46 protein-coding genes and 2 pseudogenes (1 of these 48 running past the window's edge) are annotated in these 57,671 nt (G+C 44.7%); 14 read left to right on the forward strand and 34 right to left on the reverse strand.

The window, feature by feature from the left end; all coding sequences use genetic code 11:
* Positions 1–138 (reverse strand): annotated as a pseudogene (locus tag L5M37_RS00005) (IS4 family transposase); the annotation flags it as partial.
* A 106-nt stretch (positions 139–244) separates the two neighbouring features.
* On the opposite strand from L5M37_RS00005, the pseudogene L5M37_RS00010 reads away from it, so the two are divergent.
* Positions 245–391 (forward strand): annotated as a pseudogene (locus tag L5M37_RS00010) (peptidylprolyl isomerase); the annotation flags it as partial.
* A 672-nt stretch (positions 392–1,063) separates the two neighbouring features.
* Positions 1,064–1,954, forward strand: a complete 891-nt coding sequence (locus tag L5M37_RS00015) for a DMT family transporter (RefSeq protein ID WP_263198873.1) — start codon at positions 1,064–1,066, stop codon at positions 1,952–1,954.
* A gap of 562 nt (positions 1,955–2,516) precedes the next feature.
* On the opposite strand, the gene L5M37_RS00020 is transcribed toward L5M37_RS00015, so the two are convergent.
* The 16 genes from L5M37_RS00020 to L5M37_RS00095 form a co-directional block, all read right to left on the reverse strand.
* Positions 2,517–2,675, reverse strand: coding sequence for a hypothetical protein (locus tag L5M37_RS00020; protein ID WP_263166341.1), 159 nt, complete (start codon positions 2,673–2,675; stop codon positions 2,517–2,519).
* 208 nt (positions 2,676–2,883) lie between these two features.
* Complete coding sequence (locus L5M37_RS00025; RefSeq protein WP_263166343.1) at positions 2,884–3,585, reverse strand: GIY-YIG nuclease family protein; 702 nt, start codon at positions 3,583–3,585, stop codon at positions 2,884–2,886.
* Positions 3,586–3,744: 159 nt separating this feature from the next.
* A complete protein-coding gene (locus tag L5M37_RS00030) occupies positions 3,745–5,181 on the reverse strand; it encodes a hypothetical protein (protein ID WP_263166345.1) in 1,437 nt (478 codons plus the stop codon).
* Between the two features lies 1 nt (position 5,182).
* A complete protein-coding gene (locus L5M37_RS00035) occupies positions 5,183–10,186 on the reverse strand; it encodes an AAA domain-containing protein (RefSeq protein ID WP_263178437.1) in 5,004 nt (1,667 codons plus the stop codon).
* A 279-nt stretch (positions 10,187–10,465) separates the two neighbouring features.
* Complete coding sequence (locus L5M37_RS00040) at positions 10,466–13,570, reverse strand: type III restriction-modification system endonuclease (RefSeq protein WP_263178438.1); 3,105 nt, start codon at positions 13,568–13,570, stop codon at positions 10,466–10,468.
* A 12-nt stretch (positions 13,571–13,582) separates the two neighbouring features.
* Positions 13,583–15,514: a site-specific DNA-methyltransferase gene (locus tag L5M37_RS00045; protein ID WP_263178442.1), complete on the reverse strand. Its 1,932-nt coding sequence runs from the start codon at positions 15,512–15,514 to the stop codon at positions 13,583–13,585.
* Positions 15,515–15,589: 75 nt separating this feature from the next.
* The gene (locus tag L5M37_RS00050; RefSeq protein WP_263178443.1) at positions 15,590–17,206 is read right to left on the reverse strand and encodes a DUF2130 domain-containing protein; all 1,617 of its coding nucleotides are present in this window, start codon (positions 17,204–17,206) and stop codon (positions 15,590–15,592) included.
* Between the two features lie 2 nt (positions 17,207–17,208).
* Positions 17,209–19,089 (reverse strand): ATP-dependent nuclease, encoded by a 1,881-nt coding sequence (locus tag L5M37_RS00055; RefSeq protein WP_263166353.1) that lies wholly within the window; start codon positions 19,087–19,089, stop codon positions 17,209–17,211.
* Between the two features lie 34 nt (positions 19,090–19,123).
* Positions 19,124–19,813 carry a DUF4391 domain-containing protein gene (locus tag L5M37_RS00060; RefSeq protein ID WP_263198875.1) on the reverse strand — a complete coding sequence of 230 codons (690 nt, stop codon included), beginning with the start codon at positions 19,811–19,813 and terminating at the stop codon, positions 19,124–19,126.
* On the reverse strand, positions 19,810–23,109 hold the full coding sequence (locus L5M37_RS00065; protein ID WP_263166357.1) for a helicase-related protein: 3,300 nt from the start codon (positions 23,107–23,109) through the stop codon (positions 19,810–19,812). The genes L5M37_RS00060 and L5M37_RS00065 overlap by 4 nt, the downstream gene beginning before the upstream one ends.
* A gap of 106 nt (positions 23,110–23,215) precedes the next feature.
* Positions 23,216–24,151 carry a restriction endonuclease gene (locus L5M37_RS00070; RefSeq protein ID WP_263166358.1) on the reverse strand — a complete coding sequence of 312 codons (936 nt, stop codon included), beginning with the start codon at positions 24,149–24,151 and terminating at the stop codon, positions 23,216–23,218.
* Positions 24,152–24,404: 253 nt separating this feature from the next.
* On the reverse strand, positions 24,405–25,013 hold the full coding sequence (locus L5M37_RS00075) for a condensin complex protein MksE (protein ID WP_263178444.1): 609 nt from the start codon (positions 25,011–25,013) through the stop codon (positions 24,405–24,407).
* Between the two features lie 6 nt (positions 25,014–25,019).
* Positions 25,020–26,411, reverse strand: a complete 1,392-nt coding sequence (locus tag L5M37_RS00080; protein ID WP_261731168.1) for a hypothetical protein — start codon at positions 26,409–26,411, stop codon at positions 25,020–25,022.
* Position 26,412: 1 nt separating this feature from the next.
* Positions 26,413–29,355, reverse strand: a complete 2,943-nt coding sequence (locus tag L5M37_RS00085; RefSeq protein ID WP_263166363.1) for a hypothetical protein — start codon at positions 29,353–29,355, stop codon at positions 26,413–26,415.
* Positions 29,352–30,161 (reverse strand): Wadjet anti-phage system protein JetD domain-containing protein, encoded by an 810-nt coding sequence (locus L5M37_RS00090; protein ID WP_115014925.1) that lies wholly within the window; start codon positions 30,159–30,161, stop codon positions 29,352–29,354. The genes L5M37_RS00085 and L5M37_RS00090 overlap by 4 nt, the downstream gene beginning before the upstream one ends.
* A 3-nt stretch (positions 30,162–30,164) precedes the next feature.
* On the reverse strand, positions 30,165–30,794 hold the full coding sequence (locus L5M37_RS00095; RefSeq protein WP_263166572.1) for a WYL domain-containing protein: 630 nt from the start codon (positions 30,792–30,794) through the stop codon (positions 30,165–30,167).
* 637 nt (positions 30,795–31,431) lie between these two features.
* Between L5M37_RS00095 and radC the strand changes: the two genes are divergently transcribed.
* From radC to L5M37_RS00135, 8 genes are all read left to right on the forward strand, one after another.
* Positions 31,432–31,938, forward strand: coding sequence for a RadC family protein (radC, locus tag L5M37_RS00100; protein ID WP_263166366.1), 507 nt, complete (start codon positions 31,432–31,434; stop codon positions 31,936–31,938).
* A 40-nt stretch (positions 31,939–31,978) separates the two neighbouring features.
* Complete coding sequence (locus L5M37_RS00105; protein ID WP_226059026.1) at positions 31,979–32,341, forward strand: hypothetical protein; 363 nt, start codon at positions 31,979–31,981, stop codon at positions 32,339–32,341.
* Between the two features lie 139 nt (positions 32,342–32,480).
* Positions 32,481–32,837, forward strand: a complete 357-nt coding sequence (locus tag L5M37_RS00110; RefSeq protein ID WP_263166367.1) for a type IV toxin-antitoxin system YeeU family antitoxin — start codon at positions 32,481–32,483, stop codon at positions 32,835–32,837.
* 246 nt (positions 32,838–33,083) lie between these two features.
* The gene (locus L5M37_RS00115) at positions 33,084–33,497 is read left to right on the forward strand and encodes a DUF2787 domain-containing protein (protein ID WP_263166368.1); all 414 of its coding nucleotides are present in this window, start codon (positions 33,084–33,086) and stop codon (positions 33,495–33,497) included.
* Positions 33,498–33,691: 194 nt separating this feature from the next.
* Positions 33,692–34,099, forward strand: coding sequence for a DUF2787 domain-containing protein (locus L5M37_RS00120; protein ID WP_263166370.1), 408 nt, complete (start codon positions 33,692–33,694; stop codon positions 34,097–34,099).
* Between the two features lie 108 nt (positions 34,100–34,207).
* Complete coding sequence (locus tag L5M37_RS00125) at positions 34,208–34,774, forward strand: site-specific integrase (protein ID WP_263166372.1); 567 nt, start codon at positions 34,208–34,210, stop codon at positions 34,772–34,774.
* Between the two features lie 80 nt (positions 34,775–34,854).
* Positions 34,855–35,577 carry a lecithin retinol acyltransferase family protein gene (locus L5M37_RS00130; RefSeq protein ID WP_263198877.1) on the forward strand — a complete coding sequence of 241 codons (723 nt, stop codon included), beginning with the start codon at positions 34,855–34,857 and terminating at the stop codon, positions 35,575–35,577.
* 305 nt (positions 35,578–35,882) lie between these two features.
* Positions 35,883–36,167, forward strand: a complete 285-nt coding sequence (locus L5M37_RS00135; protein WP_263166376.1) for a CopG family ribbon-helix-helix protein — start codon at positions 35,883–35,885, stop codon at positions 36,165–36,167.
* A gap of 183 nt (positions 36,168–36,350) precedes the next feature.
* Here the strand turns inward: L5M37_RS00135 and L5M37_RS00140 are convergent, their stop codons facing one another.
* From L5M37_RS00140 to L5M37_RS00165, 6 genes are all read right to left on the reverse strand, one after another.
* Entirely contained in the window at positions 36,351–37,094 is a 744-nt protein-coding gene (locus L5M37_RS00140; RefSeq protein ID WP_263166378.1) for a hypothetical protein, read from the reverse strand.
* An 837-nt stretch (positions 37,095–37,931) separates the two neighbouring features.
* Positions 37,932–38,594, reverse strand: a complete 663-nt coding sequence (locus tag L5M37_RS00145) for an inovirus Gp2 family protein (protein WP_126492072.1) — start codon at positions 38,592–38,594, stop codon at positions 37,932–37,934.
* A gap of 336 nt (positions 38,595–38,930) precedes the next feature.
* A complete protein-coding gene (locus L5M37_RS00150; RefSeq protein WP_126492073.1) occupies positions 38,931–40,394 on the reverse strand; it encodes a YfjI family protein in 1,464 nt (487 codons plus the stop codon).
* 37 nt (positions 40,395–40,431) lie between these two features.
* Entirely contained in the window at positions 40,432–40,644 is a 213-nt protein-coding gene (locus tag L5M37_RS00155; protein WP_126492074.1) for a helix-turn-helix transcriptional regulator, read from the reverse strand.
* A 118-nt stretch (positions 40,645–40,762) separates the two neighbouring features.
* A complete protein-coding gene (locus tag L5M37_RS00160; protein WP_263166386.1) occupies positions 40,763–41,839 on the reverse strand; it encodes a cytoplasmic protein in 1,077 nt (358 codons plus the stop codon).
* A gap of 172 nt (positions 41,840–42,011) precedes the next feature.
* A complete protein-coding gene (locus L5M37_RS00165) occupies positions 42,012–43,247 on the reverse strand; it encodes a tyrosine-type recombinase/integrase (RefSeq protein ID WP_263166387.1) in 1,236 nt (411 codons plus the stop codon).
* A gap of 591 nt (positions 43,248–43,838) precedes the next feature.
* Here L5M37_RS00165 and L5M37_RS00170 point away from each other — a divergent pair.
* Positions 43,839–44,054 (forward strand): hypothetical protein, encoded by a 216-nt coding sequence (locus L5M37_RS00170; RefSeq protein ID WP_263198879.1) that lies wholly within the window; start codon positions 43,839–43,841, stop codon positions 44,052–44,054.
* A 49-nt stretch (positions 44,055–44,103) separates the two neighbouring features.
* On the opposite strand, the gene L5M37_RS00175 is transcribed toward L5M37_RS00170, so the two are convergent.
* From L5M37_RS00175 to L5M37_RS00195, 5 genes are read right to left on the reverse strand one after another with little or no spacing between them, the layout of a single operon-like run.
* Positions 44,104–44,532, reverse strand: coding sequence for a hypothetical protein (locus tag L5M37_RS00175; protein ID WP_263198882.1), 429 nt, complete (start codon positions 44,530–44,532; stop codon positions 44,104–44,106).
* Between the two features lie 8 nt (positions 44,533–44,540).
* Positions 44,541–45,347, reverse strand: a complete 807-nt coding sequence (locus L5M37_RS00180; RefSeq protein WP_263198884.1) for a phage regulatory protein/antirepressor Ant — start codon at positions 45,345–45,347, stop codon at positions 44,541–44,543.
* A complete protein-coding gene (locus L5M37_RS00185) occupies positions 45,328–45,558 on the reverse strand; it encodes an Arc family DNA-binding protein (RefSeq protein WP_263198886.1) in 231 nt (76 codons plus the stop codon). The genes L5M37_RS00180 and L5M37_RS00185 overlap by 20 nt, the downstream gene beginning before the upstream one ends.
* On the reverse strand, positions 45,555–45,719 hold the full coding sequence (locus tag L5M37_RS00190) for a hypothetical protein (protein WP_263198888.1): 165 nt from the start codon (positions 45,717–45,719) through the stop codon (positions 45,555–45,557). Before L5M37_RS00190 ends, L5M37_RS00185 begins: the two co-directional genes overlap by 4 nt.
* Positions 45,716–45,886, reverse strand: coding sequence for a type II toxin-antitoxin system HicB family antitoxin (locus tag L5M37_RS00195; protein ID WP_263198889.1), 171 nt, complete (start codon positions 45,884–45,886; stop codon positions 45,716–45,718). The genes L5M37_RS00190 and L5M37_RS00195 overlap by 4 nt, the downstream gene beginning before the upstream one ends.
* An 83-nt stretch (positions 45,887–45,969) precedes the next feature.
* Between L5M37_RS00195 and L5M37_RS00200 the strand changes: the two genes are divergently transcribed.
* The 3 genes from L5M37_RS00200 to L5M37_RS00210 are packed head-to-tail and all read left to right on the forward strand — an operon-like array spanning position 45,970 to position 47,812.
* The gene (locus tag L5M37_RS00200) at positions 45,970–46,407 is read left to right on the forward strand and encodes an Arc family DNA-binding protein (RefSeq protein WP_263198890.1); all 438 of its coding nucleotides are present in this window, start codon (positions 45,970–45,972) and stop codon (positions 46,405–46,407) included.
* A 43-nt stretch (positions 46,408–46,450) separates the two neighbouring features.
* Complete coding sequence (locus L5M37_RS00205; RefSeq protein WP_263198891.1) at positions 46,451–46,801, forward strand: hypothetical protein; 351 nt, start codon at positions 46,451–46,453, stop codon at positions 46,799–46,801.
* A 12-nt stretch (positions 46,802–46,813) separates the two neighbouring features.
* On the forward strand, positions 46,814–47,812 hold the full coding sequence (locus tag L5M37_RS00210) for a hypothetical protein (protein ID WP_263198892.1): 999 nt from the start codon (positions 46,814–46,816) through the stop codon (positions 47,810–47,812).
* Here the strand turns inward: L5M37_RS00210 and L5M37_RS00215 are convergent, their stop codons facing one another.
* The 6 genes from L5M37_RS00215 to L5M37_RS00240 form a co-directional block, all read right to left on the reverse strand.
* Complete coding sequence (locus tag L5M37_RS00215; RefSeq protein ID WP_263198894.1) at positions 47,813–54,013, reverse strand: LPD38 domain-containing protein; 6,201 nt, start codon at positions 54,011–54,013, stop codon at positions 47,813–47,815. It lies immediately after the preceding gene.
* Positions 54,014–54,077: 64 nt separating this feature from the next.
* Positions 54,078–54,932, reverse strand: coding sequence for a hypothetical protein (locus L5M37_RS00220; protein ID WP_263198896.1), 855 nt, complete (start codon positions 54,930–54,932; stop codon positions 54,078–54,080).
* On the reverse strand, positions 54,932–55,474 hold the full coding sequence (locus L5M37_RS00225) for a hypothetical protein (protein WP_263198897.1): 543 nt from the start codon (positions 55,472–55,474) through the stop codon (positions 54,932–54,934). The genes L5M37_RS00220 and L5M37_RS00225 overlap by 1 nt, the downstream gene beginning before the upstream one ends.
* Positions 55,475–55,477: 3 nt before the next feature.
* The gene (locus L5M37_RS00230; RefSeq protein WP_263198898.1) at positions 55,478–56,422 is read right to left on the reverse strand and encodes a hypothetical protein; all 945 of its coding nucleotides are present in this window, start codon (positions 56,420–56,422) and stop codon (positions 55,478–55,480) included.
* A gap of 31 nt (positions 56,423–56,453) precedes the next feature.
* Positions 56,454–56,900, reverse strand: coding sequence for a GNAT family N-acetyltransferase (locus tag L5M37_RS00235; protein WP_263198899.1), 447 nt, complete (start codon positions 56,898–56,900; stop codon positions 56,454–56,456).
* A 7-nt stretch (positions 56,901–56,907) separates the two neighbouring features.
* A protein-coding gene (locus L5M37_RS00240; protein WP_263198901.1) for a hypothetical protein crosses the window boundary here: on the reverse strand, positions 56,908–57,671 show its 3' portion. 940 nt of this gene lie beyond the right edge of the window; 764 of the gene's 1,704 nt are visible here — the last part of the coding sequence; its start codon lies beyond the right edge, outside the window — the gene reads right to left on this strand; it ends in the stop codon at positions 56,908–56,910.

Consider the following 57,671-nt stretch of genomic DNA (forward strand, 5'->3'; position numbering starts at 1 on the left):
TCGACCTAACTCAGTCAAGGTCAGTGTCTTACATTCAATCAGTGCCTTAGAGGCCAGCATCAAGCTGTTTAATCGTTTTAGGTGAAGTTCTGGGCAGTATTGGTGTAAAGAATGTTGTAGGATATTGGCTTCGCGCATCTTGTTGTCCAAGTGTAGTTTTTAGCGAAACCATTTGATCATGCAACAAGATGCGCTTCCACCCTAATTTGATGATTTATTTGTAAATCATCAGGGGATTCTTCAGGGCTACGCGGTATTTGGTAAGGTTACGGCGGGAATGGACATTATCCAGCAGATTGAGAAAGTCAAAACCACCACGGTCGCTGGCCACGAAGACGTGCCCCGTGAACCTATCGTCATCGAGAAAGTAACGATTAATACCCAGAGTTAATTTTTAAAACAATAAGACTTTTTCGTTAATATGATTAATCGCGCAGTTTTAATTGAGCGATTAATCATTTCCCCAAAGTTATTTAGTTAACTTTCCTGTACGATTCAACGCAATTTCATTTTATATAAACCTAAAAACACTCAATCCCCAATACAAAATCACTTAGTGTAAAATCAACTGATGGATTATTTAATCGTTCCCATTATTGACTTAAGACTACTACATATAAAATTAACCTCACAATATAGACCTCTTTCAAACAATGTTATTCATCATAAAAGCTGAAAAACAGCAGCACATCCCTGACATCAATATCTTAGACTAGCCGCACAAGTTGATAGTACTAAAAATGATATGTTAGCCATAATACTTATGGTAAAAAAGTCTTAATTTTCCATCTGATATAGATAAAAAAGCCATATCTGTATCTATTCTCGTTTCTTGCTAATGCTTATTATCCCTATTTATTTTTAAGCCAGAATCATTACTAACTTAAGCAACGAACCCTATTCAGATAAGCAGAGAAAGCTTGCTATAGTGATCAGAAAATGATGTTTCTATTAGATTCTAATAAGCTATATCGTAACTTCTGTGCCTTTGTTGATGAAACCAGAACTCTCATGACAACACTTTTTGACTAGAGATAACGTCTAAGCATTTAGGGAATTTATTTTGAATAATAGAAAAGGTAGTCTGTTTATGGTTGCTGCGATGGCAGCATTTTCTATTGAAGACATGCTGATCAAATCCGCAGCAGAAACCACCTCTATCGGCCTCATTTTAGCGTTATTTGGCCTAGGTGGAATGTTGATTTTTATACTGTTAACCTGGCGAAAGGGTGAAACTATGCTTCATCCTGCAGTCTTGTCTACCCCCATATTAGTACGTGCACTATGTGAAATCGTCGGCCGATTCTGTTTTGCTTTAGCCATCACGTTAACGCCACTCTCAAGTGCATCCGCTATATTGCAAGCCACACCTTTAATCGCCATGCTTGGCGCGGCATTGTTGTTCGGTGAACAAGTGGGTCATAAGAGATGGCTTGCAGTATTGATTGGTTTTATGGGCGTGCTGATGATCATTCGTCCAGGACTTGATGGTTTTGAGGCCACATCTTTATTCGCCGTTATCGCTACCTTAGGTTTTGCAGGACGCGATTTAGCAACACGCGCAGCTTCTCCCGTGTTATCTAATATGCAGCTTGGAGTGTATGGTTTTTTTGTGTTGATTCCTACAGGCTTAGCGATACTGATTTACCAAAATGAAGCAATACAGTTTAGTGCTACCGCAGCAATACAAATAATTGGAGCAATCGTCTTTGGTGTAATGGCCTATAATGCGCTGACAATCGCCATGCGCACTGGAGATGTATCGGTAGTAAGCCCCTTTCGTTATACACGTTTACTCTTTGCCTTAGCTTTAGGAATATTTATATTTGGAGAATCCCCAGATTTGCTGACTATTCTGGGAAGCCTACTCATAGTATTAAGTGGCGGCTATACCTTAGTTCAAGCGCGTAAAAGAATGACGACGAATAACATACCTAATGCGGCAAAAACCTAAGGACTCGCAAAAAATAGCTAATCGAGTGTCAGAAATGCTTGGTTTTACCAAGGACACAGAAGGAGAACAAAACGGCGATTTTGCCCAGTTTTTGCCAAAAAGCAACAAAGGGAATCAGTAAGATACTGATTCCCTTTGCTTTAATTTGGCGGTGAGAGAGGGAGTCTACTTCATGATATAACGTATTGAAAAATAAAATTAATATAAGCAGAAGGCAGGGCTGCATTACTTTTTGCATTACTTCTGATTTTTGATGTTTTTTTCAATTAGACCAATGACTTACCCTGGGAATCCGGCTCCTCGACTTCAGCTCAAAATAACAGCATAACTAATTGAATTCATTTATTTTTACAAGCTTACCGGGAAGTCAATAAAAATTTAACTATAACTAGCACTAGTCGCCATATTTAACTGCTATTCGTACATCTGTGATTTATTTTGATGGCTTCAATGCGTAGATCAGACGTTGTTTGAGCAACGGCTTCATCGCTAACTGGCAAACGTGAGATAACGCTTGCATGGTGTTTAAGTTTAAGTGTGCCACAACAAGCATGCCATATAACTAACCATCATTCTCATTCGCTTTGGCTATCACCTCTTTTTGTTTTTGGGTCGCCTCTTCGATAATTTTTGTAAAAAACTTTCTTTTCTCCCTAAATGATGCGTTGCGCACAAAATCAGAGAATGCTGTGGATTTGACTTTGCGACGCTTGGTAATCATTAATACCTCCCAAACCTGCAGCAAGCAGAACAACCCATATAAGATGAAAAATCAAACATTAACTTTTTGTAATAATTGCATAATTTTAAATATATCGTTTATCAGCACAGTTTAAATCACTGTTTCTCACCGATAGTCACTTTGTACATTTATATCAATGATGACTTCAGGATGCGGTCTCTAGGTTTTAATAATTGTTTATAATCCTTCACAAGCCAGCCACCGGTATCTGAGCGCCCTGGCTTTTAATATAATCCAAGTCTGCTTGGTCTAAATCGAACCACTCACCTTCCCGTCTCTTATGTGCAAATCGGACGTGTAACTCCCGTTCCGCTTTGGAGTAACTATCAAACCAGCTGTAATTGATAAGCTTAATCGGAAACGGCAACTTCACTTCGAATAGCCGGGTACGAGATTTTATATTTACAGTCTTGCCTATTTTGTAACCGTATTCCGATTCGATCAAGTACACGTAACCGGGTACATCGAGATACTGACCACTATTACCCGGCGATTTAAGGCCAAGGATTTTACCAAACTCCATGTCATCCAGTTCGGGGAAGTGTTCGGCGAATAAATCTGCAAGCATATAGCGCACGCATACATCGTCAGCGAATTTAAAAAATGGCTTGTTTCGCCAAAACTGCCTGCCGCTTGGATTCGGTTTAAGGGTGATGTCTGCTCGAGCCCAACAGACTTTGGCACTGCCGTCTTGAACATTAACTGATAGCACTACGCCTAAAGCAACGACATCCCCGACAGTTTCAGCTTCGTTCCACTGTGCTAACACCACACAGTGCCGTGGACGCAGTTTTGAATAAAGTTCCGCTGGCGCCAACAGACAGCTTTCAAGAATCATAGTGTCTGCTTCTGACTCAGAATTGACGGCTAATCTCCAACAATGGTTCATAAAAGTATCCCTATCAATTGTAAGTAAACTGGCCAGAACGAATATCTAGAGACTGCAAACGCAAGATTGAATGCAATGTACTACTATTTCTCTATAGACAGAAAACCCTCATGACCCGGCGCGATATCTAAAGCGCCAAGCCATCACGATTAAGTGCTGTTACCTTTTCTTTGCTAGCACTGAAATTAGACCGCAGTCATTTGGCTTATCAAACGAAGCGCTTCCACTAATATATTCAGCTATTAGTTTTCCGATTTTGGCAACGGTAGCGGGATCAGTTGAGATAAATCCCAAAGGCATGGTTACAGGTAAAGATTTTGGTTGAGTGAAATGATAAATAACCGCTACCAATTCATCTTCAAGGTGAAGGATCTCGACATTGCCATCCAAGAAACCTTCAACAAGCCCTTTTGTCTCACCATGGAACTGCCCAATTTCTGTCTCCCATTGTCTAGCAGCTCGGTAATTCCCCTCATCGGATATTGGTAAATACAGGGTCGGCTTATAAAGGTTTTTGTGTTTTGTACTCGACTTATTGCCAAAATCACTTAAGCAAGAAGTGAAACTTTCACTCTTTGCCCAGTATGGATCTGAAGGCGCAATCCAACGAAATCGAGTACCGCCGGTATCTACTTTTGCCTTGATTCGTTTTGCAAGGACCGGTGCTAGTGTCTTCTGGAACGTATCCCAGTTGCTTGTCGAATAAATAGGACCTAGCAAGGTTACTCTTGCTGATTTGGTATGCTCCTCCAACATCTTCAAATCCTCAACAAAGTTAGGATTGACAAGGTTTGTCTTGCTATCAAATACCTTCAAGGTGTCTTCATCACCGAGTGTGACCATTGCCTTAAAAAGGCTCATCATGTTATCAGGTCTTGATAAACGAGATAACTCTATAGTCACCAACTCATGAACATACTCAGAGCTATTTAGCTCTTCAAAGTCTTCACGTTCGACAGCTTTGCCATCGTTGTCCATCTGAAATTTTGTTTTCAAACGCAACGGTAGCTGGCGCAGCTTATTGACCGAGTTGACAGTGTATACAGAAGGGCGTTGATTGCCCGCCAGCGTCAATAGGTTAGGTAGATAGTCCTTATCAAGGATCTGGTTAAACTGATGCTGAAAGTGCTTTTCCACCAGCTTTTCGCTTTGAGATACCGTACTATCGTCAATTTTCAGAAATATACCTGCTTTCCACTTGTCCTGAATATTCTGATTACTAAAGCAGCTGAACGTCGCTAAATCAAATGATAACGAGGCGCCACTATCCTGTATGGTAGAAAGCAATGGGATCTCACCGACATCAGAAAAGTAACCTTTTGATTTTTCTGTTAAAGTAAGCCTACCATCCGGCGACAGTTCCAACTCTCCACGCTGAACAAGATCAGAAATCGCTTCTTCAGTCTCAAGCCGACTTAGTCCAAAATAGTTTGCTACATGTGACTTACTCATTGGAGCAACATGTATAAGCCTCAGCACAAACTCTCTTATAAAAGGCAACCCTTTTTGCGAAATATATGAGAACTGAATATTAAACCTTTGAGCTGGCAGTAAAAAGTCAACCTCATGATAAGTAAAAGCATTTTCCGGACTCATTTCAGTTACCTCCCTGCTTAGCTGCAATAAACTTGTACCCAGCTTGCTGACCACCCTCATTCATATAGCGAATAACGGAACCTAACGGAAGTTCCTTGTTAACACCCTTCCAAAGGTCCGCATTACCAACAATTAACAAACGGTCCATGGCTCGAGACATGGCAACGTTAATTCGATTTGGTGCTCGCAGGAAGCCTGGAGAATGTCGCTTATCAGACCGTGTCAATGACAAGACAATTATTCTGTTTTCCTTTCCTTGGTAGCTATCAACTGTGTCAATTTTGACAAGATCCTTAAAGCCATCACTCCAAATTTCTTGATTGAATTTCTGACGAATTAGCCTTTTTTGTTCGGCATACATGCAAATTACACCGATTGCTGCTTCATCTTTATGTATTAGCTTTAAGAGTTCAGCGACGAGCTCAGTATTCTCTGATACCTGTTTGAGCACATTAATAATTTGATCAGCTTCGCAGCGGTTGTAGATACTCATCCCACGGTCTTCTGAATGATGCGACCTCTGCCCTAAGCTAGATGTGTCAAGCCAGGTCACGACACTGCGAATGGCTTGTGGCGCATTCTTATAGACATCTGGTACAACTCGCTCCCCATTTCGCAGTTTTCCGTCGTAAAAGGTCTTGGATACCAAATCACCAATTGGTGGGGCCATACGGTACTGCGTCAGCAACGCTGCGCTGGCCTGCCTACCATAAACAGAGTTAAACGCACGAGCAAAATCACTTTGTAATACTTCATCAATATCTGTTCGCGAATTGTTTATCCCTAATTTCCTTGCCAACGCAGCTTTATGCGCATCGGAATATAACGGAGGAAGCTGTAGGTGATCTCCCACCAATAGAATGCGTCTAGCAGACTGCATCGCAATGGCTAATTCACTCGCAATTGAACGCGCAGCTTCATCAATGATAACCCAGTCATAAATTTTGTCCTGTATACCAATGTGCCCCTGCCCAATACCAACACATGTGCCAACCACCAGCTGTCTGGAGCGTGCATAAAACTCATCAATGTTAACTCGCTCTCCCGACAAGGCATCCTGCATATCCCTTGATATTTTTGCTATCGCTTTGACACGACGAGCCTCATCAGGCCTTACCCCATAATTGGTACACAGCTTGGAAATCAGTAAGTCTTTGGCATCAGAGACCTTAGCTTCAGAATCTAAGCTAATGCCATACGCTGAACTCAGTTTGGAGCGGATAGAAGAGTCGAGTTCTATTGCAACATCCTTCAACTTTCTTCTGTCCGTCTCATCAACCAAGTCATTGACTTGGTATAGCAATGACTCGAGATGGTCAATTTGCTTAAAAAGCTTAAGCTCTGCTAACACAACACTCGAGATAAACTCTGGTTCCAGACCAATCGCATCGCTCAAGGCTTCAACTCGGTACTTACTTTCAGCATTGAACAGTTCACGCTTCTCCGTTGTAATCGCATTTGAGTAAACGTCTTTCAGGCCTGGCGATACAGCGCCTTCGCGGTTACTAAATCTAACAACTTCCAAAGGTGTATTCAGACGAGCACAATGCTTTCTGATCCGCTCTGCCGCAGTATTCACGGCTTCATGTGACTGGCTAACAAGCAAAATTCTTTGGGTGTTCTGCTTTTCTACCAAATAGTGCACAAAAGCGGCAATAAATTCTGTTTTACCAGTCCCTGGTGGTCCCTGTAATAAAGAGAGTGGGCCATTATTGACCAACTTGGCAAAAGCGTCCCGTTGCTGCTCATTCAAACTAATCCTATTTCCGTATTGGTCCTCTCGGTCATACCTGGAGAAATCTGAATCGCTTAAGGTGATACCGTAATTTTGAGCAGTAGTTTTGCAAGAGGGATCGAAAAGATCGATTAAGTCAGGCATTACGCCTTCACGGTCGAGTAGTCGCTCCAAAGCTCGTTTGCGCTTCTGGTACGATGCGCGATCCTGCTTGGTACGAAAGAACACAATATCTGAGTCAGTCAACGAGTAGGCTGCTTGACGGGTTTTGACCAGACGGATCTCCTTTAACGCAGATTTCTTAAGTGACACTTCGCCAATGAATCGCTCTGCCCCATCTTGATCAACCACTAATGCTTCGACTTCATCGCTACTGCTGAATCCACCAAGAGGGTCTATATCCGTTGAGTAAGGGAGCAACAATTCACCTTTGGCTTCTGCAACAGGAACAATTTCACCGCTGACTTCAATATTGGGATAAGATTCTGTCTCAGTATCCAAAATTGATCGCCAGAGTTTCGTTGTCGAAATTTGTAGCCTTTTTGCCGAAGAAGGTTCCAAAGCTTGTTCGTCTAGCCTTGCGAAAGCTTCCTTTAGCTGAGTAGTAAGGTCGTCTTGTTGTTCTTGCTCGTCTTCAGGTTCTAACTTATCTTCCGGTGCAGTAGCCAGTTCAATCGCACGAGCAAACGACTCTTGATCATTAAGTAGCTTAGTTAAAGCAGACATATCTTGCGGCCGACCGGGAATAATCCTTATTCCCGTATCAATTTCAAACTGACTTTCATCTATATCCTGCTTTCGAATCGATGTACGTGGCCATGGCTTTAACCCAACTTGCAGTACTCTCTGCTTTTTACAGTAAAATGCGGAAAAACTACCACCGATCCCAGAAAAGGTTACTTTGACTTCATTTGACGCCTTCTGATTTGGCTCAACTTTGACGTAAAGGTGTCCATTATCAGGTAAGAGAGTAATAGCTTCATCGGTGCGGCTTACTATAATCTCAATTAGTGGTTGCTCTGACAAACCGATGCCACTGGATATCGCCTTCTTAAAGCGACCCAATCCCCTGAAACCAAATTGAAAGTCCTCCAATTCAGCCCTAATTGCCGTCGCCAAGGCTGGGTAAGTTTCAGACTCGTGCCCCCATTGCAGGCCTAACAACTCACAAGACATCTTCATCACGGCAAAATTATCACGCTCAAAAGAAGTGCATCCATCAATATATTCGGGGCTGTAGAGGTGATTTTTTTGATCCTCGCCTGACGGTGAGAAATCAGGAATATCGACTAAGTAAAGAGAGCGGCTTTCAGTCTCAAGCATCACATTGCCAGGATGGATATCGCCATGAGATATTCCAAGGTCGTGTAAATGCTCAACTGCCGCAACAAACTTACTAATTAGCTCGATTTTTTCATCGTCAGCAATTAGCGCTTTATCCCAAGTTTCTCCTTGAATGTGATCTGTAACCAAATACAGACTTGAGGACTTAGAAGCAATACCATACTCACGGATTTGCGGCAGATACGTCGGTTTTACTGAGGATAACTTATCCAAAAACTTAAGAAACTTCAAAACCAGGAAATTTGTTGTAGGGTGTTCTCCCTGCCCACCAACATTCAACCATGCCTTTACAAGTCTTCCTTCAGATACATAGACTTCCTTTTCGCCGGTTTCGACTAAAAAATCATCATCTTCGCGATACTGACGCGAGTGATTGATGGGATGCCGATAGGGGTCAAGCTCTGCGTCATCAAACGTTGGAAAAGCTTCGCTTGCTGGTTCTGCTTGCTTCAACGCATCGAAGAACTCTGTTGCAGACGTGAATCTTGCAGCAACAGCATCCAGCAAGACTTCAGAGTACCATTTATCACTCTTTAGCATGTCCTCCTGAACAGTTTCTAAGCTCTTGGGAGACATTCGCTTTGCACTTAACAAGTGCCATGCAACAAGCCCCAAGGTATGAACATCCTGCTGAAAGGGCGTCAAATCCGTCTCGTCGAGCATGTCTAGTGCTTCAACAGCGCCAACAGAAAGACTTTTACGATAATCGCCAACGGTGCCAATAGGTTGGTGGTACGCCGAAATAAAGCTTGAAAGTGCGACTTCTTTAGAAGGAGAGAGCCAAAGACTATGATCCGCAATATCTCTGTGAGCGATTTTTATCTCATGCAGATCACCAAACTTGGCAATCAAAAGCTTAGTGATGTTTAAGCGGTCCAAGTCAGAAAATGCATTACCATATTTTCCGATGAACTCGTTAAAGCGGACATGGCCAGGTGGAAGTTCGTATACTTCACAGTATTCTGCGGTAACTGCATCTTTTTGGACGCTCGTCAGTGAACGCAAGCAGTGGTTGTAAAGGTCCCGGTTCTGGTGATTGATATAGTGCAATACTTCACGCTCGCGTGAAACAATCTCAACTCTTCCTTCTGGTGTGTAGCCTTTACTTCCAGGGGCATTCTTGAAGTTCCAGACACGCAGTAATACTTCTGAGCCAGAGGATATCTCAGACTTTGCAAGGTACTCCCGATAAACATTTTTCGGATGATCGAAAATCTTTTCCTTGGCTTCATAGCCATCTACTCTGAGCGCTTTGGGTGCAGTTTGAACACCTAAGAATAACGTATCGAAGATAGGGAAATCTTTATTCAAATTCTGTGCGTTAGGGTGTGGCCTGAATTGGTTATTAAAAATATTTCGATCAGCAAATTTAAGGAAATCGTTCAATGAGACAGTATGAAGGAGCTGATCCGCTGGCAACTGACTAAAATCGGCATTCCCAGTCATCACAACGAAGAAATGCACTTGAGGAGGGTAACCTTTGTTTGTAAATTGATTAGCAAGGCGCTTCAACTTTTTGTCGAGCATGAACTTTTTGCCACGGGTCACACTGACCGGCGAGCGTCCCATATTTTGCTCACCTTTGTACCAATTATCACCTCGTTGCGTCACAGGCTGATGGTTCCAGTTTTTCAACTCAACGATGATGGCATTGCAGTGGGTGACAATAACTAAATCGAATTCACCTTCTTTTTTTGCCTCAACAAAACGAAATCCTGCATAGCCCTTCCAAGGGAGCATTCCATTGCTGCCATTTCTTTTACGTTGGTCCTTTCCAAACCCAAGGTTTTGCAGTTGATCGCCAAGTGAGCCCCCGGCACGTTCCTTTGCCACCTGAGAATCATTGCCCGAAAAGACGTTTTTTATTTTTTCAATGGCTTCAACTTCGTGTTCTTGAAGACCGCCGTCCCAAATTTCTACTTCCAACGTAAATTCCTTTTAATATTAACCAAATCGCATATAGTCAGGCCGCTACAACGAGGCCCCCGCGACTAAAACAAATAAAACAACGTCTCTTGGCTGAATTACCCTGTGCATTTGGCACCTCAAAGAAGCAATTATGGCCATTGGCATGAGTTTCGTTCTGGTGGCCTAAAGGTGAGAGTTAACTCCTTTTAAATTGACCAAAGGTTCGAAACCTTGATCAAACCGGTAACTCTCACCTTTCCCAAATGATGCGTCAGATGACGTCGCACCTAATCTTTGTCAGCGCACTAAGTCCATCAAGCTTTTGAAATTGTCCACAACGTTGTAAGTGACATTCTTCGAGGCAAGCTCAGCATTGAGCTTGTTGAAAAAACGCTGAGCACATTCAATTTTTGCCTCTTCCATTCCTTTCAGTTGGAGCGAAGCCATTGAGCCTTTCGTCTCCGCGACAAAATAGACGTGCTTGACAGCCCCCTCTTCAAAAGCGATGGCCCAATCGGGGTTATAGTTACCAACCGGGGTCGGAATAAAGAAACCTTTAGGTAACTTAGCGTAGACACTGACCTCTTTAGCTAGCTCCAATCCACCTTGCTCATCTGATTTGGTATCACCAAACACAAACTTCCGCTCAACCTCTGAATCAGTCACCAGGTAATCATAGATATGCTTTTTCAGTGGATTACCTGCATTTGTGAAGTCTTGCTTGACCTGACCAGCGGTAAAGATTGAGGTATCAAACCTTTCTTCCAACAGATCATAGGTTAAATGCTCAACGACCATAGTCGCCTTTTGCTCATTAATGAGCAGCGCCGCCTTACTGATAAAATCTTCCGGATTGTGCCTGAATTGGGCAAAAATCGTGGGATCTATTTTTTGCAGAATGGCAGCAACCGTACTGCGTTTAAGTTTAGTCAGCTCACTTACCTTACCCAGCAGATCATATTTCACTGACGAGTGGACCGAGTGTTGGTACTCCTCACGCTCAGTCTCTGAAACCATAAAACCCTGTCCTGCTTTCAACTGTTCGGCGGTCGCCCCGTCAACTTGTTCACCGCGAACAATGTTGAAGTGCAATTTTTCCACCCGTAGCTTGGCATCCAGTGCACGACTCGCTTTATTAACGAGTTCACTTGAATCAAACTCAACCTGATAGATAGCTTTGTGGTTAATCCGCGACCAGAGCTCCTGAAATTCCTTTTTATCGAAATTACTGTTGAGCGGGTTTATCTTTCCTTTACGGTCATCACCCACATCAGGCAAGCGCTTATCACTATAGACGGCATCCAACATAGTAACTATCTGATCGGCAAACGGCTGCAGCTCCTCTGGCAATCGTGCCAAGGTACCTTCTTCTTTTGCCTTCAAGTAGGTATCGGTAATTCGGTCCTGCTCATCGGTGTAATCATTCTTAACCAGATAACGTTCTATCTTTCTGGCCATCTCTTCGGAGATCTTGATATCGCCTTGCTCTGTATGCAGTACCAAACCCGTAAAATACTTAGCATCCGCTTTTTGCGGTCTGGCAGAGAGCGAGTCACTAATGTCTCTTTGTAAGGCTGCAACGAAATCCTTATAGCTCTCACTCGCCACAACCGTTAAGCGATTAATATCATGAACTCGCAGAGGGTCATCCATGCGGTCACCAAACTGGTTCACCGCCAAACGTAAACCTCGGCCCACTTCCTGGCGGCGTGAAATGGTGTTATCACTGTGCTTAAGGGTACAGATCACAAACACGTTCGGGTTATCCCAGCCTTCACGCAACGCTGAATGGGAGAAGATAAAACGGGTTGGTTCAGAAAAACTCAGCAGTTTCTCTTTGTCTTTAAGGATCAGGTCATAGGCATCGACGTCGTCTGTTTCTGTCGCCTTTTTGCCGACCACCGGGTCAACCAAGCGTTTTGACTTTTTGTCGATAGAGAAATAGCCATTATGGGTTTTCTCAACCGCAATGTCCTTAAGGTAGGTCTGATATTCGCCATCAAATAACCCAAGGTGATTGTCTCGCTCTTGCAGGTACTCTTCTTCGAACATCCGAGCGTATTCACCCTTCTCATCCGCCGCTGAATAATCGCGGTACTTGGCCACTTCATCGATAAAGAATAAGCTCAACACCTTAATGCCTTGCCCAAACAACTGACGCTCTTTTTCAAAGTGTGCTTTAACCGCCTCGCGGATCTGCATCCGGCGCAGCGCTGACTCACTGACATCTCCACAGGCATCGCCAGCGGTCAGCTCAACACCATTGGTAAAGCTGATGGTATCGGTATTCGCGTTAATGTCTGAGACAACGAATCCCTGATACTGGTCAAGTCCGTTGGACTGCTCAAACAAGTTGTAACCCTTGTTAACCTTGCGGACCTCACGTTTTATCCCACCACTGGTCAGGCGAACTTCAAACTCGAGGCGTGCGACCGGTGCTTTTTTCGCTGAAACCTCTATCTGCTCCAAATAGAGGTAGGCATTGGTACCAGCAAGCCCTTTGGTTGTAATACCACGCACAGCGATTTTCTTTACCAGCTTTTGGTTGTAGGCATCCAGCGCGTCGAGTCGAAATACCTTGTTATGCTCAGTCTTATGCGTAGCTGAATAGCGCAGCATAAACAGTGGGTTAAACTCGGCAAAAGAGTCGAGGGTCTTCGCGCCCTCCATCTTCTGCGGCTCATCGAGGATCATAATAGGGCGATTAGCCTTGATGATATCGATGGGCTTTCGCGATTGAAAACTGTCCAGCCCTTCGAGCACCTTAGTACCATCGGCAAGTGTGCGCTCCTGACCATAGATCCGACGTGCATCGGCTCCCCGGGCGTTGAAGGCCTGTACGTTGATGACCATGACATTGATGCCGCCATCAGATGAGAAGGTTTCAAGCTCATGCAATTGCTTGGAGTTGTAAATAAAGAAGCGAGCTTTTTTGTGGTAATCCTCAAGGAAATGCTCAGCGGTAATTTGCAGCGATTTATAGACGCCTTCGCGGATCGCAATGCTAGGCACAACAATAATGAACTTGCTCCAGCCGTATTGCTTGTTGAGCTCGAAAATGGTTTTCACATAGCAGTAGGTTTTACCCGTACCGGTTTCCATTTCGATATCCAGATTCAGCGGGCTTGCTTTACTCGCCACCAGTTTAGTGGATTGTGGTAAATACTGCCGGGCCTGCACCGCCTGAATATTGGCCAACAGCTGCTCACTGGTTAATTGTAAATCCGCATTTTTAAAACCCTCGTCAACCACTACCGTTGAACCAATATGACCTTTGGTATCCGAGCCTGGATCTATTCTGTACCGGCGCGCCGCGTCATCATGCCGTTGGCTTTTAAAACAATCGACGATCGCTTGAACCGAGTTTGCCTGATAGGCCTGGTGTTTAAACTTTAGTTTCATCACCTCACCCCGTTAGATAGTCTTGACATCGGTGGTGGGGCTTAACTGCTTAAGCAACTGCTCCACATTGATTTTTGCCGCATCGGAGGCAAAGCCCGCATCGCGGAACACCAGTCGCAGCGGTGAAAAAGCCGCTAACGTTTTGATGAAAGCTTCATTCACCGCCCCGGTTTTATCAAAACAGGCTACCAGGGCACCCTGGCAGTTATTCGCGTCGGCATCGACAAAGAACACTGTCTTACCGGCAATGGTTTCACGGCGAATTGGCAAGGCAAGATCCACTCCCCAATCCAACATGACCTGGAACAGCAAATCTTCTTCTGTGCGATCTTCTTTGACATTTTCGACTTGAGCAAACAGATCAGCTTGGGTAATCGCATCAGGATTGTAATAAACATCAGACATGTTCGATGAGTCTATTTTCAGAACACGAAAACCTACATCCTTGTTCCAGTTCTCATTGGGACAATTCTCTAGAATCTCCTTACCTGCTCTACGAAGGCGTTCCTTCGTCAATTCGGCAATATTTGTCTTAACACCAATTTTCTTACAAAATATAGCCGCACTTTTTTGAGTATTATTGTCTTCTAACAGCGGCTCAGGAAGTTGAATTGCAATGTATTGGCGACAGCCGCCATCTTGTGCATTAGCTTTCAAGGTTGCGTGTGCAGTTGAACCAGAGCCTGCGAAAAAGTCCAGAATGATTCCATCCTTTGCACCTGCAATAGTAATCATTCTCTCGATCAGCCGAATCGGCTTCGGTGTAGAGAACACTTTTTGGCCAAGTAGCGCTGCTGTTTCTTTTTGCGCTTCATCGTTGTGCCCACACTCCGCAAACGTCCACCAAGTCGGAGGGACAATTCCCTGTTTAACCTCGTTTAGGAAACGCTTAAGCCTCGGTTTCTTGTAAGACTGATTAGGCCCCCAAAATAGCCTACCTTCGCGTTCAATTTCCAAGTGTTTTTCCTTGGAGTATCGCCAGACCGCATGTTCTTCTGGCCAAACCGCCTCGCCTGTTCGAGGATGCGTAATTGAATACCAGAGAGTGGGTCGCTCATCTTTGGATTTGTTACTAACGTAATTATCTGAAGCCCATTCGCCCCTAGGGTCATTATCTGGATTTTTGTAGCGCTCGTTTTGCTCTGCTTTGCGTGGTAGCAAGCCTCTGACGAAAGCCTGCGATTTTCTATAGACAAGAACGTGGTCGTGCATTACACCGATTCCAGGATCATCATTTGCCACTGCATATTTTTTTTGCCATACAACGTTTGCCACAAAGTTGCCATCACCGAAAATTTCATCACCTATGCGTCGCATATTTGCAACTTCGGTGTCATCCAGCGTGAGAAAAAGCACTCCGTCATCGGAGAGGAGATTTTTAGCCAACTTAATTCTTGGATATATCATTGACAACCAATCTGAATGAAAACGGCCATTCGAATCTTTATTGGTGACAAGGCGATTTCCTTTTTCATCGACTTGGTTTGATCTCCTTAAGAATTCTTCACTGCTTTCGGCGAAGTCATCTTCATAAATGAAGTCATTTCCCGTGTTGTATGGCGGATCGATATAGATCATCTTGACCTTGCCCAGATAGGTCTCTTGCAGCAATTTCAGCGCATCGAGATTATCGCCTTCGATAAACAGGTTCTTGGTGGTATCGAAATCCACGCTTTCTTCCTGGCAAGGTCGCAGGGTCTTGGCAATCGGTGCATTGGCCGTTAGCAGCGCTTTGCGCTTACCCGGCCAGTTGAGCTCATAACGCTCCTGTGGCCCCTCGACGATATGGGTCGAGAGCTCTTGTTTAAGCAAATCGAAATCGATGGCCTGTTTAAGTTTGCCATCTTTGCCGCGTGATTCGGTGACGCAGCTTGGAAACAACGCCGCCAATTGCTCAATATTCTGAGCCACCAGATTGGGGCTATGCATTTTCAGTTTTTCCATTATTGGTTCCATTTATTCTTCTAATGTTTAGGCAGTACAGCACCTAAGCGCTACGGCTTCAGCTAAAAAGTTGGCTTATTCCGTCTCAGCTGCAGTGTCATGCTTGAGTTCGGCAAACTTTGCCGCCATGGTTGGGTTGTCCCGCGTCAACTTTTTGATCGTCACATCTTGTGCTTTATCGTTGGCCAGCCGTAGGTTGCGGTCTGCTCCCAGCAGGGCGTCTTTGGTTTTTTGCAGGTGGTCAATCGACTTGTCAATCTCATCAATGGCCGTTTTAAATCGACGTGCTGCCAAGTCATAGTTTTTGCCAAACGCATCCTTGAAACTATCCAGCTGATTTTCAAAGTTGGTGATATCAATGTTCTGCGACCTCACCAAGGCCAGCTCGGTTTTGTATTGTAGCGATTTCATCGCAGCGTTGCGCAGCAGCGTGATGATCGGAATAAAGAACTGCGGGCGAACGACGTACATTTTCGGGTAGCGGTGAAATACGTCAACGATACCGGCGTTATAGAGCTCATTATCAGGCTCCAGCAGCGACACTAACACCGCATATTCGCAGCCTTTTTCGTTACGGTCTTTATCGAGCTCCTTGAGGAAGTCTTCATTCTTCTTTTTGGTCGCTGTTTCATCGTTTTCGTTTTTCATCTCGAACATGATAGAGACAATTTCCGTGCCTGCTTCATCCAGGTCACGGAAGATATAATCGCCCTTACTGCCAGTGCGCGCGTCGTTGTCTTTCTCGAAGTAAGCCAACGGAAAAGCTGTGGCTCTGAGACGGTTAAACTCAATCTCGCAATGTTGCTCCAGGGTTTCACCGACCATTTTGGTTGATAATTTCGCTTTCAGATCCTTCAGACGCTCGATGGCATCGTCACGATCCTTAAGTTGGGTCTCGTACTTATCTTTAAGTGCCTTCTCGGCAAGCTGCTTTTCAAGAGCCGCTCTATCAAGACCACTCTTCAAGTCATCACGCTCCTTTTCAACCACACTGAGCGCTTGAGTGAGAGCAAGCTGCTGCGCAACTTCACTTGCATCGAGCTTGGCTTGCAAACTCTGGATCTCTGCATCTTTGATGGCTGCAGCATTCTGCAATTCGCTCAGGCGTTTCGCTTCGGCCAGCTGAGCGGCGGAGGCCTGTTCGTGCTTGAGCTTCTCCAACATGCTCGCCAGTGCGTCACGATCCTTTTCTACAACACTCAGTGCTTCGCTAACGGCAAGTTTCTGGGCTACCTCGCTAGCATCAAGCTTGGCCTTCAGCTCTTGGAGTTCAGTATCCTTGGCTGCGGCCGCTTTTTGAAGCTCGTTCAGGAGTTTTGCCTCCGCCAGTTGAGCGGCAGATTCCTTTTCTTGCTTAATCTTCTCCAAGGCATTTGCCAGCGTATCGCGATCCTTTTCCACGGCACTCAGCGCCTCACTAACCGCAAGTTTCTTGGTAACGTCACTGGCATCGAGCTTTGCCTTGAGTTCCTGGATTTCAGAATCCTTAACAGATGCAGCTTTTTGCAATTCACCAGCAATCTTGGCCTCTGCAAGCTCAACAGCATTGCGTTTATCTTGCTCTGCCAGTTCGAGCCGCTCATGCAACTGCTGTTCAAAGTCGCTATCACGAACTTGTTTTAGGATGTCTGCGTATCCAGCTTCATCTATCTTGAATGCTTTTTTGCAGTGTGGGCAAATGATCTCGTGCATGGCTAAACTCCTTTTACTTTGGCAAGAATTTGTTTAAGCATCTCAGGAACGGTTCCTTCGGCCCTAAGTGTTGCAGTCCGGTATGCGAGTTGATTCTTCACAAGACTAACGCCTGTGGCTGCCTCTAATTCATTGCAGGCGGTTAGCCACTCAGGCCAGTTAGCTATGAGAAACGATTCCAGATGGTCTTCAAAAATGGCGACTGTGGCACTAACGGTAGCTCCCGGAAAATCCTCTTCTGCAATACCGAAGTATTTCAGTATTGTCCGGTTCTCTTTGGCATTCTTTGCCAGTTCTTCATCGATCTTGTTTTGCTGCTTTCCTTTAGCTTTCGCTCGTGCCTCACACCCTCTGTCGGCATCGAAGAGCGCATAAACAGGGATACCGATCGCGGACAGGATTGCATGGACAAGAGGGATCGACGTCTTACCTCCAACAGGGACGATGGAAATGCCAGTGGCTTCAAGCGCACCAAGAGATATCTTGTCGCCAATACCGTGGAATATCGATGACTCGGTGGTGCCCTCCACAAGAAAAGCGCGATGAGCAAAGAGCGCTACGGCCAGTTGATCCGAAACAACGCCGTCTAACTGACGTTCTACCACATCAGCATTCACTATCTGGTACAGTCGAGCCTTCACATCATCAACAGTGGCAAAGTGGATTGTCACAGTCGGAGTATCTCCTGATGATCGCGTCAATCGCCTGACTTGATCAAAATGGCGAGCCTCAAGGAAGTAGGGGCTATGCGTCGCATAAGCCACCTGGATGCGTTTGCTCGAATCCTCCGCAAGAGCCCGGAGAACCTTCGCGAAGGCCTGAGCTTGGATCGGATGCTGAAAGAGCTCAGGCTCTTCAATCGCCAAGCAAATAACCCCATCTGTTGACGCTGCTCCTGACTGCGCTAAAAGCTGGAGCGCCGAGATTAGAATCGTCCGTTGGAAGCCATGCCCCTGTCGGTCCACTGCCGTCTCGGTTGAACCATCAAGTACAGCCACTTCGAAGGTTGTCTTGGGGGCTTTAAGTTCAACCTCGGCAGGAGAAACAGTAACGGTTCGCCCTGGCGAATAAGACGCAACAACCTCGTTAAGCTGCGATGTTATTGCTTCGAGCTGCCCCTTAAACTTCTCTTCATACACTTTTTGCTGTTGTGCTCGTGATTCCTCGACAATCTTCGCAATTTCCTCATCAGCAGCAGCGCGGTCTACAGAACGCTCAAGGATACGCCCAATAATACTTGACTTGCCATCAAGCGATTCTTCACTGGCCCTAAGGTCGGCAGTTACTAAGACAAAGTCAAAGAGCCCGCTCATCTTTCCGCCGCTGTTAAAACCGAAGAAATTGGTTTGCAGTGATTCAGGCGCATCGACAAGTTGGTCCATGTGAGATGCTTCCCACGTTATCATGGCCTCGTCAACTAAAGGACCTGTTTTCGCCTCTGGCAATGCAAGTTCAGGACTGCTAACGCGGAGAGTTTTGTACAGTTCCTTTTTTGCAGTCGCGCTGTTTGCCGCTTTGATTGCATTGAAGGCAGCAAATCCTTTTGCGTTGGCAGAGAGGACTTCGACGCCATCTGGTGAACGGCATTTCCATGCTGTGAAGGTGACTGCACCTTCAGGCGCATACTTGCCAAGCGCCTCACGGTCTTTTTCAGTGAGGTCGTAGAATGTGACTTGAACTTCAATGTCTTGCTCTATCGCCCCAAAAGAACAGTCTTTTTCCGTCAACGAACCAGGTTTGCCGTTGAAGAACCAGTCGAGTGCCCGAAGCACCGTAGATTTTCCGGCACCGTTCGGCCCAATGAAGGTTGTCACTGAGTCGAAAGGAATAGTAACATCTTTTAATGCTCTGAAATTCTTGATACGAACGGATTGAATCTTCATTTTTGTTGTCTTCCCTTGACTCTGTTTTTATCAATCAACACGAGAGTTCTACCAGTTCAGCTTTTAACTTCCGCAATAACGCATTCATCTCCACCCTGCGGTTGAATTGCTTTTCTTTGGCAAGCTTACAAGCAACCTTTTCAATCTCACGCTGCTTTGCCTTTACCTGAACACCCCGTTCAAACAGTTCAGCGAGGGGTTCATGCGGTCTTGCGGTTACCGGGAGTAGTCGCATCATGAGCTGTTCGTACAGCAATGCTAAATTGAGTGTTGTCGGCATAGGGTCCCTGACACTGTCGCTTTGTAACCAGGCTGTGGCGAAGTAATCCGACACTACCCAGCGATTGGCGTCTGCCTCATGTGGGCGTTTGTACGCGACAACTACTTGTGTTCTGCCAGCAAAACACAGCTCAAAGATAATAGGATACGGTACTGCGCCATCGATACAGCGCAACACATCCCAATCTAGCTCAGGCGTTTTAAGTCGAATGCTAAAAATCTGCAGTTCAGGCACCTCTGGCTTGGCCGGCAGGTTAATAGTTTCCGGCGCAAGCTTGTACTGCCAAACTATCTGCTCAACCTGTTCAATAAACAGCTCTTTTTGCTTGGTATTTGCGCTGCTGTGTTCATAAATTTTATTTTTTGGCACCACACGCCCAAACTCCGCTTGTTTGGGATAACTAATCAAGGCCGTCTTGGCGGCGGCTGCCAGCGAATTACTCATTCAGTCTCCTGAATAACCAAAAAGGTAATAAGCTCAAAGTCATCCAATCCAGCGATTGTGTTAGTCAGCGCAGAGGTTTTACCTGAGCTGAAAAGGCTATCGAGGTCTTTTTCTGCTTTGACTTCGATCATCGAGCGGATTGTCATACCAAGGAGCTCTGAGTAACGCTGCATGTTTCTGCCGTCATTGGTTTCTTTGTTGAATGACTGACAGGCAATAGCAATGGGTAATGCCTGCCCTTTGCAGCCACTGCGTACCAAGTCAAGCAAACGCTTTACCTCTGTATGGTCATTAATAACCTTACCGCTTTGCGCAATGTAGACAAGATAATAAGGGTGTAACCTGTTATGTTGATTCACATTCACATCAGGATTACGATTTCTCAGGGTAAAAATAACCCCGGGCTCTAGATCTAACATCGGGTTTGCTGACACGACAGCATGCATTCCGTTGGGTATGTGCCTAGGTTCACCATGTGCTTTCACATAGTTGAGCAAATCCATCCTAAAGTCGTTGAGCCCAAGGTCAGTTATAGATACACCGGTTTTAAGATCTTCGAGCTCAATGACCTCTTCCTGAAGACGCCGCAGTTGTTCTTTGCGGTAAGTAACATCATTTGCCTGCGCCGAGAGCACATTATCATCACCAGTTGCCGTGACGTCGGCGATCATCATCCGGCTTTCAACCCGTTCTTTCAAGTTGATATACTCGTCAAGTGTGATATCCGGCCAATAGTTCACCAGTTGAATACTGGTGTTTAACGAACCAATACGATCTACGCGCCCAAACCGCTGGATAATACGAACGGGATTCCAGTGGATGTCATAGTTAATCAGGTAATCACAATCCTGAAGGTTCTGACCTTCTGAAATGCAGTCGGTACCGATAAGCAGGTCGATTTCGGCGGGTTCGTTAGGCAATACAACGGCCTTTTCTTTGGAGCGCGGTGAAAAAAGCGTCAGCAATTCCTGGAAATCATAACTTTTCTTCAACTGACTGTTCTTTAGCGTTGATTGTGGCGCTCCTTTCCCTGTGACTTTGGCGCTGTGCAACCCCTGAGTTTCCAACAACTCGGGCGCCAAATTGGCATAGAGATAATCAGCGGTGTCTGCAAACGCTGTGAAAATCAATATCTTCTTATTTCCAGGATTCAAAGGAGCGTTGATTTTACTAAACACCAAGGCCTTTAGGTGTTGTAGCTTGGCGTCATCGGCTGGGGTAATTTTGTTCATCGATGTCAACAGGGCATCAATGATTTCCAAATCAACTTTCAGCTCATGTTCCCACGAAGGCAAGTCCATGTCTGCAAGACTGATTTTAATCTTTCCGCCAATCTCGGCATCCCCTATCAAAGGGAGGTCGTCATCGTCGGCGTCCAGATTTTCCAACTGCTCTGTCAAATCTCCCACGCTATAGCCAGTGCCAGTAGCTCCTGTGCTCTGATTAAAAGCACAGATCTTATCCAAGGTATTCACATGGTTTGATCGCAAGGACTTGAGCGTTAACCTGAATGACTCAATGGAGCTCTCCAAGCGCTTTAATAGGTTGGTGGTCATCAACGCCTGCAAACTCTTTTCGCGATCCGCTTGCCTGAGTTTCCCCCTTCCCCCACCCACCTGAGTATCGTACATCTCTTCGTATTTTCTGAGTCGACTTGGCAGGATGTAACTAATCGGTGCATACACTGCGAGTTTGAGCTGGGATAATTGCCCAAAAATTTCATTAAAACTCATCACATCAGTTCGATTTGTGAGTGGGCTGTGAAATGATAATGGTTTGCGGCGCTCAGGGAATTGCCCTATGTCCTTGGTATCGTAAAAAGTCTGGATGTGCTTTCGTGATCGTGCAATCGTGACGCTATCGAGCAACTCAAAGAAATCAAAGTCCAACGAGTCAAGAATCGCCCTAGCTGTACGCTCTTCAGGTTGTAATTTTACCCAAGCATTAAAACTCGCTTGAGCACCACGAAATATCTCTTCCACCGTCTTTTCGGTACGTAACTTCTTGGTGAGATTTTCGGACTCTCCCTCGTAAGCCAGCGCCAATTGATTGCGCAAATCATTAAAGCGGTTATTCACGGGTGTAGCTGAAAGCATCAGCACCTTGGTTTTAACCCCCTCCCTGATAACCTTGTTCATCAACTTCTGGTAACGGGTTTCTTTATCCTTATAGGCGTCGTTATTACGAAAGTTATGCGACTCATCTATCACCACCAGGTCATAGTTACCCCAGTTGATACGATTCAGCGGCGTACCAAACGACTCTCCGCTAGTGCGGCTTAAGTCGGTATGACAAAGAACATCATAGTTGAAGCGGTCACGCGCAAAGATATTGGTCTTGAGGTTACGATTGTAATTCAGCCAGTTGTCTGCAAGCTTCTTTGGGCATAAAACCAACACAGACTTGTTGCGCAATTCGTAATACTTGACGACGGCCAAGGCGGTAAAGGTTTTGCCCAATCCGACGCTATCGGCCAGGATACAACCACTGTAGGTCTCAAGTTTGTTAATGATTCCAGTTGCAGCGTCTCTCTGATAGTTAAAGAGCTTCTTCCAAATGAGCGTTTCTTGGTAACCGGTACGATCATTGGGTAACACATCTTCGTTAATATCATCTAAAAACTCATTGAAGATGTTGTACAGCATCAGAAAGTAGATGCTCTCTGGCGAGTTTTCCTGATACACAGACTCTATCTGTTCGCATATCTGCGAGGTCACATCCTCCAGTTTCTCTGGATCCTGCCATATCTGGTTAAATAGATTGACGTAGGTAGCTGTAAACGTTGGTTCGTCCATTTTATTGACGAAGTTTGAAACCGCATTGCCAGGCTGATAGCCAAGGTCGACTGCAGTAAATCCATGTAATGGCATGTAAGCCGTCAATTTATCGCTGGTTTGAACACTGGCAAACTGCTGCATCGGGGCTTTACTGCGATTAGACCTGAACGAAGCCTTACGCCTCATCCAGTCAGCACACTCTTTGGCAATTGCTCGTTGGGTGAGTTTATTACGAAGTTGGATCTCGAATTCGCTCCCATATAAGCTGCGTTCCCGATCAGCTTTGGGAATGTGAAATTCTCGGCGCTCCTTACGGAGCTTATCGGTCACCTCATTGGCGGTAAACGTCGGAGAGGTAAAGATAAATTGAAGCTCATCAATTTTCTCAAGTTCAGCCTTCAATGCTTCAAACGCATACATAGAGAAACAAGAAGCAGCGATTTTCAGCCGAGCACCTGGTTTAAGTGTCTGCCTTAGGTCATCACCAAGTAGCCGATTAATGTTATCTATCAGTTCCATTCAGACCTTGCCTCTATTATTCGACTATTTGTTGACCGCCACTCGAGGGGGAACTTTTAAGGTTCAGATTTACTAAGCAATAAAATGTGCCCATAACAAGGCTCCATCACTCTTCCAAAAAATAATCTGAATCGATTGCCTTAACGGCGTAAAGCTCACGGGTAGAAACCCCAACATTGTGCTCTATCATGAGCGCCGCGAGTTCACGGCCATCGATGAGCACGATGCGCTTTTCAATTAATGAGACGAACTTGCGGGCGTCTTTACTGAAGCTGGAGGTGGTAATAAATACCCCTTTGCGGGCACGGTGCATATCAAGCGCCCCGGCAAATGCTTGGATGTCCGCCCTACCGACGGTGTTGTCACGATAGCGCTTGGCTTGCAGGTAGATGGAATCGAGTCCGAGTTTATCCTCTTTGATGATGCCATCGATACCACCATCGTTACTGTATTGGGTTGCTTGACCAGCATCCTTTTGACTGCCGCCGTACCCCATGGCTAACATTAAATCAACCACCAGCTGCTCGAAAAACTTAGGCGATAGAGTGTGGATTTGTTCAATTAATTCATCGGAAAGGGCTGAGTTTAAGGCGGCAAAGGCTTGCGACATTAACTCTGTTGGGGTTTGAGTATTATCGTTATGACTGATACTGGCATAACGCTCTACTTTGCCTTGTTCTGTTGATTGCTCTTGGTGGGCACTTCTAAAGTCATTAAAGGTATCAAACAGAGATAAGTAATCGTTATTAATGAGCTGACCACTCGCCAGAGCTTCCCTTCCCCTGCTAGTTATCTCGCAGATACCACGCTTAGGTTGATGGATAAGTCCCGCTTTAACCAGGTAGGTTTTAGCCCAACCAACCCTGCTACGAATGTAGGTTTGTTTACCACTGGGCAAGGTGAGCGCAAGCTGCTCTTCAGAAAAGCCATAGAGGGCTGCAACGTCATCATAAACCTGCTTCAGTGGTTTTTGTTGCCCGTCAGCTAGCACCTTAAGCACCGCTGGCATCATCTCTTCGTAGCTTGGAATTGTATCGACCATCCCTGTGCCTCACCTTTTATTATTCTTGTGGCAAAAACTGCAATCGTAATCGCCTAATAGCTATTCAATATCATGCACAACAGAGATCAATTAAACCTATTAGATTGATATACATAATTGTAAGATTTTGTCAGAAAAGTTCTATCAAATCCAGAGAGATAGCACACAGTCTTTGTAAAAACACTATTAACGTTAAATTCAGTGAAATGCTGGTCACCTGAGAAGCGATAAGGCAAAAATTACAATACATATATCAAATGTCATTTAGTTCCGCCTTCAATTCATTTTCACGCTGTATCAAAACATCGATGTAGGACATTGCACCTCGGCTAAGTACAAGTCGAAAGTCTGAAACCTTGAAGGCAAACCCCCTTTTTCGAAGGAACTCAACTGCGTCTGTCGGTGACTTCAATTTTAATGAGGAAAGAATGGCACTACATTTTTCATCGTTCGCCATTGAGTCCAAGTCCTGCGAAGTTAGTCCAACAACTGGATTTTCAAGCAGCTCTAATCGTTGACCGCGGGTGACGATTTCCTTGGATATCAGTGTTAGGATTGCGACAATTTTGATTGATGTTTCGTCAATCTGATCTTCATCACTATCAAAGTCCTTCAGTGGTCGTAACGAATAAAACTCACCGTTGTTATCGTGCAAAAGCTCATATCCTAGATGACGATAGAGTAGCTTGTAATGGTCAAATCTAGACAGCAGTTCTAGGTAAAAAGGTGATTCAGTAATTCTTCCCGTATTCATCATGTATTGGCATTTGTTTATTACTGAACCAGTAGTAAACAACCGGAAAATCTCCTGTGAATACTCTTCCTTTACCTCATAAAACGTGTTGCTCATTTCCATCTTCATGGTCTCTTAATTCACGAGTGACAATTGCCTTACTCGGTAGTTAATTTTGTATTCGTTGTCGGAAACGGTCTTGAACTCGTTGGTAACGAGAATTTTGAACCTAGGATCAGATTGGAGGCTTGAAAGCACTTCAAGCAGATCCGGCATTTTGAAATCTGGAACATGCTTTGAAACTTCATTCAGAGCAATCTGAAGGCAATCTTCCCCTAGTGGCCAGTGATGGTTCTTTGACCATTTATGTACCGCCAGTGAATGCTGTATCTCCAAAACATTCTTTCTATCGATTAACTCGGACAATAGGATCTCGCCATCTAAAAATTCATTGCTTCGATGTGCTCTTTGCTCAATCTCAATGAATACGTTGTTAAGGTAAGATGGTTCCTTATCGATGCGTAAAGACATTGGCTTGTTTATTGCAGGCAAACGGGTAGGCATTGAAAGTTGTTTAAGTTTGCGCAAATCGATGTACTTGTTTCGCATATCCGTGGAAAGCGTTTGTTGATATGCAGCTTCAATATCAGCAAATGCCTTCTCAATACCTGACTGTTCAATTAACGCCTCACGGCTCTTCTTGAGGAAAACGCTTATTTCATCAGCGATTTGCTTAATCGGAGTATGCATATCGCAAAACTGAACATGGTAGGTCAGCATCATATCCGCGAGCACACTATCGTCGATTGATTTGAATATCGACGCAAACAACTCTAGGCACTTTGTTATCCCGCTCCCCTGGTCATAATTTGCGTGCCGGCCAAGAAAGGTCACAAGAGGTTTTATCTCACGACGATATATCGAAGATGCGCGTTTAAATATTTCTTTCTTAAGTTCAAATTGTCGCGTTATCTCAGTAGATGAACAAGCCTGTTGTTCAATCAACATGCTCATGTTTTGAAGCTTGTCGATGTTAGATTTGATCCTGCCGATAAGGTCACTTAGATGGTTAATTAGCTCATCTGTCCATTCTTTATAGTCTTCACTGCCCTTCACTAAGGATAACTTTCCTTCAGTATGAGACTTCATCATTGCCCAAATCGGACTCATCGCGTTGTTAAGCGCTTGTACATTCAGAGAACGGATTAAGCTGGTTTCACAGAGACGAAATAGGCCAATCACATGAGGGTTAAACATAATCACGGAATGACCATCGAGCATTTTCTGATCGGTTAATATTCTTGATTGCTTTAGGTTCTCGATGTCGAACACAGCTAAGAGTTCCTTTGCTACTTCTTTTATGCTCGACGCGGGCATCCGAAGTACATACTTTTGGAACTCGAACTCGGGTATAGATGATGTTCGATTGACATCCATGTACCTGATTACATCAAACAATACGTCTCGATATACTAATAATTTTTGGATTGTCTCTACGCAGCCAAATTGCTTTTTAACTTCGGACATACTAGAACCCCAATTCATCTTGTGTCGTATGGATCACTCGCCTCAAGTATTCTTGGACTCGGGGGAAACTGACCTTAGCTCTACTTGGATGATATGGTTTGCCGGATGTCATCTCATCTAAAATTTGGAAGTTACCGAATTCAGCAATCATGCCGCCACTTTTACCATGAGTGGTAATCCCAATTATGCTTTGATCATCTTCGTACAGAAGGTCGATAATCGGTCTGAATTGCTCTGAAGACACCTGACCACATTCATCCATGATAAGTGGCAATGCTAACGTATAAGCTGATGGCGTGAGTCTATTGAGAAATATCTTGCAGAAATGGATTGACGTCAGAAGCTGTGTGGAGGTTGACTGGGTTTTCTTTTCCCACAGATTTCCAAGCTTTTTACTCTCATAACCTGCAGACATGATCAGGTTATCTATCAGAAGTTTTCCGTCTAGGGTTACAGCTTCAGATGACATAAACTCCTGCAATCGATTGTACCAAGATGTTGGCAAAGAGTTATTTGGGTCCAAGTCGTCAAACTCAATCCAAGATTTAACTAGGTCCTCAAATGGGCCGTTGAGCACAACACTTAGTCTTACACCCTCTAAATCATTGATTGATGCTTCGGCCAGCTCCTGATTAATCCCGTCGACAGTGGACTGAATAGTTTCCTTGGCAAGTTTCATTCTATCTAATCGATTGCGGATATATTTATTGTGGATCTCCGTATCGCGCCGTAATTGGTCTTCGTTGTCTTCCAACAGATTAAATAAGGTTTCTAGCTCAGTGAAAGTGTTGTGAATTGCTGAGGTCGTTGTTTCTTGTTCTCCTTTCAAAATGCCTTGAGTATCTTCAATTACTCTCTGGGCGCACATGTTCACCAGCGCTTTTATAACAAAATCCCTTGCTTCTTTGGCTTTCTCAATAGCAGTTCTCATGCTTTCAATTTGACTGATTTCTGCTGGCTCAATGGCAGCGATGTCGGGGTCAATTTCTGGTGAGGATAGCTCAATGATTTTTTCAACTCTTGGGTACCGAGGTAGAAACGCATTGATCATCTCAAGCGCACGTTCAAATTTTGCACAAGAGGCTTCCACCTTCTCCTTAGCAACTTGATGTTTTGCTAATTCACTTTTTTGATGCTCAATACTTTTTATCACTTCAGATAATTGGGTAGTCAGCTTTTCATTTTTCTGCATGTAGTTAGAAATTTTCTCATTGGTTTCAGTTAGAGCCTCCCGGTCTGAATCTAGGCGTTTGACTGATTTAAGCTCTCGCTCAGCACTTTCAATGTTTTGTTCCAAGCGCTTAATCTGAGATAGATCATGTAATGTCTGTTTGTCGTTCTGGCGGCAGAGGTCATAGAGCTTGTCTTTGAGTTCTTCAATCTGTTGGCTCTCGTTATCAATACGGTCCTGAAGGCTATCTTGCTCTGACAGAAATAAGGCAGAGTGAAGCAGATCGACGTTGAAGAACTTAAAGCCGTTATCCAGAGGGGTAAACAACCCATACATCGAATCGAAAGCTTTCAACTCCGATTCTGAGAGAGTTCTGAGAGGGTTAGCATCAAATAACTTCGGATTAAGGGTCATTAGTAGTTCAAGCTGCTCATCGGGCAGTTGCGACACTAAGCTAAACCCGAAGTTATCTCGCTTCTCAATCAGTATTTTTAACGATGATTCTCTTGCTTCAATTTTCTCTTTAATATCTCTGACTTTTCTATTTCGAGTGTCGACATCGATGATGATTTGAAGATCCTCCCGGTGTTGCAGAAGTTCCTCTTCAATTATCACTTTAACGGTATCCGCATCTAAACTTGGATAGCGAAGTAGATAGTCTTCAGCGTGTTTTATTCGCTTTTTTATTTTTTCTAAATCCGTATTTGCACCATCAATAAGGGCATCATTAATCCTGATTTCACCTTCTCGCTGAGATTTCATCTCCACATACTCTCGGAGGTGGCTTTGGCGCGGAGTCATTTCACTTATTACCGATGATAGAGAACGGTTGCTTAGCTCAGCCCCTGCACGCTGCTCAATGATCAGCCTTGCCAAAGATATGTCCAGCTCATGCTCTGTTCTCAGTTCTTGGTACTTGGATTTTAGCGCTTCGAACTCCGGTTTAAGGCTTTTGAGATGCCTGATATGTTGCTTTTTATTTTCGATGTCAGTGTGCTCGTGAATTAACTTCTGTACATCAACCATGAATTTATTATCGTTGTTTTGATTGCGCTGATTGACCGCGGCACCCGTCATCATAGTTATCGAGTGGCTATCTTGGTTGAAGATAAGTTTAACCAGCGAACGTACAGACTCAACGGCTGTATCGGAGAGGTCTTTCAAAGGAAATATGACGTAACACGGTTCATGCTTGTTCATGAAGTTCCCAGCGTCATATAGGTGGCGGTTCAGGCTTTCTGTTTGTTTAACTTGGATTGCTGAACGGTCCACTTCTTTTAGTGCTGAAAGTAGGTTTCTGCCTGAGATGTTTTTCGGCCGTTCGCCTGCCCCTTCGTCCGTTTTATCCCAAAACAGATGCTGAATATCATCATACGGCTGATTGATGAAATAACGATTGATTTGGTAGTCATTACCACCAGCAATTATCTGACAATGTCGGCGACGGGTGCCATCACTCAACCGATGTTCAACTTCAAGAATTAATCTGCTATGTTCAGATGGGAAGTAATGATCCCGAACTTCATCTTTGCTGTAGTAAGCACCCTTCTGGCTAGTGTCCTTTGAAGAGAGAAACGCAAACTTAGTAGCGCAGTTGGCCAACGTCGTTTCGGGGAGCAAGAAAAAGCGCATTGCATTAATCAAGCTGCTTTTGCCCCAGTTGCCAGTGCCAAGAAGAATAATCGTTTCGTCGATAGGGACTTCGATATAAGCGATGGATGCAGAGTCTACGGCAATGAGTTTAGTGGGTTTGACTACAAACAAGTTATTCATGCTTTTACCATCCCGTTTAAGAAAACTTCTTGCTCGACGAAACTAAGGTTTTTTGTGAAAAAATTGGCCATATCATCTAAACCGGCTTCAACGCATAAGCTGTGAGCAGTGAAAAGATCTTCTTGAGATTTCGGCGGAGATGTTCCAATGGTCGATGCACCTGGCAGGTATCTTTGTGGGTGCGATAAAAGCTCATCTGGCAGTACAAATTTTACTTTGTTACCAAGGGCGGATTTGAGCGTTAGAAATATCCTGATCCCCTCAAGGTCGTAATCAGGACAGTAGTAAACAGATTCAAAGTTATTGGCCAAGAATCTCAAAGTTTCGGAGTGGGTAACGCCCTTGCCTTGAGACCAAATAACCACTGCAGGCTTGGTGTTGTCTAACCCCATAGCCCGTAGGAAGTCGTCAGCGTAAGTAAAACACTCACTGTTTTCGATAAGGACCGCATCGGTACAGTCACTAAATTGGTGATTTTGACTATAATCAGAATCGGGCGCACACGCTATGGCAACTAATTCACGATTAGGGCGCTTTGCAAACAAATACGACGTCGTTGTACCGACTCTATGTGAATTACCTTTTACGGCCGCTTCTACGCGGTTTACTGGTGGCTTAAATTGAAGCAGCAGTATATTGAACAGGGAACCGTTTATTACATCTACTTTATAGGTGTCGCCCTTTATGTGACGTAATTTACCAAGGGCCTCTAAACTAACACCCTGAGCTTCGAGCATATGCTTAAAACGAGGGCCATTAACGGGCTTGTTTCTAGCGATGGCATCCAAATAACCATACAAGTTCATAATTTATTCATCCTTGAATAGGTACAGTTCAATTTCATGGTAATTTTGCACTATCAATGGGTTTTCCAGCGGTGATGTCTTCGCTTGGTCTTTCCCTATCCGATAATACTGCAATGTGTAGTCGAGCATGGCCCCACGAACTTTAAATGTAAATGTACCAGATTGGCCATAATCACTTAGCACCAATTCACGAACTGCCGGGTCTAGCTTTGGGTGCGCCTCAACTGTGACTTCAACTTCAGTATGCCAAGCACTATCGTCTGTGGTATCTATCTCGGCCCGCTCACCTAATGTGATGGATTCGATACGACACAGATTGAAGTCCGAAAATCGATATCTCAAATGGCAATACGCTCGGCAATGCCATCGGATGCCATCCGAGGCAATAGCATGCGGGGTAATCCGCCTTGTTTGACCTTTAGGTTCAGAACGGCTTCTGTAAAATATCTTTACGTCGCGATGAGTGCGGATTGCTTTGAGCAATATGGATGTCGTTTCATGTGATACTTGCGTAACGGCTGGTGGAGCAACGAAGAATGCATTCGAAGAATAAGTCTGTGAAGTGTGCTCTGTACTAACTAGGAGTATTTCCTTTACGTATTCCTCCCAACTTCCCGAAATATACTGCGGCACAAACTCAGAGGTAATGACAAAGAGCTTTTCTGGATCTTTCCCGTTATAAGCCAGATTAAATGGATGTAGCTTTCGGTACCTGACAAGTGCAGCGTTAATTACATTCGACCCAATGGAAAAAATTCGAGATAGTCGAGTCGCATTTACGCCACCTTCCCAAAAGGAAAGTAGCTCTATACATTTGAATCGTTGTAATAGTTGAGGTGTTAAGTCCAATCTGTCCCCATTATTATCGTGTATACGTTTTTAGACTATAGATTAATGCTTACTTATTAGACATGTAAAGATGTTTTTTTAAACAGTGGTTTTACAGTCAAAAAACGAACGCTCCAATAGAACAGGGATATATGCCAAATCACCACAGATTTCCTAGACACATTTAATTAGCGAGATTTCCAAAAGTGTCGAATCCGACAATGAATCTTCAAACCAAATTGCATAGACACCGAAGCTCGCGGAACTGAGTCACCTATTCGTCATCACGTTCATTCATTAGTTCTAATTCCTCTCTTCAATCTCATGATGTACCTAAGCTACTGCGCATCAAGTAATATCCCGCAGTACTCCAATCTCGAAATCATTTCAGATATATATCACTCCTGTGCATAAGCCCATTAACGCTTTAAAGGAGCCTGATATGTCAACAAAAGCGATACCCACCAAAGCTGAACCTAACGACTCGATAGACCAGCCGATCAACCAGTGGCCGCAAACTGCCGAAGAGGTCCTCGCTTCTGCCGCCAATATTATTGCCGAACGCTATGTGAAGAAGGACGCCTATACCAATCCACAAGCCACTAAGGATTTTTTAACTTACAAACTCGGTGGTTATGAGCGGGAGGTGTTTGCGGTGATGCTGCTCGATAATCAGCATCAATTATTGGAGTTTAAAGAGCTGTTCTTTGGCACTTTAGATGCTGCCAGTGTTTATCCACGGGAGGTGGTTAAGGTGGTATTGGCCGTCAATGCGGCGGCAGTGATTTTTGCCCATAACCATCCCTCCGGCGAGTCTGAACCTTCGGCTGCAGATAAGAACATCACTCAACGGTTAATCGACGCACTAGCCCTTATCGATGTGCGCGTGCTTGACCATATCGTGGTGGGCCGCACGCCAGTGTCCTTTGCTGAGCGCGGCTTACTCTAGCCAGCGTTTAAACCTGCCACGCCAAATCAAGGAGTCCATCATGATTGAATTTACCGATAGTTTTTCACAGGCCTGTGTTGCCGAAGCCTGCGCTGCTTTTCCTGAACTGCGTAACCGCTTAGCGGTTGAGCTAATTTTGCCGATGTTTGTACGCCCGCTAAATGCCATGGGCCAAGTGATTGGCAAGCCAGTCGTTGCACCACACCGCGAGCTACATAAAACCGTATTATTTGTTTTTCACCGTGATGTGGTTGAGCACTTGCCCAGGGAGATCAGCTTTTGCCGCTATGTTTGCCCCTGTGATAGTTATGGTGTGCCAACAGGTGAATGGCAGCGTGTGATCAACGGTGTGTACTTCAACCATGGCAGCAACGAGCAACCGAATTGGAGCGTACACACCTAAAGAACGTTACCTGTCATCACCCACTCCACTAGTCGGCTGTATTAACCGCTCTTATTAGCACTGGTATTTATCACTGATCTCGCTAGTCAGCTAACGAGCACCCTACTCCCTAAAGTTCTTTTCAACCATTGAGGTCACTATGACAACTCTTAAACTTTTTGATATCGAGCACGCCTGGGGCTTACCTCGTAAAGTGTCTCCCCGCTTTGGTGCAAGACTGATTTTACGTGGTCTGCACTTGGATTATCTCCATGACCGCGCAAGCTTTGTCGGTGAATTTCCACCAGCAATTAAACAACAATTTGTCGAGGCCTTTCCGACCATGGTTAAACAGCTTGAACGGCTGGTGGCCACCGGCGATATTGATGCCACTGAGCAGCACTGCGTCAACATTGAGCACGCCGGCTTTACCTGTGAGGCCGACACATTAGGCAGCCATGGCTATTTGTATATTGCGATTTATCAAACCGAAACTAAACCAAAGCTAAGCCACTGACCACCAGCAACCTCGCCCTCACTCGATAACCCGTTCATTATCGTAAGCCAGTACCAATCTCGTTAAACATAACTACCAAACTTTAATCTCCCAGCTCAAAAGCCTTAGCAAGCAGCCCTTAGCGACTCACATTAAACCGCTCGACCAACAACTCTTTTATTAACCAAACCCCATAGACAGCAAAAGCCAAGGCGTGACTGCGCCTTGGCTTTTGCATATGCACGTAAATCAAAGAAGGAATATCCCATGACATTAACCATCAAACGTAATCAACTGCCAACGATGCCTGATCGTTTTTACCAAGTGATCGAAAAGGAACTGGCTGAAGTCACACCAAAAGACGCCAACGCCATCACCCTTAATTTTCGCGATCCAGATTACAGCGCCGAAGCCGGTGGCTTTCATCCCGTCGAAGTGCGGCTTGAGAAACAGCAAGATCACTGGCGTTTCGTCTACGTCACCGACTTTGCTTTTCGTGGCCATCCCTTCCCTGAACTGGTTAAAGACATCGATATCTGCTTTAACAGCAAGCAGGTCTATAGCCTGTTTAGTGGCTGGATTACTGAGCGGGAATCACAGGGGCTGATTAAGTTGTTTAGCGATAACTTTGTCAGTTACTACCAGATGGAAGCCTACCAGGTGCAGGTGAGTATGGATTAACCTGCCTCGCCCTCATTTCGCGCAAGCATCCTAACCATATCGACCTGTTTCTGCCCTATCGCAATCAACGGGCCAAGCACATCACACCCGCGCCCTTGTTACCCTAAGTGATTACGTCAAGCCTCTGTCGTTAACAACAACCTACCCCGCCTGCAACGCCCGTCGTTAGCGGGCTTTTTGTTTTGGAGTCCACCATGAAAATACATCGCGAAACCATCCTGCCACTGCCAGAGCCTTTTTATGAGTTGTTAGAACGGCAACTGGCCGCACTCAATAACCCGAGTTTCAACATCGTCACCCTAAACTACCGCGATCCCGACTACAGTGCACAGAGAGGTGGTTATCACCCAGTGGAGATCAACCTCTACCGTCAGGGGGATTGCTGGTATCTCAATTACTTCACCGACTTTGCTTACTGCGGCGGGCCCTTCCCTGAGCTTGAGAAAGAAATGGAAGTGCTGTTTCAGGAGAAGCAGGTCTACAACAGCTTCTTTGGCCGTTGCTACCTGGAACACGCCGACAGCCTAGTACGACTGTTACTGGAGAACTTCTGTAACTACATCGAGATGGAGGTGTACCTGGTTCAAGTCAGCGCCGACTGAACTTGGTGCCCACAAAGGTATTTTGGGAACCAAGCAACGCAGGCCCGATGCGGGTTTGCGATGTGCTGGTGCCCACATTCATCACATAGCCAATTGAGGGAACCAAGCATGAACGAAGTCGAGGCGGTCAAGAACCGCGACACCATCAAGCTTATCAGTTACCTGCTCGAACGTCACTTTGGTCAGCAGATGGCGGATGTCTGGAATATAGGCCTTAACCTGGCCCTTAGGATCTCTGACTTACTGGCGATCAAGTTCAGCGATATCGACGGCGACCGCTTAAATATCATTGAGCAAAAGACCGGTAAACGCGCCAGCATCAAACTCAACCCGAAGACACTGGCGTTGATTGAGGAGATCCACCAGCGTCATCCCGAGCATATTTACCTATTTCAATCCCACCGCTCGAGCCAGGCCAAAGACCGGCAGGCCCCCGCGAAACCGCTGACACGGCGTGCAGTCGCCAAAGCGTTTGCCTTTGTCGGTGACGATATCAAGTTAGCCCTGGGCACCCATTCGATGCGTAAAACCCGGGGGTATCACCTGTATCAAGCATGCAAAGACATTGGCCGGGTGATGCGCATGCTGCGGCATCAATCGGAAGCGGTCACCCTGCGTTATATCGGCATCACTCAACAGCAAATCGATAAAGACTTTGTCGAGTTGGAGATCTGAGGTCAATCAGCACGCCCTATTCAACCCATTAGCAGATGCGACCTAAAGTTATCTGCGTTGTTTTTCTTGGAGTACATACCATGTATACATTTCAACCCGGTGATCATCTGGTCACCAATATTGATCCGTTTGGCTTAACCGAACACCATGGCCTTTATGTTGGCCATGGCAATGTTATTCACTTATCTAAACAGGGCATCATCGAAGAAATCGATCTGCAACAATTTGCTGGTGGCCACAGTATCAGAGTGAAAAAGTCCACGCTGTTTCCCTATCAGGCCATTGAGCTAGCGCGCAGTCAACTGGGTCACAGCCCATACGGCGTTGCTACCAATAATTGCGAGCACTTCGTCAATGAATGCTTAGCGGGAAGTAGCACCTCCAATCAAGTCAGTAATCTCACCCACATTGCGCTGCAAGGCTCCGCCAGAGCAGGCTTACTGGGGAGGAGCGTGTCAAAGCTTGCCACGGGGACTGTCGCAAACGTCGTGTTAGCCTCTACTGCCATCAAAATGACCGGTGAATACCTAGGGCTACCCGACAACGTCAACACACTACTAGGGACACCTGGAGATCTTGTCGCTAAACCTGCCGAATGCCTACTAAAAGGCACCAGCCAAACTCTAGGTGAAAGTTATGCTTGCTTACGTCAAGGAGAAATAACTGATGCTGGGATCAAGCTCGTCACGGGCAGTGTAGAAACCGGCTTAAACACCGTGCTGACGACAGCAGAAGTGGGCATCAATGGCGTAAAAGCCGGTGCTGAGCTGATAGCCGATGCATGGCATTGGTTAAGGTCATGATGCTTCACCTGCAATATTGAGAGTACTCAGTCACCCATTAGCCAACCCCTCTAAACGAAGCGGCATCACTTACCGCTATCGTTTTCACTCCTATTGCGATTACGCTCAGTGCGTTAACGCTAAAGATTAGCCTTATACTGAAGCACCATTTATGCCCAGTTAAGCGATACAAACTATCTTCTATCATCCTTGAGCTTTATTGCGTTGCTCGAGCTGACGAGTAAACCGTGTAATCATTATTTTTTTGTACCACGTTATGCTAAGGTATTACCTAGTAGTACTAAGCATTACCTATAGAGTAACAGATGAGCACAATCAAACCCGTGTCGGTTAAATTAGATGCCGATATTAAAGCCAGAGTCGAGCATTTAGCTGAAACGCGTAAACGTTCATCACACTGGATGATGCGTGAAGCGATCCGTGAATACGTTGAGAGAGAAGAGAAACGCGAGGCACTGCAGCAAGAAGCGTTACGCACATGGGAAGAACACCAGACATCAGGCTTGCATGTCACCGGTGACGAAGTGTTGAGTTGGCTGGAGTCCTGGGGAAGTGAAAATGAAAAGGCTACCCCTACCTGCCACAAATAGTCTTCACTGCCACTGCGTTAGCTGATTTAGAACGCTGACCTTTAGCTCTTCGTATTTAAGCCTGACGCTCGATGAATTAACTGACCGCTTTACCTTTTAAATTTAGACTGTATCACTGATGATAAAAAAGGCCTGTCCAATACTAAAATAATCGCCATAATATATCTGCAGCTCACTCCACTATCAATTAGGAGATAGATAGACTTCCGAGTTAAATACACTAGTCTCAAAAACCCTAATTTCACCTGCAGTCAATGAATGTGCTAAATTCGATAATTTCATGTAATTTTTATCATCCCAATGTTCCTCCGGTACCCATGTTTTCATTATTGGAATGCCTGAGTTTTCTTGACGAACAAAAGGTATATAGCAATTTCTTGTAACCACAACAAAATCTTCAAATTTCACATCGGCATCTGAGTAAATCATTCTAATTGTATTCTCATTAAATATACCTGCTACCGTATCAACAACGACTTTAATGCTCTGTTTACTATTACGAGTAATCATTCTTGCCATTGCATGCTCAGATATATACACTAATGCTCTGATACAATATCCATCATTTCGCATAGGCCGTTTTTTATCCACTACGTGGGAGCAAAGTGGATAAAAATGTTCATCTTTTGTATATTTATAACCTTCTATGTCAATAGCCGTGGCGCCAACATATATATATTCTGTTAGCTCTGCGGTTTTTCCCTTGTTAAAAGTTTTATGTTCAATCAATAACTCAGACAAAGATTCTCGATTGATATCAAGTTGTAGTTGATAAAAATTTTTCAATGTTTTATTTTTTCTTTCAAACGCTAAATTATGCTTATCATTCACCGAATTAAAAAGCTCCCTGAGCCGTCTAAACTCTCCTCGTATAAAAGCCTTTGCAGCACTTTCGTTAGATATTTTGATTAGTTTACTGTTATCCATATACACTCCTTTGCTAACTAAATAACATATAAGTAACGTCACATAAATTTTGTAAATTCTGGACTCGAAAAATACCTATCAATATCTACCTGACTACAGCTACTCGTTTGTTCATGGGCCAACAATTTATCTATTGGAATTATCACACCTTCAACATCTGTCGTTGACGTAGCTTTCAGCCTAAATGCATACCCCGAATCTTCACCAGATTCCCACACAAAGACGCATGACACGGAACCATAATCATCCCATTTTTTCCGACACGCCCTTTTCTTCTCAACAAGTTTAAGGCTCCATCAGGGCCTTTAATAGCCATTTCTACCGATGAATGTCGTGCTTTTCGCCATGGACTGCGAGTATGAATAGCTCGATAGTTTATCGTCATTGCTTTACTCCCTGCCTCTATCGGTTGTTTCGTTTAAACCATCTATTATTTTAGCAGGCTTCATATCAAGGCATGTCAAAAAATTCACAACAAGTGACCGTCTTCGTTAGCTAGTTTATTGTAATTCCGAAAGTGGTCGTCCTATCTATGGCAATGACTATTGTTTTAGGGAACTGCTTATCGACTTTGGTGACACCGGTTATCTGGCAATGTACCAGTATGATGGCGGCGAACGATTGACCGTATTGTGTATCCGCCACCAAAAAGAAGCCGGATATTGATCTGGCTGCGCTACGGAGTGTTCTAGTGGACTATGTCTCAAGTCTGCCAGGGTGAAAATGCCATTGCTCTATATGAACGCTAAAGCAAGGGAGCTTAATCCCTTGCTCATCACTCCTTTATTTTTACTCACTCCACCAGCAACCTCATTTAGTAAGCGAATCACTCGGTAATCATGCTGATAAGCGACTACAACCAAAGTTGTGATTACCATTCCCATAAATTTTCGTGTCTGTTTTAGCAAAATAACTTAATCTTTTAAACAAGTCTTGGTAAATGTAAGTGAAATCAGCTTGGTTACGACACAGTAAATATTGAGCATTTTCTGGGAAATGGATCAACCCTTGAGCATTGAAAATATCTAACCTTAGTGCACTCGCCCAAGCTTTGTGTATTCTGTTATACATATTAGCCCGACCCAATTCAAATTTCCCTAAACTTTTATACGCATGGCCATTGAAGAACAAACAGACATGGTAATGACACTTATCCCTTCCACTCATCTCTTTAACCCAAATGTAAAATAACTCACTAGCATGAACCTGACCGTCAGTTGTGTTTCGTAGTTTCGCCTGATAATCCGCTTTTAACTGGGCTTTTAATGATTCGAAGAAACGGGTGATCACTGCTGTATCACTCGATTCAAACGTATCAGGAAATCGTAGATCAACTCTTATCGCAAACACCTTTGAATACTCCATAACCACGCCATTTATAACCTTTGAAATTTTATTCAGATATTCTTCAATAGCACCATTCTTAAAATAAAGTGTTTGCAATCCATCATATCGAGGTGTTGTTAGCACCGTTAAATTCCTATTGATAATACTATCCATAACTCACTCTCCCATCATTATTTAAAGGGTGTAGTTAACCACTCAAAATTAACACACTAATTTTGATGAATACAAAACAACCAAGTAATACACCAGACAACCAAATTAAAAATATTAAGCAAGAAACATATAAAACACAGATATAATACTATTAAAACCCTAAATTAAAACTACCGAAAACCAACCAAACTCAAGCGATATTTTAAATTTAGATAATAAAGTTCACTGCAAAAATATTTATCACCACTCTGAATTAATATGCATACTATGAGAAAAAATAAATCTTGAGAAACAAACCATAAACGTTAAGCACTTATGTCGATTAAAAAGTAACACTCATAAATAGCGCGCCAGATTTTCAGCTAGTTGAGCATTGTCAGGTTCTTGATTGCAAAATAAGTCCATTACTCTAGTCTTACCTATAAAAACTTCAGCCATTGGGTTGCTTTGCTTTAAATAATCTAATGCAGATTGTAAGTCGGCTTTTTTACGAATACAGTTTGGACCATATTGTAAAATATAATTCTTTCTTATATATCTTATTCCCGAAGCGGTAAATGGCTGAAACCATGCGATCAGCTCCTGTGAATCCAGTACATATTTAGGCGGAGGGCAAAAGACTCGCATAAAATCTCTTGAGAAATAACTTAACAACTCAACGGCTAACCACAAAGATTGTGAAGATATTTCAAAATCGTCTGGATGTTCAAAACAATGGATCAAGGCGGCAACTCTGGCAATGTTCTCTGATAACTTGGATGCATGGTCTCTTGCACATGCATACATGCCCCCGGGAGCCATTTTAGTTTCGATGTCATTATAAATATTCCACCAGATTTTTTCAGCTGCCGAAGAAAAAACCACCTTTTTCCGATGCCAATAATCAACTAATCCCAAAGACTGCTCGAGTAGTTGTCTAATCCTGCAATTAAACTCTTCGATACCCTCACGGGAATGCCGATGACCATTAGCTTGGCGAAAACCACAGGTAGAAAGTGGCTCGCAGATCAACATCCGAGATAGAAATCCATTATCACGGACATTAACGTTAGACTTATTCAAAAAGTTCTGTAACGTATCTGGTTGCACCATGATATGCATCGATAGTCGAATATCGTTTAATTTAAATGATGGTGAGGTTTTTCGATTTACCGTCATATCATCACCACTCCACATCGGGTTAAAATTAGCAGCGTTGCTCATAACCCTACTTTTAAATATTAGATCTCCTTCACTGGAGCCGAAAAAAACATTAGGCAGATCATTTTTTAAACCATCAAGTAACGCTTCACTGGTGGTATCCTCATATATCACTCTAGGGGCTCGAGGTTTTGTAGGTTCTTGTTCAGATAATGCTACCAATTGCTGGGTCGTCTCTTCATTTTCAGCATTATCCAGCGTAATAGTCTTTTTTAATTTTGCTTTTTTTGCCTTATGTATATCCATCTGAATGTTGTACTCTTTTAAAATTTTCTGATAAACAGCCTCTTGTTCTTTTTCAATACTTTTAATCTCTCCCATGAACAAGTTATCAACGGTCGATTTACGTTCACCCGATTGTGCTATGGTCATTACCATGAGTGATACGGGAGCGATTTTCCGAGTAGGTATTTCAACATTGAACACCCCTTGCATGGCTGTTGCCATCGACGTTAACTGACAAGCCAAGATCATACCATCGGGTGCTTGCAGCAATGCTCTTACTTCTTCAAACGCTTTCTCCATCTTAGGAGCGACGGTTAGATTTGGAACATAACCGTAGGAGATTGGAAATAATTTCTGGTAATAATAACTATTCATAATCCACCTTTATTTAATAAGTTAATCACTCTTAAGGTCAGTAAAATCTTCTACCTTGTAGCCACTGTTCGACTTCTTGCATGTACCAGCCAACGGCACGAGCGCCAAGGCAAACTTTTCGAGGAAAAAGTGGATCAAACCTGGGGGATTTGGGATTGAGTTTATCGTAGATAGTTGAACGCGAAAGCCCTGTAAGCTGAACCAAGGTCTTCAGTCTAATAATGGAATTGCTTGTGAGAGTTGTGTTCATAATCGTCCTCAGAGTTGTGAATAAACGTCTACAACCCTGAGATTAGATGGTTATCAAGCATGAATAAACGGGGTAAAAACGGTCCCCCTAGCTCACCTAAAATGCATTATTAATTGTATTATATGCGTTTTTTTGGTGCCCTAAGAAATTCTCTCGGTCTTAAAATTAATTCAGCATATTTAGCATTATCACTCGAAAAGCCTTCTCCCTCTGATCCCTCTAAAAACTTTTGTATTTCAGATGTTATATTTTTATCGTAAGCCTGCTTATGATGCCAAAAATGCTCGAGGCAGTGAGTTAAGTATGGAAACTGGCAACCATCTGCAATCGATTTAGTTTTACCGCATCGACCATCAGGATTAGGGTTGAGAAAAAAAGCCGCCGCTTCTGCCTTTTTTTGAGCATAACCGAGTTGATTCATAATCAACTCTACCAATCCTTTAGCTTTAGGTAGCTTAGCTGTTTTCCCCCAATAATAACGGAAACCTAAGATAGATAATTCGTCAAGGTCTGATTGTTTACGTAACATGTCATCAATATAGTAAGGACTATCTATTGGTATATCGCTTATAGATGTTTTTTTATCTACATCTTCGACAATAAATTTAACAACATCCATTTCATACACATATACTGAATCAACAGATGCCTTTAAATCTTTAAACTCATTTTCAATGCAATTATTTTCCTTCCATTCATTTACTGATTTAGCTGAAAAAACAAATTCTACTTCAATAGAATTTCTAGCAAAAAACATATCAAACTCAGTCATCGAACCTTGTTTTTGGCGTAAATATTCTGTTTGACATCCCTTTCCATCAAGAATTTCAATATCACCATTTGAATCAAAAAACAAGATAGTGAGAGGATTTCTTACGCTGCATCGCCTTTGTTTTAAAAGCACATTTAAATCTTCTTTTTTCAACTGAACATATGAAGCATGTTTAATTAAGTGAGCATCAAATACTGGTTTAACGACATTAGGTTTACCCTTAAACCTAGTATGAGCATTTAAGCCACGGGTTGTGCGCAAATTTCTTCTGAATAAACTTTTATCACCTTTGTAGGTAACCCAGACATTTATGTTAGCGGGAACTTCAATTAAAACAGGTTTATTTTGTTCAAATAGATAAACCAAAACACTGGTAAAATCTGTGTTTAACTTTATTTTCGATAACTCTATAATTCGACCCATTGAAGCTACCACTCCACATTAACCTGCTATTTTTACTACTAATAGCAGAAATAGCACCAAAATCCCATTTCATTCTAAAATTTGAGACAAATCTTTTGCTTAGATAAAATAAGGATAAAATCACAGTAAAGCCACGAGGATGACCGGAGTGTTGGCCTAACCTAAATCCTCTCTAAACCACTTTCAGATCTCTTAAGCCAGTTACTGACAAAGAGCCAACTGCTGCAGTGGCAATATGGTTGCTCCACCACTCCATTAACTTGGTCCGTCGCTCTAGGTAGGTCGTGCGATTATAGGCACTGCGGATTTGGTTTTTATCAACATGGGCTAACGCTGCCTCAATAACATCACCATCAAAGCCTTGCTCGTTTAAGGTAGTACTCGCCAGTGAGCGTAAACCATGCCCCGTTGTTCTTCCCTTTAATCCCATTCGCCCTAATGCTTTGTTGATGGTTTCAGGATCTGTGTGCTTTTTAGGATCTTTAGATGATGGAAAGACAAATTGGCTCTGTTCACTAATCGGCTTAACAGTTTCGAGTATCGCGAGAGCATGCTCTGTAAGCGGGATAATATGCTCACGATTCATTTTCATGCGTGATTCAGGAATAGTCCAAAGCTTGGCATCAAAATCGATTTCTTCCCAACGGGCTCCGGCCGCTTCATTTGGCCTGGTCATTGTGTGCAATTGCCATTCAATCAAACACCGGGTCGTTAACAATAAATTGGCGTTTGCAATGGTCTGCAACAACTCAGCTAGCTCTGCTGGTTTTAATGCCTTCAGATGCTCCACTTTGCTTTTTCTAAAAACTTCTCGAATACCTGACAACGGATTGGCATGAATGTAACCAGAGTTAACCGAATAGTTCATGATTTCATTCAGTAACTGAGCGGTACGTTTAACCGTTTCAAGATGCCCCTTCTGTTCAAGGGGCTTGAGCGCGGCAATGGCTATAGGAGCCGTGAGTCTGCTAATCGCAATACTCCCCAGCTTAGGGAAGGCATACAGCTCAAGCTTGCGCCAATTACCTTCAATGGTTTTAGCCTTAATACTTCCCTGTTTTGAGTCCATCCACATTTGTGCAATATGCTTGAGAGTTTGAGCGTTCTCTGTTGCCGCTTTTAATTTGTTTTCAACTTTAAGTAATTGGGGGTCGATGCCTTCGGCCAAATGTTTTCGCGCTTCTAGTGCTTTATCTCTCGCCTCAGCTAAGGATACGTCAGGGTATGAGCCTAAACCAAAATAGGTGGGTTTGCTGGTGGAGGGGCGTATGTATCGAAATTCCCATGTTTTCCCTGCTGTGCGCACATAGAGATAGAGATTGCCACCATCTGACAATCTATAGGGCTTTGCTTCCGCTTTAGCATTGAGCACCGCTTTTGCAGTCAGCTTATTTGTACTTCTTCCCATACCGTTCTCCTCCCTCAAATTAAGCCCCAAAGTAATGCTTGATTTTGGCATTATTTCGCACTCTAAAATCAAGCATTACTTATCACTGAATAAATTCAGATAAATCAGGATATTGCCAAGTTAAATCTGGGCTATAAAATCGAGAAAATCAAGTAAAAAAACGACATAAAAAATGGGTATTTTTTGAAGTGAAAAGTAATGCATAAATTTGCCAAATTTCCTTGGCATTACTTTTGGCATTACTAAAGATTTCGGATGCTGTAGGATGGTATTAAACAATATAGGATGGTAAGCTATTGATTTTTATAAAATACAGATAAGAAAAAAGACGCCCTAGGACGTCTTCAAACTTGAATTTGGCGGTGAGAGAGGGAGTCGAACCCTATCATATTGTTTTTCAGTCCGTTTATGTCCGCGTTTTATAAGGGGTTGACGATTTATGCTCAGGACTGAAACGGACAAGAAAGTCCTTGCCTTTGCCCCAATTATGCCCCACGGTTTAATCATAAATTAGCACGCTAACCAATCCGGTTCCCATCTAAGGAACACGATTGCCAGTCGTGCTCCTTCATAAATTAATAAGGAATGCTTATGCATTTAATAGCTATGCTTGTACTGATGATTTTAGGTTATGCCGCTGGCGAGAATATTAGCTGGCTGCTTGGTTTGCCGATCATGTGTTTGGGGTTGTATATGCTTGAGGTCGGCGGGAAGAAAGCTCGAGGGTGGCGGCAAGATCAAGAAGGTTTCTTTTTTTTGCTTGGCTTAATTGGTATGGTGCTTATGATCCTTGAAGATCTATTTTAGAAAAAAGCCGGAATAATCCGGCTTCTTATTCATACTAACACAGTGTGATTTAAGCTGACTCTTGCATCAATATTCCCTCATTCGCCATCGTTAACAACTCGTCATTATCCAAGCTATTAACCTCGTCCTTTAACAATACTGCTGATGGCACTAACCAGCGTTCTATTTCAGTAAAGAAGCCTATCACCTGCCCCCTAAATGCCGCTTGATCTACGTTTGCATTCAGTGGATTGTTGCCAAACATATCCATCGCAATTGTCTGTAACGTGCCGTACTGTCTTGACGCAGCATGTTCAGATAAGTGCTTAATGTAAATCTTCGCTAACGACTGCCCCGTTAATAACCCACCGCAATAACCGCCCGTTGTGGGCACACTCCAAAACGATAACAATCCGTTCGGTTTTTTGTTCGACTTACCAATAAATGGCAATGCGTGTAGTGGTAACGCTGGGTTACGCTTAAATTTAAGTGTATTCATTGCGTTACCTACTGTAATGGCTGAGATAAGGTTGCAGACAAGTGGGTTAAGCCTTTAGGCGTAACTCTTACTTGCGAGGTTATTTTGCTGGTGCCATCACTGCGCTCAACCTCAGTGATTTTATGCTCCAACAAACCTTGCTGTAACTTATCTTGATACCCTAACCAGCTTGTACCTTGGCGACGGTAAATCCACTTGTTACGCTGCAACAGTGCAAATAAATCTTTAGGCCGTTGCTGCAACTGTTTGGCCGCATCGGTAATGCACAAACTGCCGTCTGCGGTGGCAAGGCGATCAAGCGCTGCCGCCTTAGGTTGGATGACCTTTATTTGATCTTCAAGCTCGATAACCTTTTCAACGTAGGTTAATAGGTATTGACGCATGCTTGCAGGATCACTCAACTGGTCATAAATATTTGACTGAGTGCCCCTGGCTTTATTTGCTAATTCATAAAACGCTTTTACCAGTCGCTTTTTAAACTCGCGCACTACGTCATTGTTGCGCATGTAAGTCATTAGCAAAGTCGATTGTTGTTCGTTGAGGATGGCAACTTCTCGATTTTGAATGCCGCCAGCAGTCTCAAAGGGTTGGATTTGAAATCTGACCCCTCCAAACTCCTCTAAATCACTCGCATACTGACGAACTAACTTGATCACAGTTGAATGCGGATTGCCCACACCTTCGGCAATCGCTAAGGATGTGGTAACGGCTTGACCGTGGCTATCGAGTGATACAATTGCAGCATTCTCGGCCATAGCGGCAAGTTGATTATTTCGACGTTGTATAAAGCTGTTGTTATTTGCTATAGTTTCCATTGCAATCACCTTTACTTTGCGTGTTAAGTGTTGATTCATGAGCCTCGACTGCTCCAACAGTTGAGGCTTTTTCATTTAATGCGCTTTCAAGCAACGCATTGATTTCTGAGTTTACTGAGCGCCTATTTTGCTTTGCCATTTGCTGAATGAGCAGTTTTAAGGCTGGATCACAGCGAAAAGAGAATGGCGCTATTTGCTTCATGCCTTTCATTTATCCTCCTGTTTGGTGGTTTTTAGTCCATACGCCTTTTCTAGCTGGTGACAAATTTCACTATTTTGGGTTCTGCTCTCTGCACTTGCAGCCTGTAAAATCTTATCTTTAAGCTCTGGACTGACGCGGATACGCATCATTGGGTATTCACGCACTTTCATACTGACTCCTGCTTTTTGTGCTCTAAGGCGTAAGCCTGTCTTAAGCGGTAAACAATTTCAGCATTAAGCGAGCGATGTTGTTCGCTGGCTATCTCTTTCGCCATTTGATGCATTTCGGGTGGTAATCGCAGCATAAACTTTTGCTGAGTTTCTATTCGTTTTGTCATAGTTAAATCCCCAAAGATGGCACCGTGCCACCATTGAATTATGGTGGCACAATGCTACCCTGTCAATAACTTTTGAGGTATTTATGTCCAGAGAAGATCCAAAAATCAATATTAGGGTGCCTATCTATTTGAAAGATAAGCTACATCAATCTGCTGCTGCATCTGGCAGATCGGTTAACTCTGAAATCACTTTAAGACTGCAAGCAAGCTATATGGGTGATGTTGGAATGGATCTTGTTCCAAGTGCAGAGTTTGCTCGGTTCCTTACCAACCAAGTAAAGGTGAATGATTTCAATGCTGCCGTTATGCGCATAATTGAAATGCTTATTGCGCCAGCGTTAAAGCTGGCAATACTTCAAGGTAGCAACATCTTCAGGGTTGATATTGAAGATGCAGTGAATCATTACTGTAAAGATCATGGTTTTATGGGTATTGATATTGTCAATGAAGTGGTCGTTACACTCCAAAAAGCTGGTTATGAAGTGGTATCTAATTCAACTGAAATTTTAGGTAAGTTTTAATTAGTTTAAACATTACAGTTATACTTTTCACAAGGAATGTAAAATGAGTAGATACTTATTAGTTTTGGTTCTTTCCACATTCTCACACATTTTAATTGCGGATGAATGGGCGTCTTCTGTAACTACGCCAGGGTATGGAAGAATTGATATAATTAGCGACTACCTGCTTTTTTCAACAGGGAAAAGTTACGATGTAAAAATACCAAATATAATTCAAGAAGGTAGCCGTATAAAGATTCAATATAAAAATGGTGAACAGTGGGTTTCGATAGATTTTGTTGTAGCAGGGATAAGTACAAAAGGTGATCTATGCCGCCTGCACAGCAAGTTGCCATCTAGATATACCAATTCAGCAAGTGACACAATTTACGTTAAACAATGCAGGTACAAATAAACAGGATGCAGCATGAAAAGGAATATTTCGCTTAGTTTATTGGTGGCTTTGCTGACGGGGTGCGCCGCCTATACCCCAGAAGTTAACTATGTAACATCACCTATTGGTGCTGAAATTTATGAGGTAGAGACGGGTAAATTTTTAGGTATATCACCGCTAGTTGTTACTTATGCACCAACAGGCCAACATTATAAAAATGGCTGTTATGGCATTAAAGGCGTGTCTGCAAAGTGGCAAAGCGGCGCAACTAACATGTCAACATCAACAAATTATCTTTGTGATTTTAAAAAGGTTTACACTATAGAAATTCCCTATGTTGGAGATGAAAATCAATTCGCTAGTGATTTAAAGCATGAGCCAGCTGTCGTCGCATATTTACAAGAAAGAGATAATGCTGTTGTAAAACAGCGACAACAGCAACAACAGCAACAAGGTATGAGTGATGGTGAAGCCATTATATGGTCATCAGTGATCAGTAGTGTTGGCATGCTCACTGGTATACTAACGGCCCCCGTCATCATCCCGCCAACACAGCAAACACCAACCGCAACTGAGTATTACCAACAAAACTATCTCACGCCAGCTTACCAGCAAACAGTCCAGCCACCCCCAAGCTATACACCAACACCTATCGTACAGCCCATACAACCAGTGCCAATCAGCACAACGTCAACACAACCGATTCAACTAATACCACCAGCGCCACCGGTTCAACCTATCAAGCCAGTTCAACCAACTCCAGTTAACATGGCACCAGCTACAACACTCATTACTTCCAGCGGATGCGCCTCAGATTATGAGTGCGGCCTTGGCCTATCATGCATTAAAGGCCCAATGCAAAGCACTGGGCAGTGTATGCAGAAGGTCAATCAGTTTGGCACACCACAACCAAGCATTAGTGACCCCAAAAGTGCTCTACCAAATACGCAGTTTCAAGGGCAGTGCGCTTTTGACCATGAGTGCCCTATTGGCTTTAGCTGCAATCTTAAACTAAAAGTCTGTATGAAGTGATTACCACTCCCTTAAATTAAAACCAATATAGGCACTTTGATAAATCGCGTTCTTCTGGCGGGTAATGGCATCCAGCTTTTCGCGTTTTTCGCTGGCGCTAGCCTTGGAGTTATTGACTATTTCAGTTTGCTTACCCAGTGCAGATATTTGGCGCTGAACTCGGCCAAGTGCAATGCGTACCCCGAGCTTATCGCGGTTATCTTCTAAGACGTCCATCATCCTGCTTGAGTCTTGTTCTTCGGCTGCGCGCTTATAACTGCCATATGCTTGATTAGCAGCATCGAGCGCCTTGTAAAACTCGTTCTGATAATAGGTGTTGCCCTTTGGTGCATCACCACCGTAAAACGCTTTGATGATTGGATAGCGGCTGATTGGGGTTTCGGCGCTCTCGCGGCCAAGCATCTGGCGCGCCATAATGTCAGATATCCCCAATACATAAGCGCCGAGTGTGCCAGCATAGCCATTGACTAAGTGCTCAATCTTTTTAGGGCTGACGTTAAAGAACTGGCCGATTTCGCGCGCAGTGTCACTGGTGTAAGCGTTATAGCGATCACCTGGCATACGTTGCTCGTCACCCATACCCTCAATTGCAGTGCCTTTGAAGAATGATTTGTTCACTATCACTTCGATGGCAGGCAGTGCAAATTGTGGTATTGGGTTTAGCGCCATGGTATTAAATAAGGCGCTGGCAGTGGCACGGCCTAAGTCGCTCCCCGTTTGCGAGCCAGTACCAAAGCCTAGCAAACGCTCCGGTAAAGTCCCGAATACCACGCCGAGTTCAAACGGCTTAGGAATACGGAAGTGATCATCACCTAACCAGAAATGCCAGTTAGCGTCCTTGTCCCAGTCCGGTAACTCTTTATAACGGTCATCGTCATCATTCATTGCGGCCAATGCCAGCGAGAACGCGGCCACCTTAATGCCTTTCATAGCAAGATTTGCCGATAGCACTTTAAGCACTTTGTCGTTTTCACCAGCAGCCGATGCCCGGGCTAATTTGTACATACCTTGCAAGCGCGCATTGAAGAATGGCAAAAAGTCGATCATGGTGCTGATCAGTGCAAAGTTACCCTTAAGCGAGTAGTCCATTAGGTCTTTGGCTTCAAAGGCTGATTGGCGGCGAGATTTACCCGCGGCTAAACTCGCCTCGTAAGTTGATAGCCGGTTGGCGTTCTCTACTTTATCGCTGGCATTGCGGTACACCTCAAGCAGCTGCTTACCGTTGGTGACTAAGCTGCCCATATAGCTGTCAATCTGTTTAGCTGTGAGTCCCTTCTTAGATAATGCGCGGCGAATTTGCTGTGCGGCTGCATCTGGATCTGCGCCGTGAATATACCCGCCTTGGAATGCTGCGCCGCTGAATATCAAATCGCGGTAGGCTTCATCTTCCTTAAATGCCTTTTTCAATCCCTTAATAGAATCCGTACCTAACTTAAAGTCATCCTTGTTGATCATCCACGCATGCGCCGCATCGCGGATAAAGTTTTTAAAGATAAAGTCAGGTGATAAGGTGATGCCTGCGGTTAAAAAGCGTTTAGCACTGCGGCCCATGCGATTGAATAACGAACGGCTGCTGACGTCATTAATCGCCATTAATGCCCTTAATAGCGCTGGATCAGACACCACCACCCGTTGTTGCTTACCGTTAACCATCATTCTTACCGTGCGCTTTTGCTCGTTTTCGGATAACAACGAATACTCGTTGGCAGTGATTTTATCCATCATCCCTGTACCGTCTAGATTCTCAACCACCTCGAGCATAGCTTTGTTTTTTAGCGCTGCATCAATCATGGTTGATTGACGCAGAATGATGTTTTCAAGCAAGTCTTTGGTCGATTGCTTACCACCCTTTAGCTCTTGGATTTTAGGTTTTTGGCCTGCAATGCCTTTTTTGCTATTGGGGGCATACACAGCCGCAAACTCTTCAAAGCCAGCGTCGGCCTCAATATCACGAAAGAACGGCACATAATATTCTTCATCAAAGCCACTGCGCTGGGCCTCACTGATTAATCCCGCGCCTTGAGCCACATCGAGCACAGCGCTGTTAATCTTGTTGTACTCGGCGCGCACTTCTTCAAATAGTTGCTCTTTGCCATCGGCAAGGGCTAGCAGTTCGTCAATATCGGCTTGAGATAGGTTGTTCTCGCGGCCCTGCGCTTTAAGCTGCTTGGCGCGGTTGGCACCCATCCATGCCAGCCAGTTATTGAGCTCGCCATCTGGCAACATGCCGAACACTTCAAGCAAGCCCTTAGTGTCCTTCTTGCGCTGAATGATGCCGTCTTTCCACATGGGAGCGCCGTAGTGAAATACGCCATGCAGCACATCCGATAAGCCAGAGGCTAAACGCGCCGATACATAACCCATCTTATTTGGATCGGTAATGCCTGCCGCTTCCTCGGCTTTTTTGATACCGTGTAGCCCGTCAAAAACGCCCTCATTTAAGCGGCTCCAAAAGCTGGATTGCTTAAGCGTGTCAGCGGTATTGCGGTAGTTCTCGGTGATCTTCTCTTTAAGCGTTTGCTCGGCTTCTTCCTCAAGCCCCAGCTTTTGCTTGGCTGTGCGGGTGTCTGGTTCGGTTGACATATCAAAGCGCAGACCATCAGTCTCGCTATCCTGCTCTTTGCTATAACTTATAGAGTCTGGCTGCTTCCCGCCTCGTTCCATCACAGCGTTAGCTCTATCCATGCGCTGCTTGCGCTTATCAAATCCGCGCACAATGGCCTGCATCATATCTTGCATTTCATTGCGGGTAATGTTGGACTTGATGATCCCCAATCCCTCAAGCTGGCGGCGCAGCCATTTAGTCAACTCAAACCACCACGCCTTAGCCGTGCCGCGCTCCGGTTGGTTTTGCACGAAATTAGCAAAAACTTCTTCTGCTTTCACGGCATCGGATGCGCCAGCGTAATCTTTATCTATACGAGCCCAAAGCTCCTTAAATTCTTTGCGGCTGCGGCTTGAGTTTAGTTTGGCAATAAACTGCTGATACTTTTGCGCGCCGATAACCGTGTGCAAGCCACCATGGGCTAACACCTCATGCACTAAGGTTGAGCGCAAATCATCAATAGAACTGAAATTATCTAAAATTAAATACGCTGAGTGGCGCTTATCATCGTACGCGCCGTAGATGGTTTGGCCTTCCATTTCCATGGCGGATAAATTGAAGCGCTTTAAAAATTCATCTTGGCTAGTAAATAAGTTAACGCGCACACCTGCGCCGCCGCTAAGTTTAGCGATCACATCATTTACCGCGCGCTGCGCCTCACCTTGGGTGAATAGCCGTGCGCCTTTGTTTTTGCCGCGTTTAGGCTTATCGAAGAATGACAGCTGATCAGTGTCATCATCTGTTTTTTGTGATTCAACTTTGGCTTTTGGCTTTTTAGTTGCCTCGGTCGCCTTAGGTTGTTCAGTAACAGTTTTTTCTGTTTTGGCTTCAGGCGCATCTAAACCAAACTCTTTACGCAGTTCAGCATGGGCCATGCGGTTAATGTTCTCAGGCGTATCACTATTGAACTGCTGATAAGTCTCGAATGATGAGCCAGCTAAGGCCTTATCAATCTCGGTTTCGTATGAGTCGTTAAGTTTGCTAACGGCATCATCGTAGCCAGGCGAATCTTTTTTAATTCCCTGCTTTTTAATCTCACCTTGGAGCCACTTGGTTTTAGATGTGCGCAGAATTGCAGGTGTTTCATTGCTGTCATTTATAGCGGTTTTAGCCACTTCCGCTTTTTCACCTTTTTTTGAGGCTTGATTATCAACAGCTTGCGTTGCGCCTGCCTGAGTTTCAGAACTTGGAAACTCATGGGCAAGCTTGATCAGCTCCTTGATAGGCGCATTTAAGCGGATCACTTTAATCGGTTCGCCCTTCTCGCGCTTAGTTAACCACTGGTGATGGCCGTCGAGTACGTGATTATCGCTTGATACCAAAATAGAACGGTCGCCACCTTCAAAACCTAAGGCTTTTTTGACCTTGGCTGGGGAAAACTCGGCCTGTGTTGGCTTGAGCGAATCTGCGGGTACTTCTTCGGTTGAATGTTCAATGCCACGCGCTTTCATAAAGTTGACCATAGCGCCACGATGTTCTGCTTTAATCTGTGGCATTTCAGCGCGGGGAATATTCAGCGTGCCAGTTTCAGGCGCAAAGGCGGTCCACTGCTTATCAATTTTATCACCGGCTAAGTCTTGGGCTGGCTCAGCGTTTTTCTTCACAACGTCTAATGCAGCAGGCGCGGCCTGTTGTTCGACTGGTAAAGATAGATTTTCTGGCACACTTGCGCTAAGTGGCTCGGTGCTATTTGAAAGCGGCTCGGCGCTTGGTCGTTGTAACTCAGAAACTGGTCCAGCTCCTGCGCTTCCAGCATCGATATTGCCTGCGCCTGTTGTGCTTGTTGTATCCATTGGCGCATTGTTGCTGCCCTCTATTGTCTCTGGTTCAACTTTAGGGATCACTCGCCAACCAAAGCCGTTATCCAGTTTTACTGCTTCAAGTTCAGCACCTTCACGCTTAGCAATGCGCGCATTCTTGCTGGCCAACGCCTCTTTAGCTGACGCAAATGGCGTGTTATTGGTTTTAACATTAACGCCCTGCGATTGAGGTGAGAAGTTATCAGGCGCAAAGATAATACCCTTGTCGGTGATCTGCTTAGGCTGTGCTGAGGTTTGGCGCGCTGTCGTGTCGGCAAACTGCTGCGCATCTTGGCGTGCGCGGCCATCACTGGCGAAAATAGTATCTGATTGGCTAATTAGGTTAGCTGGCTGTGCGGCCATAGCTTCGCGTGTTCGCTGGGCATTAAGCGTTTCACTGTCGATCGATGGACCACGTAGCAAACCCGTTACAGGACTGCGGCCTTGGCTTTCTGGCGGTAGCCATTCACCTTCGCGGCGCTGATCTGTAAGACCTTGCACACTATCCATGGCTTGACTAAGTTGGCTGCGCTGAAAGCTTTGTGATGGCACAGTAGGAAAACTGCGGCCCTTCATCGCATTGTCGCGCGCTATCGCCTCATCACCATAACTGCCAGCCTGCATCGTATCGCCCATGCCAGCACGACGGGCGGCGGTAGGTTGATCATAGTTAGGTTGCTGTGACTGTTGCGCTTGGCTAGCTTGCGCCATGTTATCAACATCAGCACGGCGATCAGCGGCTTGCTGTGCGTCTGCATCCATAGCACCCGCTACGGTTGGGTTGGTTTCACGAATAGGATCGGCAGCAGGGTTTTTAACAGGTTCACGGTTAGCCATATTGCGATTAGCAATGCCACCGATACCGCCAGCACCGGCACCAAAACCAGCGCCAATAATCCCCTCATTAAGTGCGGCCAATTTAACGCCAGCCATTGGATCACGTTGGTCGATTTGCGATAAAGCACTGTCAACGGCATATTGGCTAACCCCTGCTTGTGCCGCTTCAGTGGCACCTTCGGTAATACCACCCGCTAATGCACTGCGAAATGCACCAGACTTAGCCAAGCGAACGCCCGTTAATGCGCGCCCAATAATCGGATCACCAATCGCAGAGGCAGCAAAGTTCGCCATTAATGCCTTAGGGTCGCTACGCACTTCACTGGCTACACGTTCAGCTAATTGGTTTTTCGCTTGGTTCCACTTGCCCAAATCGTCAAGCTCAGGTGATTGAGCGTCAATCTCTAAAAATGTGCGTTTGAATAAATCAGATTCTGCCAGCACTTTATCTGGCATTTTCAATACTTCTTGCCGCGCTTGCTCCATCGCTTGGCCTGTAGCAGCACTGCCACCTGTCGCGCCCATACCTACCGCTTGCGCTACTTTAGCGCCCTTTGAGCCTAGGCTTAGTGCTTTGGTTGCCATACCCGCAGCGCCTGCGCCTGGCACTGCCGTAGGTACAAACTGCCCCGCCACGTTCGCCATTTGTAATAGCCAAGTGTCGAGGTCTGTCATACCGTCGCCTAGCTCGGTTTCGCCTTGCGCGTTTTCAGTGAACATCTGCTTAGACATAGCTTCTTGACCACGGCTAGACATTTGTCCGTATTGATCATCTGCAATGCCATAGAGAGATTTAGCAACACCCTCTGCACCTAAAAAGTCGAAGATGCCACCGAGCCCTGACGCTGCCCCCGCTTGGAATGAGTCCACCACATCACCGAAGCGGCCTTGTTCGTTTGGCTTTGGTTGTGCAGTCGATGCGGTTTTGTATTTGTTTGGATCAAACCCGAGTAGTGACATTTGTGAAGCTCCAAAAAAAGAAAACCCAGCGCGATGGCTGGGTTAATTGAATACGGGTAGCGGCTTAACGCGGCATCATTGCCGCGCCATAAGCTGACTGCACGCCACTTTCTCTTAATTGCTTTAAGCGTTCCTGCTGTTGAGCTATGGTTTCAGGAGAAAGAAGCCCGGGCTTACGAGTGGTATCACCACGATCATTAAGTAAATAATCAACCGCCATTTCACGCTTAGTTTCACCAGGCTTAGGCATTGCTGTTGATTGGGCTGGTTGAGCCTTACGAACATCTTCAAACCATTTCTTTTTATCGTAATCATCAGTCGGAGGCGCCGTCACTATTTCTGTCTTGGTTTTATCAGCACCGTTATCAGCGGTAGGCTGAGGTAGGTACATATTAAAGCCGTACTTGTCTATTTGGTCAGCGCTTAAACCGCTACGTTGGACAATGCTGGTTCTAGTGCTATCAAACTGTGACCTTGCGTCCTCAATGGCTGCTGCATACCCAGTAGGGTCATTAGCCTGCTTTGTGACGGGGTCTAAATAATTAGCATCAACTTCAGCCAATGACTCCTTATAATCTTCCTTTAAACGATCTAATGCTTGGCCGATTAATAACGCATTTTGCTTCTCATCATTGCGACCTTCACGCGCATTAGCGCGATTAGATTCCTGATTACGGTAATCAACATCTTCCTTACGGCGAGAATCATCTCTTGTTTGTTGATCCTTATAACGACTTTCATCTTTAACCTGAGCTTGCTCATAACGAGCGTCCTCTTTGGCCCAGCGTTTTTCTATACTCGCTTGACGCATGCGCTCAATTTCATCGTCACGCATCGCCATAGCATAGGCATATAAACCCTGCCCAATGGCTTGGCCTGCACCCTGTAAACCTTTTCCTAATCCTGCAAGTAATGACATTACACACCCCCTACTGCTGCGCGCTGCATCAAACCTTTAGGCTCTGCTTGTTTAGGTACAACTCCAAGCGCTTGACCTTCCTTATTAGCATCGTCAACTGATTGTTTTAGCTCATTAACATCAAGCTCACCCATCGCCTCTTTAGTAGATATATAAGCGCTATAGGCTTGGCTTACGGCAGTATCAACAAATTGCTCAGTAATTTCATCTTCTGCTAAGGCACCCGCATCGACAGCTATATCAGATAATTCAATCAATATTTCAGTAGCCAAAACCAGCTTAATATCGTCGCTAAACTCCATTTGCTTGGATACCGCAATAAGCACAGCGGCCACAGCGCTACCAATGCCTTTGGCAATATCTTCGGAGTCCTTAATCATGGCAGCAATTTGATCGCCAGTTTGCCCTTCGCCGTGGATAATGACCTTCACCACCTTCATGGCATCTGTTAATTGTTTTTCTTCCTCTGGTGTTAAGTTTTCTTCATCGTTTGCATTGGCTGCAGCTGCACCCATTTGGTTGATACCGTTTACTTTAGCCATCAGTTAGCCCACCGTTTTAGTTAAGTCGTCTAGCGTAGTGGGTTGCCACGGTTGGTATTCCCCTGCTTTTGGAATACTAGCCATAGGAGACAAGTTAACCTTACCCATAAGCCCGCCGATATTTAAATCGGTTTTATTCCCATCACCATCAACTCCCCAGTAAGTCATACGCTTACGAGCTTCCTCAGCTTCTTTTTCCGCTGCACGGCCCTGCATTGCACCGCCGATTAACTGTGTTCCAGCATTAATACCTGCTGACCACATCATGCCTTCGCCAGCACTCATTCCTCCAAGCAGCCCACCCGTTGTCGGCGCTACTGCTGGCGTTGTTGCTGCTAAGTCAGCGACAGATGCTAGTTCAGATGCGCCACCAATACCGCCAACCGCACCTGCACCACCAACCGCACTTCCTGTGACTCCAGCAGTTCCAGCGCCTACACCAGTAGCATTGATTAAGGCTGTTGGAACGGTCCCATTAGCTGCACCAGTAGCGGCGGTGCCTAACTGCGCCATCGTCATTCCAGTTGTCGAAGCTGTTGAACCTGCTGGCACCATGGTTGATAGCAAAGTTTTACCTGTCGTGCTAGCAGCAGCTTGACCGCCCCATACGCCAGCTCCAACTTGTGAGGTTGCAGCAGTTGTCGCGGCAGACGTTGCAGCCGCACCAGCAGCACCAGTCCAGCCCGAGGCCAGTGACGAACCTGCGGCGGCAACATTGCCAGAGGCTAACGCGGTTCCAGCCCCAGTGACCCCTGACCAAGCGGAAGCTATCCCCCCTGCAGCCGTCCCGCCTGCGCTCATGGCCCCAATCAGGGCCGCACCTCCAAAGTAAATGATTGCAGCTATTGCGACCACTTTCACAATGGGTTTAATAACTTTCCATACCTTTTTGGCAATACTTTTTACACCTTTCCAAACCTTTTTAAAGGCTTTGCCAACTGCACTCATAATGTGTACTCCAATAATCTGACACCACTATTTACATCATCCGGCTATACAAACCGCCGGCACTGGATAACCCATGCTTTTGGTAAAGTTCACCAATACGACCATCTGCATCGAGCCCAGAGCTGACGCCGAGCATAATGCTTTTTACTTTTGGGAAAGTTTTAGCCCAGCGAATGAAGCGCCGTAGCAACCACACGGCTTGATCTGCATGTTCTGGAAGTACGCAAAAGGTTAAGTCAGTTGCGTAGCAGTCTTTGCTAAACCAGTGTTCCTCTTGCATTGCCAGCAAAAAACCCACTACCTCACCATTGACTACCGCAACAAATGCCTCCATGCCTCGATCTGCAATGCAGCGACGCACCATATAGCTAGCTTTGGTATCGTCCATTTCAACGGGGTAACTAGGCGCTTTTGCGAGAGTTTGCCTACCTATTTCAAGTATCCGCTTTAGGTCTGCGTGAGTAGCTGTTCTAATCATGGCTTACCTACTTTTGCTGTTGACGTATGCCTACATCACCACCGATATAGCCAGCGCCTGGGTAAGTACCCGTTTTAGCTTGAGGGTTAACGGTTCCGGTGCCGCCACCTGATCCACCTGTCGAACCTGTGCTACCTGAACTAGGTGGCGGTGTAACTAAAGGCGGTGGTGTTGCAGTTGGTGGTAATTGGCCGTCACTGGCGCCATAAATCACCGCCAGCATATTTGCTTGGCTTTGTAGTGAGCCCATAATGTTGGTGATAGCGGCCTTTTGCTGTTCAGCTGTCATGTTTGGGTTTGACATTGCCATGCCAATGGCTTGCATAGCCGCATTAACGGCTTGCCCCTGTGCATTGCCATACTCCATTTTTGCTTGTTGACTAAAGCCACGCACTTGCATTTCCATTTGCGAGCCAATTTGAGCGGTAAGCTCTTTCCAGCGCTGGTCGTTTTGCAGATCATTAAGTTGCACTTGATAATTTTGCAGAATCGCATCGCGGTCTGTTTGGATTTGCGCGCTACGTTCCATCTGTGCAAGTTGCAATGACTGTTGTTTATCGAGCGTGCCAAGCTGCTGCTTGTACTTTAAATCTTCAAGCTGAGTCTGGAACTCGCGGTTAACATTGTTCTCACCAGTCTGCCAAGACTGCTGCGCATTCAACTCTTGTAAGCGCTGTTTCCCTTGAGCGTCGAGCGTGCCAAGTGATTGCTTGTATTTAAGGTCCTCAAGCTCTGCTTGGAATTGGCGATCAGTGTTTTTCTCACCAGTCT

This window comes from Shewanella sp. SM69, assembly GCF_025653985.1.
In the GTDB taxonomy this organism is placed as follows: domain Bacteria; phylum Pseudomonadota; class Gammaproteobacteria; order Enterobacterales; family Shewanellaceae; genus Shewanella; species Shewanella oncorhynchi.

What these genes read in the sequence shown, in the direction of transcription:
- L5M37_RS00020 (WP_263166341.1), bottom strand. Translation starts at nt 2,675, where the DNA reads ATGATTACCAAGCGTCGCAAAGTCAAATCCACAGCATTCTCTGATTTT.
- L5M37_RS00025 (WP_263166343.1), bottom strand. Translation starts at nt 3,585, where the DNA reads ATGAACCATTGTTGGAGATTAGCCGTCAATTCTGAGTCAGAAGCAGAC.
- L5M37_RS00030 (WP_263166345.1), bottom strand. Translation starts at nt 5,181, where the DNA reads ATGAGTCCGGAAAATGCTTTTACTTATCATGAGGTTGACTTTTTACTG.
- L5M37_RS00040 (WP_263178438.1), bottom strand. Translation starts at nt 13,570, where the DNA reads ATGAAACTAAAGTTTAAACACCAGGCCTATCAGGCAAACTCGGTTCAA.
- L5M37_RS00045 (WP_263178442.1), bottom strand. Translation starts at nt 15,514, where the DNA reads ATGGAAAAACTGAAAATGCATAGCCCCAATCTGGTGGCTCAGAATATT.
- L5M37_RS00050 (WP_263178443.1), bottom strand. Translation starts at nt 17,206, where the DNA reads ATGCACGAGATCATTTGCCCACACTGCAAAAAAGCATTCAAGATAGAT.
- L5M37_RS00055 (WP_263166353.1), bottom strand. Translation starts at nt 19,089, where the DNA reads ATGAAGATTCAATCCGTTCGTATCAAGAATTTCAGAGCATTAAAAGAT.
- L5M37_RS00060 (WP_263198875.1), bottom strand. Translation starts at nt 19,813, where the DNA reads ATGAGTAATTCGCTGGCAGCCGCCGCCAAGACGGCCTTGATTAGTTAT.
- L5M37_RS00065 (WP_263166357.1), bottom strand. Translation starts at nt 23,109, where the DNA reads ATGGAACTGATAGATAACATTAATCGGCTACTTGGTGATGACCTAAGG.
- L5M37_RS00070 (WP_263166358.1), bottom strand. Translation starts at nt 24,151, where the DNA reads ATGGTCGATACAATTCCAAGCTACGAAGAGATGATGCCAGCGGTGCTT.
- L5M37_RS00075 (WP_263178444.1), bottom strand. Translation starts at nt 25,013, where the DNA reads ATGAAGATGGAAATGAGCAACACGTTTTATGAGGTAAAGGAAGAGTAT.
- L5M37_RS00080 (WP_261731168.1), bottom strand. Translation starts at nt 26,411, where the DNA reads ATGTCCGAAGTTAAAAAGCAATTTGGCTGCGTAGAGACAATCCAAAAA.
- L5M37_RS00085 (WP_263166363.1), bottom strand. Translation starts at nt 29,355, where the DNA reads ATGAATAACTTGTTTGTAGTCAAACCCACTAAACTCATTGCCGTAGAC.
- L5M37_RS00090 (WP_115014925.1), bottom strand. Translation starts at nt 30,161, where the DNA reads ATGAACTTGTATGGTTATTTGGATGCCATCGCTAGAAACAAGCCCGTT.
- radC (WP_263166366.1), top strand. Translation starts at nt 31,432, where the DNA reads ATGTCAACAAAAGCGATACCCACCAAAGCTGAACCTAACGACTCGATA.
- L5M37_RS00105 (WP_226059026.1), top strand. Translation starts at nt 31,979, where the DNA reads ATGATTGAATTTACCGATAGTTTTTCACAGGCCTGTGTTGCCGAAGCC.
- L5M37_RS00110 (WP_263166367.1), top strand. Translation starts at nt 32,481, where the DNA reads ATGACAACTCTTAAACTTTTTGATATCGAGCACGCCTGGGGCTTACCT.
- L5M37_RS00115 (WP_263166368.1), top strand. Translation starts at nt 33,084, where the DNA reads ATGACATTAACCATCAAACGTAATCAACTGCCAACGATGCCTGATCGT.
- L5M37_RS00120 (WP_263166370.1), top strand. Translation starts at nt 33,692, where the DNA reads ATGAAAATACATCGCGAAACCATCCTGCCACTGCCAGAGCCTTTTTAT.
- L5M37_RS00125 (WP_263166372.1), top strand. Translation starts at nt 34,208, where the DNA reads ATGAACGAAGTCGAGGCGGTCAAGAACCGCGACACCATCAAGCTTATC.
- L5M37_RS00130 (WP_263198877.1), top strand. Translation starts at nt 34,855, where the DNA reads ATGTATACATTTCAACCCGGTGATCATCTGGTCACCAATATTGATCCG.
- L5M37_RS00135 (WP_263166376.1), top strand. Translation starts at nt 35,883, where the DNA reads ATGAGCACAATCAAACCCGTGTCGGTTAAATTAGATGCCGATATTAAA.
- L5M37_RS00140 (WP_263166378.1), bottom strand. Translation starts at nt 37,094, where the DNA reads ATGGATAACAGTAAACTAATCAAAATATCTAACGAAAGTGCTGCAAAG.
- L5M37_RS00145 (WP_126492072.1), bottom strand. Translation starts at nt 38,594, where the DNA reads ATGGATAGTATTATCAATAGGAATTTAACGGTGCTAACAACACCTCGA.
- L5M37_RS00150 (WP_126492073.1), bottom strand. Translation starts at nt 40,394, where the DNA reads ATGAATAGTTATTATTACCAGAAATTATTTCCAATCTCCTACGGTTAT.
- L5M37_RS00155 (WP_126492074.1), bottom strand. Translation starts at nt 40,644, where the DNA reads ATGAACACAACTCTCACAAGCAATTCCATTATTAGACTGAAGACCTTG.
- L5M37_RS00160 (WP_263166386.1), bottom strand. Translation starts at nt 41,839, where the DNA reads ATGGGTCGAATTATAGAGTTATCGAAAATAAAGTTAAACACAGATTTT.
- L5M37_RS00165 (WP_263166387.1), bottom strand. Translation starts at nt 43,247, where the DNA reads ATGGGAAGAAGTACAAATAAGCTGACTGCAAAAGCGGTGCTCAATGCT.
- L5M37_RS00170 (WP_263198879.1), top strand. Translation starts at nt 43,839, where the DNA reads ATGCATTTAATAGCTATGCTTGTACTGATGATTTTAGGTTATGCCGCT.
- L5M37_RS00175 (WP_263198882.1), bottom strand. Translation starts at nt 44,532, where the DNA reads ATGAATACACTTAAATTTAAGCGTAACCCAGCGTTACCACTACACGCA.
- L5M37_RS00180 (WP_263198884.1), bottom strand. Translation starts at nt 45,347, where the DNA reads ATGGAAACTATAGCAAATAACAACAGCTTTATACAACGTCGAAATAAT.
- L5M37_RS00185 (WP_263198886.1), bottom strand. Translation starts at nt 45,558, where the DNA reads ATGAAAGGCATGAAGCAAATAGCGCCATTCTCTTTTCGCTGTGATCCA.
- L5M37_RS00190 (WP_263198888.1), bottom strand. Translation starts at nt 45,719, where the DNA reads ATGAAAGTGCGTGAATACCCAATGATGCGTATCCGCGTCAGTCCAGAG.
- L5M37_RS00195 (WP_263198889.1), bottom strand. Translation starts at nt 45,886, where the DNA reads ATGACAAAACGAATAGAAACTCAGCAAAAGTTTATGCTGCGATTACCA.
- L5M37_RS00200 (WP_263198890.1), top strand. Translation starts at nt 45,970, where the DNA reads ATGTCCAGAGAAGATCCAAAAATCAATATTAGGGTGCCTATCTATTTG.
- L5M37_RS00205 (WP_263198891.1), top strand. Translation starts at nt 46,451, where the DNA reads ATGAGTAGATACTTATTAGTTTTGGTTCTTTCCACATTCTCACACATT.
- L5M37_RS00210 (WP_263198892.1), top strand. Translation starts at nt 46,814, where the DNA reads ATGAAAAGGAATATTTCGCTTAGTTTATTGGTGGCTTTGCTGACGGGG.
- L5M37_RS00215 (WP_263198894.1), bottom strand. Translation starts at nt 54,013, where the DNA reads ATGTCACTACTCGGGTTTGATCCAAACAAATACAAAACCGCATCGACT.
- L5M37_RS00220 (WP_263198896.1), bottom strand. Translation starts at nt 54,932, where the DNA reads ATGTCATTACTTGCAGGATTAGGAAAAGGTTTACAGGGTGCAGGCCAA.
- L5M37_RS00225 (WP_263198897.1), bottom strand. Translation starts at nt 55,474, where the DNA reads ATGGCTAAAGTAAACGGTATCAACCAAATGGGTGCAGCTGCAGCCAAT.
- L5M37_RS00230 (WP_263198898.1), bottom strand. Translation starts at nt 56,422, where the DNA reads ATGAGTGCAGTTGGCAAAGCCTTTAAAAAGGTTTGGAAAGGTGTAAAA.
- L5M37_RS00235 (WP_263198899.1), bottom strand. Translation starts at nt 56,900, where the DNA reads ATGATTAGAACAGCTACTCACGCAGACCTAAAGCGGATACTTGAAATA.